At 51.3% G+C, this 57,395-nt stretch carries 58 protein-coding genes (2 of these 58 only partly in view); 47 read left to right on the plus strand and 11 right to left on the minus strand.

Going from position 1 to position 57,395, the window contains the following annotated elements; genetic code table 11:
- Window positions 1-303: the 3' end of a siroheme synthase CysG gene (gene cysG, locus INP78_RS08015; RefSeq protein WP_194741640.1), read on the plus strand. The gene continues 1,089 nt to the left of window position 1, outside the view; 303 of the gene's 1,392 nt are visible here — the last part of the coding sequence; its start codon lies off the left edge, out of view; it ends in the stop codon at window positions 301-303.
- Between the two features lies 1 nt (window position 304).
- Here the strand turns inward: cysG and INP78_RS08020 are convergent, their stop codons facing one another.
- Window positions 305-1,582: a sensor histidine kinase gene (locus INP78_RS08020; RefSeq protein ID WP_194741641.1), complete on the minus strand. Its 1,278-nt coding sequence runs from the start codon at window positions 1,580-1,582 to the stop codon at window positions 305-307.
- Between the two features lie 60 nt (window positions 1,583-1,642).
- On the minus strand, window positions 1,643-2,368 hold the full coding sequence (ompR, locus tag INP78_RS08025; protein ID WP_194741642.1) for a two-component system response regulator OmpR: 726 nt from the start codon (window positions 2,366-2,368) through the stop codon (window positions 1,643-1,645).
- A gap of 487 nt (window positions 2,369-2,855) precedes the next feature.
- Between ompR and INP78_RS08030 the strand changes: the two genes are divergently transcribed.
- Together INP78_RS08030 and INP78_RS08035 are read left to right on the plus strand one after the other, a co-directional pair.
- Window positions 2,856-3,434, plus strand: coding sequence for an EF-hand domain-containing protein (locus INP78_RS08030; RefSeq protein WP_228522743.1), 579 nt, complete (start codon window positions 2,856-2,858; stop codon window positions 3,432-3,434).
- Window positions 3,435-3,535: 101 nt separating this feature from the next.
- Window positions 3,536-4,681: a GNAT family N-acetyltransferase gene (locus INP78_RS08035; protein ID WP_194741644.1), complete on the plus strand. Its 1,146-nt coding sequence runs from the start codon at window positions 3,536-3,538 to the stop codon at window positions 4,679-4,681.
- A 370-nt stretch (window positions 4,682-5,051) separates the two neighbouring features.
- On the opposite strand, the gene INP78_RS08040 is transcribed toward INP78_RS08035, so the two are convergent.
- Window positions 5,052-5,744 (minus strand): SDR family oxidoreductase, encoded by a 693-nt coding sequence (locus tag INP78_RS08040; RefSeq protein ID WP_194741645.1) that lies wholly within the window; start codon window positions 5,742-5,744, stop codon window positions 5,052-5,054.
- A gap of 38 nt (window positions 5,745-5,782) precedes the next feature.
- Here INP78_RS08040 and INP78_RS08045 point away from each other — a divergent pair, with 38 nt between their 5' ends.
- From INP78_RS08045 to INP78_RS08065, 5 genes are all read left to right on the plus strand, one after another.
- On the plus strand, window positions 5,783-6,943 hold the full coding sequence (locus INP78_RS08045; protein WP_228522744.1) for a TIGR03790 family protein: 1,161 nt from the start codon (window positions 5,783-5,785) through the stop codon (window positions 6,941-6,943).
- Between the two features lie 97 nt (window positions 6,944-7,040).
- Window positions 7,041-8,339 (plus strand): phosphate regulon sensor histidine kinase PhoR, encoded by a 1,299-nt coding sequence (gene phoR, locus INP78_RS08050; protein ID WP_194741646.1) that lies wholly within the window; start codon window positions 7,041-7,043, stop codon window positions 8,337-8,339.
- Window positions 8,336-9,073: a hypothetical protein gene (locus INP78_RS08055; protein ID WP_194741647.1), complete on the plus strand. Its 738-nt coding sequence runs from the start codon at window positions 8,336-8,338 to the stop codon at window positions 9,071-9,073. The genes phoR and INP78_RS08055 overlap by 4 nt, the downstream gene beginning before the upstream one ends.
- An 8-nt stretch (window positions 9,074-9,081) precedes the next feature.
- Window positions 9,082-10,245, plus strand: a complete 1,164-nt coding sequence (locus INP78_RS08060) for a cupin domain-containing protein (RefSeq protein ID WP_194741648.1) — start codon at window positions 9,082-9,084, stop codon at window positions 10,243-10,245.
- A 61-nt stretch (window positions 10,246-10,306) separates the two neighbouring features.
- Window positions 10,307-10,669, plus strand: coding sequence for a hypothetical protein (locus tag INP78_RS08065; protein ID WP_194741649.1), 363 nt, complete (start codon window positions 10,307-10,309; stop codon window positions 10,667-10,669).
- 143 nt (window positions 10,670-10,812) lie between these two features.
- On the opposite strand, the gene tpiA (INP78_RS08070) is transcribed toward INP78_RS08065, so the two are convergent.
- A complete protein-coding gene (gene tpiA, locus INP78_RS08070) occupies window positions 10,813-11,595 on the minus strand; it encodes a triose-phosphate isomerase (RefSeq protein ID WP_194741650.1) in 783 nt (260 codons plus the stop codon).
- Between the two features lie 64 nt (window positions 11,596-11,659).
- Between tpiA (INP78_RS08070) and ybeY the strand changes: the two genes are divergently transcribed.
- The 7 genes from ybeY to INP78_RS08105 all read left to right on the plus strand — a co-directional run bounded on the left by ybeY (window position 11,660) and on the right by INP78_RS08105 (window position 16,039).
- Entirely contained in the window at window positions 11,660-12,094 is a 435-nt protein-coding gene (gene ybeY / locus INP78_RS08075) for an rRNA maturation RNase YbeY (RefSeq protein ID WP_194741651.1), read from the plus strand.
- 37 nt (window positions 12,095-12,131) lie between these two features.
- Window positions 12,132-12,917 (plus strand): ScpA family protein, encoded by a 786-nt coding sequence (locus INP78_RS08080; protein ID WP_194741652.1) that lies wholly within the window; start codon window positions 12,132-12,134, stop codon window positions 12,915-12,917.
- Window positions 12,918-12,928: 11 nt separating this feature from the next.
- Complete coding sequence (gene scpB / locus INP78_RS08085; protein WP_194741653.1) at window positions 12,929-13,477, plus strand: SMC-Scp complex subunit ScpB; 549 nt, start codon at window positions 12,929-12,931, stop codon at window positions 13,475-13,477.
- Between the two features lie 8 nt (window positions 13,478-13,485).
- Entirely contained in the window at window positions 13,486-13,833 is a 348-nt protein-coding gene (locus INP78_RS08090) for a winged helix-turn-helix domain-containing protein (RefSeq protein WP_194741654.1), read from the plus strand.
- Window positions 13,834-13,917: 84 nt separating this feature from the next.
- Window positions 13,918-14,673 carry a molybdate ABC transporter substrate-binding protein gene (modA, locus tag INP78_RS08095; protein WP_194741655.1) on the plus strand — a complete coding sequence of 252 codons (756 nt, stop codon included), beginning with the start codon at window positions 13,918-13,920 and terminating at the stop codon, window positions 14,671-14,673.
- Window positions 14,674-14,696: 23 nt separating this feature from the next.
- Window positions 14,697-15,386, plus strand: a complete 690-nt coding sequence (modB, locus tag INP78_RS08100) for a molybdate ABC transporter permease subunit (RefSeq protein WP_194741656.1) — start codon at window positions 14,697-14,699, stop codon at window positions 15,384-15,386.
- The gene (locus tag INP78_RS08105; RefSeq protein WP_194741657.1) at window positions 15,386-16,039 is read left to right on the plus strand and encodes an ATP-binding cassette domain-containing protein; all 654 of its coding nucleotides are present in this window, start codon (window positions 15,386-15,388) and stop codon (window positions 16,037-16,039) included. Before modB ends, INP78_RS08105 begins: the two co-directional genes overlap by 1 nt.
- Before the next feature lie 29 nt (window positions 16,040-16,068).
- On the opposite strand, the gene INP78_RS08110 is transcribed toward INP78_RS08105, so the two are convergent.
- The 3 genes from INP78_RS08110 to nadB are packed head-to-tail and all read right to left on the minus strand — an operon-like array spanning window position 16,069 to window position 18,701.
- Window positions 16,069-16,548 (minus strand): peptidylprolyl isomerase, encoded by a 480-nt coding sequence (locus INP78_RS08110; RefSeq protein ID WP_194741658.1) that lies wholly within the window; start codon window positions 16,546-16,548, stop codon window positions 16,069-16,071.
- 59 nt (window positions 16,549-16,607) lie between these two features.
- The gene (locus INP78_RS08115; protein ID WP_194741659.1) at window positions 16,608-17,084 is read right to left on the minus strand and encodes a thermonuclease family protein; all 477 of its coding nucleotides are present in this window, start codon (window positions 17,082-17,084) and stop codon (window positions 16,608-16,610) included.
- 6 nt (window positions 17,085-17,090) lie between these two features.
- On the minus strand, window positions 17,091-18,701 hold the full coding sequence (gene nadB, locus INP78_RS08120; RefSeq protein ID WP_194741660.1) for an L-aspartate oxidase: 1,611 nt from the start codon (window positions 18,699-18,701) through the stop codon (window positions 17,091-17,093).
- Between the two features lie 208 nt (window positions 18,702-18,909).
- Between nadB and rpoE the strand changes: the two genes are divergently transcribed.
- From rpoE to INP78_RS08220, 20 genes are all read left to right on the plus strand, one after another.
- Window positions 18,910-19,539 carry an RNA polymerase sigma factor RpoE gene (rpoE, locus tag INP78_RS08125; RefSeq protein WP_019883135.1) on the plus strand — a complete coding sequence of 210 codons (630 nt, stop codon included), beginning with the start codon at window positions 18,910-18,912 and terminating at the stop codon, window positions 19,537-19,539.
- Window positions 19,540-19,653: 114 nt separating this feature from the next.
- Window positions 19,654-20,118 (plus strand): sigma-E factor negative regulatory protein, encoded by a 465-nt coding sequence (locus tag INP78_RS08130; protein WP_194741661.1) that lies wholly within the window; start codon window positions 19,654-19,656, stop codon window positions 20,116-20,118.
- A gap of 18 nt (window positions 20,119-20,136) precedes the next feature.
- Window positions 20,137-21,105, plus strand: a complete 969-nt coding sequence (locus tag INP78_RS08135; RefSeq protein ID WP_194741662.1) for a MucB/RseB C-terminal domain-containing protein — start codon at window positions 20,137-20,139, stop codon at window positions 21,103-21,105.
- Window positions 21,106-21,294: 189 nt separating this feature from the next.
- The gene (locus INP78_RS08140) at window positions 21,295-22,713 is read left to right on the plus strand and encodes a DegQ family serine endoprotease (protein ID WP_194741663.1); all 1,419 of its coding nucleotides are present in this window, start codon (window positions 21,295-21,297) and stop codon (window positions 22,711-22,713) included.
- 187 nt (window positions 22,714-22,900) lie between these two features.
- Window positions 22,901-24,694 carry a translation elongation factor 4 gene (lepA, locus tag INP78_RS08145; protein WP_194741664.1) on the plus strand — a complete coding sequence of 598 codons (1,794 nt, stop codon included), beginning with the start codon at window positions 22,901-22,903 and terminating at the stop codon, window positions 24,692-24,694.
- A 36-nt stretch (window positions 24,695-24,730) separates the two neighbouring features.
- Window positions 24,731-25,546 (plus strand): signal peptidase I, encoded by an 816-nt coding sequence (gene lepB, locus INP78_RS08150; RefSeq protein WP_194741665.1) that lies wholly within the window; start codon window positions 24,731-24,733, stop codon window positions 25,544-25,546.
- A 49-nt stretch (window positions 25,547-25,595) separates the two neighbouring features.
- Complete coding sequence (locus INP78_RS08155) at window positions 25,596-25,949, plus strand: DUF4845 domain-containing protein (protein WP_194741666.1); 354 nt, start codon at window positions 25,596-25,598, stop codon at window positions 25,947-25,949.
- A gap of 22 nt (window positions 25,950-25,971) precedes the next feature.
- Window positions 25,972-26,643, plus strand: coding sequence for a ribonuclease III (gene rnc / locus INP78_RS08160; RefSeq protein ID WP_194741667.1), 672 nt, complete (start codon window positions 25,972-25,974; stop codon window positions 26,641-26,643).
- Window positions 26,640-27,545, plus strand: a complete 906-nt coding sequence (gene era / locus INP78_RS08165) for a GTPase Era (RefSeq protein ID WP_194741668.1) — start codon at window positions 26,640-26,642, stop codon at window positions 27,543-27,545. The genes rnc and era overlap by 4 nt, the downstream gene beginning before the upstream one ends.
- Window positions 27,546-27,569: 24 nt before the next feature.
- Window positions 27,570-28,322: a DNA repair protein RecO gene (gene recO, locus INP78_RS08170; RefSeq protein ID WP_194741669.1), complete on the plus strand. Its 753-nt coding sequence runs from the start codon at window positions 27,570-27,572 to the stop codon at window positions 28,320-28,322.
- Between the two features lie 780 nt (window positions 28,323-29,102).
- Window positions 29,103-29,831 carry a pyridoxine 5'-phosphate synthase gene (pdxJ, locus tag INP78_RS08175; RefSeq protein ID WP_194741670.1) on the plus strand — a complete coding sequence of 243 codons (729 nt, stop codon included), beginning with the start codon at window positions 29,103-29,105 and terminating at the stop codon, window positions 29,829-29,831.
- A 31-nt stretch (window positions 29,832-29,862) separates the two neighbouring features.
- Entirely contained in the window at window positions 29,863-30,252 is a 390-nt protein-coding gene (gene acpS / locus INP78_RS08180; protein WP_194741671.1) for a holo-ACP synthase, read from the plus strand.
- Complete coding sequence (locus INP78_RS08185; RefSeq protein WP_194741672.1) at window positions 30,249-31,043, plus strand: ThiF family adenylyltransferase; 795 nt, start codon at window positions 30,249-30,251, stop codon at window positions 31,041-31,043. Before acpS ends, INP78_RS08185 begins: the two co-directional genes overlap by 4 nt.
- A 244-nt stretch (window positions 31,044-31,287) precedes the next feature.
- The gene (locus INP78_RS08190; protein ID WP_194741673.1) at window positions 31,288-32,265 is read left to right on the plus strand and encodes a class 1 fructose-bisphosphatase; all 978 of its coding nucleotides are present in this window, start codon (window positions 31,288-31,290) and stop codon (window positions 32,263-32,265) included.
- A gap of 14 nt (window positions 32,266-32,279) precedes the next feature.
- Window positions 32,280-33,314 carry a class II fructose-bisphosphate aldolase gene (gene fba, locus INP78_RS08195; protein WP_194741674.1) on the plus strand — a complete coding sequence of 345 codons (1,035 nt, stop codon included), beginning with the start codon at window positions 32,280-32,282 and terminating at the stop codon, window positions 33,312-33,314.
- A gap of 75 nt (window positions 33,315-33,389) precedes the next feature.
- On the plus strand, window positions 33,390-34,220 hold the full coding sequence (tpiA, locus tag INP78_RS08200) for a triose-phosphate isomerase (protein ID WP_194741675.1): 831 nt from the start codon (window positions 33,390-33,392) through the stop codon (window positions 34,218-34,220).
- Window positions 34,217-34,378: a DUF2256 domain-containing protein gene (locus INP78_RS08205; RefSeq protein WP_194741676.1), complete on the plus strand. Its 162-nt coding sequence runs from the start codon at window positions 34,217-34,219 to the stop codon at window positions 34,376-34,378. The genes tpiA (INP78_RS08200) and INP78_RS08205 overlap by 4 nt, the downstream gene beginning before the upstream one ends.
- Window positions 34,375-35,919 (plus strand): cryptochrome/photolyase family protein, encoded by a 1,545-nt coding sequence (locus INP78_RS08210; protein WP_194741677.1) that lies wholly within the window; start codon window positions 34,375-34,377, stop codon window positions 35,917-35,919. The genes INP78_RS08205 and INP78_RS08210 overlap by 4 nt, the downstream gene beginning before the upstream one ends.
- Window positions 35,920-35,986: 67 nt before the next feature.
- Window positions 35,987-38,029: a polyphosphate kinase 1 gene (gene ppk1, locus INP78_RS08215; RefSeq protein ID WP_194741678.1), complete on the plus strand. Its 2,043-nt coding sequence runs from the start codon at window positions 35,987-35,989 to the stop codon at window positions 38,027-38,029.
- Between the two features lie 9 nt (window positions 38,030-38,038).
- A complete protein-coding gene (locus INP78_RS08220; RefSeq protein ID WP_194741679.1) occupies window positions 38,039-38,503 on the plus strand; it encodes a histidine phosphatase family protein in 465 nt (154 codons plus the stop codon).
- A gap of 44 nt (window positions 38,504-38,547) precedes the next feature.
- On the opposite strand, the gene INP78_RS08225 is transcribed toward INP78_RS08220, so the two are convergent.
- The gene (locus INP78_RS08225; protein WP_194741680.1) at window positions 38,548-39,063 is read right to left on the minus strand and encodes a hypothetical protein; all 516 of its coding nucleotides are present in this window, start codon (window positions 39,061-39,063) and stop codon (window positions 38,548-38,550) included.
- A gap of 143 nt (window positions 39,064-39,206) precedes the next feature.
- Between INP78_RS08225 and INP78_RS08230 the strand changes: the two genes are divergently transcribed.
- Complete coding sequence (locus INP78_RS08230) at window positions 39,207-39,827, plus strand: ParA family protein (RefSeq protein ID WP_019883106.1); 621 nt, start codon at window positions 39,207-39,209, stop codon at window positions 39,825-39,827.
- Between the two features lie 38 nt (window positions 39,828-39,865).
- Window positions 39,866-40,111: a hypothetical protein gene (locus INP78_RS08235; RefSeq protein ID WP_194741681.1), complete on the plus strand. Its 246-nt coding sequence runs from the start codon at window positions 39,866-39,868 to the stop codon at window positions 40,109-40,111.
- A gap of 59 nt (window positions 40,112-40,170) precedes the next feature.
- Here INP78_RS08235 and INP78_RS08240 read toward each other — a convergent pair whose 3' ends face one another.
- Together INP78_RS08240 and INP78_RS08245 are read right to left on the minus strand one after the other, a co-directional pair.
- Complete coding sequence (locus INP78_RS08240) at window positions 40,171-41,649, minus strand: exopolyphosphatase (RefSeq protein ID WP_194741682.1); 1,479 nt, start codon at window positions 41,647-41,649, stop codon at window positions 40,171-40,173.
- Between the two features lie 17 nt (window positions 41,650-41,666).
- Window positions 41,667-41,939, minus strand: coding sequence for a hypothetical protein (locus INP78_RS08245; protein ID WP_228519969.1), 273 nt, complete (start codon window positions 41,937-41,939; stop codon window positions 41,667-41,669).
- Between the two features lie 156 nt (window positions 41,940-42,095).
- On the opposite strand from INP78_RS08245, the gene INP78_RS08250 reads away from it, so the two are divergent.
- Window positions 42,096-42,782: a hypothetical protein gene (locus tag INP78_RS08250; RefSeq protein ID WP_194741683.1), complete on the plus strand. Its 687-nt coding sequence runs from the start codon at window positions 42,096-42,098 to the stop codon at window positions 42,780-42,782.
- 619 nt (window positions 42,783-43,401) lie between these two features.
- Here the strand turns inward: INP78_RS08250 and INP78_RS08255 are convergent.
- On the minus strand, window positions 43,402-44,034 hold the full coding sequence (locus tag INP78_RS08255) for a diguanylate cyclase (protein WP_194741684.1): 633 nt from the start codon (window positions 44,032-44,034) through the stop codon (window positions 43,402-43,404).
- A 267-nt stretch (window positions 44,035-44,301) separates the two neighbouring features.
- Between INP78_RS08255 and htpG the strand changes: the two genes are divergently transcribed.
- The 9 genes from htpG to INP78_RS08300 all read left to right on the plus strand — a co-directional run.
- Window positions 44,302-46,215: a molecular chaperone HtpG gene (htpG, locus tag INP78_RS08260; protein ID WP_194741685.1), complete on the plus strand. Its 1,914-nt coding sequence runs from the start codon at window positions 44,302-44,304 to the stop codon at window positions 46,213-46,215.
- Window positions 46,216-46,355: 140 nt separating this feature from the next.
- Window positions 46,356-48,218, plus strand: coding sequence for an ATP-dependent endonuclease (locus INP78_RS08265; RefSeq protein WP_194741686.1), 1,863 nt, complete (start codon window positions 46,356-46,358; stop codon window positions 48,216-48,218).
- Window positions 48,219-48,329: 111 nt separating this feature from the next.
- Complete coding sequence (locus INP78_RS08270; protein ID WP_194741687.1) at window positions 48,330-49,181, plus strand: hypothetical protein; 852 nt, start codon at window positions 48,330-48,332, stop codon at window positions 49,179-49,181.
- A 131-nt stretch (window positions 49,182-49,312) separates the two neighbouring features.
- Complete coding sequence (locus INP78_RS08275) at window positions 49,313-50,560, plus strand: OmpP1/FadL family transporter (protein ID WP_194741688.1); 1,248 nt, start codon at window positions 49,313-49,315, stop codon at window positions 50,558-50,560.
- A gap of 157 nt (window positions 50,561-50,717) precedes the next feature.
- Complete coding sequence (locus INP78_RS08280; RefSeq protein ID WP_194741689.1) at window positions 50,718-53,219, plus strand: glycogen/starch/alpha-glucan phosphorylase; 2,502 nt, start codon at window positions 50,718-50,720, stop codon at window positions 53,217-53,219.
- Window positions 53,220-53,312: 93 nt separating this feature from the next.
- The gene (locus INP78_RS08285) at window positions 53,313-54,068 is read left to right on the plus strand and encodes a DUF4197 domain-containing protein (RefSeq protein WP_194741690.1); all 756 of its coding nucleotides are present in this window, start codon (window positions 53,313-53,315) and stop codon (window positions 54,066-54,068) included.
- Window positions 54,069-54,197: 129 nt separating this feature from the next.
- Window positions 54,198-55,169, plus strand: a complete 972-nt coding sequence (locus tag INP78_RS08290; protein ID WP_228522745.1) for a mitochondrial fission ELM1 family protein — start codon at window positions 54,198-54,200, stop codon at window positions 55,167-55,169.
- A gap of 16 nt (window positions 55,170-55,185) precedes the next feature.
- The gene (locus INP78_RS08295; protein WP_194741692.1) at window positions 55,186-56,310 is read left to right on the plus strand and encodes a glycosyltransferase family 4 protein; all 1,125 of its coding nucleotides are present in this window, start codon (window positions 55,186-55,188) and stop codon (window positions 56,308-56,310) included.
- 2 nt (window positions 56,311-56,312) lie between these two features.
- Window positions 56,313-57,395: the 5' portion of an O-antigen ligase gene (locus INP78_RS08300; protein WP_194741693.1), read on the plus strand. It continues 168 nt past the right edge of the window; the window shows 1,083 of its 1,251 coding nt (coding positions 1-1,083); it begins with the start codon at window positions 56,313-56,315; its stop codon lies off the right edge, out of view.

Consider the following 57,395-nt stretch of genomic DNA (forward strand, 5'->3'; position numbering starts at 1 on the left):
GGCACCATAGACCTGGATTGGCAAGCCATGGCACGCCCGAGGCAGACGGTGGTGATTTACATGGGCTTGGTGGGGCTGGAGCAGATCTGTGCCAAACTGATTGCGCAAGGCGTGCCGCCTGAGATGCCTGCAGCGGTGATTCAGCAAGGCACGACGCAGAAGCAACGTGTGGTGGAATCGACCTTGAAAAACCTGGCAGCTGATGTGGCTGCAGCCGGGTTGAAGCCACCGAGCCTGACCATTATTGGTGAAGTTGTGCAGCTACGCTCACGTTTGAACTGGTTTACGCCAGACGGCGAATAAATCAGGCGTTAGGTAAGATTGGGAGTGATAATCTGGCTTCCAGGCCGCCTTCGCTACGGTTAAGGAGCGCCAACTGGCCGCCATGCAGGGTAGCAATGCGGTTGCAAATCGCCAGCCCCAAGCCGCTGCCGCCTTCATATTTGTTGCGGGCGCTGTCCATGCGTTCAAACGGGCGCAACAAACGCTCCGCGTGCTCGGGCGGGATGCCGGGGCCGTTGTCGAGCACACTGATGACGATCTTGTCTGCCATGACTTGGCTGCGTACTTCCACTTTGCCTTTGCCGTAGTTGTAGGCATTGCCGACCAGGTTGTCGAGCAAGCGCTGCATGGCCAGCGGCCGGATAGGAATAAAATATTTAGGCCCCAGGGATACTTTTAACTCACGTCCTGCACGGCGTTGACGCTCAGCCAGCGCATGTAACAAGTCGTTGATGTCCATCATACGGGTGGGCTCACCTTCCACGCCTCGCACAAAATCCAGGAACTGGTGAATGATATTGTCCATGTCGGAAATATCTTCAATCATGCCGTGTTTCATATAGTCAGCATCAGGCGGCAACATTTCTACCGCCAGCCGCAAGCGTGCCAAAGGCGTACGGATATCATGCGACACCCCCGCCAATAACAAGGTGCGCTCGGCATCTAGTCGCGCCAGTGATTCGGCCATTTCGTTAAAAGTATGCGTCACTTCGCGCAACTCCTCCACGCTGTCTTCCGGCAGTTTGGGCGCTGGTTCGCCATTGCGCAAACGCTGGGCTGCATGCACCAGCATAGTGAGTGGGCGATTAATGCGCGCAGTCAGCAGGTAGGCGCCGACCAGTGACAGCAAGCCCACCACGGCAGCCCAGCCCAGCCAATGCCAGGGGAAAGGGCGGTCAACCTGGATTTTGGGAATCACCACCCAGAAGTCATCCTGGCCGACATTAAAGCTGATCCAGAGGCCGGGAATGTCGTAATGATTGACGGTGATAATGGTTTCTTCACCCAGGCGCTCACGGATTTTTTGCGCGACCAGGTTGATAAACGGGTCTAGCGGCAGCGGCTCAATGTCTTCGAGGAAGTCTGCCGCATAAACGCGCACGCCTTCACGGCCGGACAGTTCTGATAGCAAGGCCAGGCGCCGATTTTCATGGGAGGCAATGAGCGAGGCGCGGGTGTAGTTGACGATGGTGACTGCCTGCAAGGCAGCCGCTGTTGCGCGTGGTTCGCGGTCAAAATAATCAAAGATTTTGAGCGAGGCATAGATACTGACGGCCAACAAAATGGCAATCAGTAACATGATGCGGGACAGCAGTCGGCGAGGCAGTAAGCGCACGTGAATGAGGCTTAGGCAAGGCGCTTATTGCGGCGCTTCGCCATCTGGAATAAACACATAACCAAAGCCCCACATGGTTTGCAGGTAGCGTGGATGTGCCGGATCTGGCTCGATAATGCGGCGCAAGCGTGATACTTGCACATCAATACTGCGGTCGAATACATCCAGTTCGCGGCCACGTGCCAGTTGCATCAGGCGGTCACGCGACAAGGGCTGGCGCGGATGCTCGGTAAATACTTTTAATAAGGTGAATTCGCCACTGGTAATGGTGATCGGTGCGCCATTCTTAGTCAGGCTGCGTGTGTTGATGTCAAACACAAATTCACCAAACTGGAACGCAGCACTTTTTTCTTCAACCGCCTGTTTAGGGGTGATTTCATGGCGACGCAATACGGCATTAATCCTGGCCAGTAATTCACGTGGATTAAACGGTTTAGGCAGGTAGTCGTCAGCCCCCATTTCCAGGCCAACGATGCGGTCAACTTCATCGCCACGTGCGGTCAGCATGATAATCGGCGTCATATGGTTGGCACCCCGCAGGCGGCGGCAAATGGCCAGGCCATCTTCGCCAGGCAACATCAGGTCTAGAATCAGCAGGTCAAAGCTTTCGGCAGACATGGCTTTGTCCAGCTCTTTGCCATCGGAAACGGATTTGATATTGAATCCCTGTTCAGTCAGGTAGCGCTGTAAAAGTTCGCGCATACGCAAATCATCATCAACCATCAATATTTTTTTTAACTGTTCTGCCATACGTACCTTTTTACACAGAAGCGTGCGTTTTGTTAACGCGTCTGGCCGTGATCAGGATGACCTGACAGCAAATGCTAAAACGGCTCAGCCATAAAACTTATCTTTATTATTATACTCCAAGCAGTATCTTGCATGAAGTGGGGTGGTTACAACTTGGTTACAAATAGCGCGGGGGATGAAATATTGCATTTACAATCCTGTTGCAAGATGACTGCCTGAAATTGACAGTAATGGCGATGAAAGAATCGCTATTTTTTGTTAAATCAGTTGATGCCGCGACCAGAGTTGCGTTATGTTAGGCAGCCTGATTTTAAAGTCAGGCAATATCTGTCATGTTAATCGTGCTTGGTTCTACTTGAAAAAAGTGTTTTTCAAAAGCTTGTGTTTCAAAAAGCTTTAAGTGAAGCAAGAATTAGTGAAACAAGAATGAAGGTATTACGTTTGGATGTGGATGTGTAAAGCGAACAAACATTTGAAAGAGGTTTTTTTGCTAACAACGACCATGTTGCTGGCATCGCCTGTGTCTGCCGACCTTAAGTTACCTATTCGGCTGACGGATAATCGCATGGTCGATAATGATGATGCGGGCCTCTCCAAAACCCTGGAACATAATTTCAGTCCTGAAGACCGTGCGCGTTTGCGCAAGGCACTGTCTGATTATGCCCGTAACACCGACCCTGATCACCAACTCATGCTGCAAAAGCGCAAGGTGATGCACGACAGTATTTCCCAGCGATTTAATGAGTGTAACCGCGACAACGATGACTCGCTGGATCGCGAAGAAGCCACGCTCTGTTTGCCGCAGGTCGCGCGACACTTCTCTTACGTTGATCTTGATGGCAATGGCGTCATCACTCTGGATGAGCTGGAAAATGCATATGCGCAGATGGTGGAGCGGCAGCGCGAAGCTGAGGCGAAAACTCAGGCACAGCAAGCCATCGTGTCTGATTCCGATAACGATAAATCAAAAAATAAATCAAAACCTGCTTCTGCAGTGATTCCTGCCAACAGTACGGTGAACTCCACCGGCAAAGACGTTTCGGTCATACGCAAACGCCCTAGCTAACAATATTCTGGCTAAGCCGCTGTTCTATGTCTATCTACATGCCAACCTCAGCCCCGGCGTGTCTTTTTTCTTATCTGCGTCTCATCGGTGCTTAACGCCATATGGATATCAGCCAATTATCGTTTGTCTGGTATCGCGGCTTAAAGGATATCCCCGCCGTGGCCTGGCAGGCATTGGCCGGATCTCACCCTATGCTGGATTACCGGTTTTTGCGGGCATTCGAGTTGTCGGCAGCCGTGGATCATCAAACGGGCTGGATTCCCTATCATTTAGCCGTGTTTAATGGCGAGCAACTGCTTGCTGTGGCGCCTTGTTATATTAAAACTCACTCCTATGGCGAATATGTGTTTGACTGGTCATGGGCCGATGCTTATGAACAGGCGGGCGGCCAATATTATCCCAAGCTGATTTCAGCCATTCCTTTCTCGCCGGTCACCGGGCCCAGGCTGTTAATCCACCCTGATTGCGCTGAGCCGCAGGTTTTGGCAACGGCGATGTTGTCGCAAATGCGTGACGTCTGTCAGGCACAGGCCTGGTCGGGGCTGCATGTGTTGTTCCCGGATACGACTTCGGCACATGCATGCGCCGAAGCAGATGGCTTGCGTCGGCATGGCGTGCAGTTTCGCTGGGAGAATCCTTGTTACGCCGATTGGGAGGCTTTTTTAGCCGCGCTCAGCCGCGACAAACGTAAAAAAATACGTCAGGAGCGCAACAAGGTCGCCCAGCAAGGCGTGCATTGCCGCGTACTGAGCGGGCATGACGTCAGCCCGGCAGAGCTCGCGTTGTTGTATCAATGCTATTGCAATACCTATCACCGGCATGGCAGCAGCCCTTATTTATCATTGGCATTCTTTGAGCAAATCAGCCGTGACATGCCTGAACAGTTCAGGCTGTTTATTGCTGCACAAGATGGTGAAGATGTCGCAGCCAGTGTCTGTATTTGGGGTGATGACACCTTGTATGGCCGTTATTGGGGCAGCCTGCGCGATATTTCGTGCCTGCATTTCGAGTTATGTTACTACCAGCCGCAACTGTTCTGTATCAGCCACGGCATCCGCTATTTTGAAGGTGGCGCACAAGGCATACACAAACTGGCACGCGGTTTCACCCCTTACACGACCTGCTCTTATCACTGGCTAAGCCACCCCGATTTTCACCAGAGCGTGGCACGCTTTTTGGCTCGCGAAGCGAGCACCATGCAGGACTATGTGGATGAGCTGGAGGAGCGTAGTCCTTATAAAGCTTAATTGGCCGCCGATGAACGCAGATGCACGCCGATAAAGGCGCATTGGTTTTAGCCGCAGATAAGTAGGTAAACAGGGAGGGCAATTTTGGCAAGCTGCTTAAGAGCAATGACGTTGGCACTGCTTATGGGCCCCATCTGCCGCGCCGAGTAGCGCAGGCGAAGTGGGTGTATTCGGCCATCGGCTGTCCGAGTTCCGCAACAAGCCATGCTTTGTGTGGCTTGTCAGGGCGAGTTTCGATGGACGCCCGCTTTGACGAGCAACGCAGGAATCAAGCGGAAGCTGGGGTGCATTTCTTTTGGTTACTTATTCTTTGTGCAAGCAAAGAAAAGTAACTCGCCTACAGGCGAAAGGCAATATCACTCACAACAAATCACCAAGGAATCCTTTTCCCATCATAAGCAATAAACTCCCCCGATTGCGCACTGTTTAACCCCTCAATCACCAGCCGTAACCCACGCACACTGGTTCCCGTATCAATCAATCCATTCGGCCCACCCATATCCGTACGCACCCAGCCCGGGTGCAAAGCTGCCACCTTGATATTGAATTCGCGCAGGTCTAGCGCCAGGCTTTTTACCACCATATTCAAGGCAGTTTTGCTGCTGCGGTAAATATATTCCCCTCCGCTGCCATTGTCTTCTATGCTGCCCATTTTGCTGGTCATGGCGATCAATTTCGCCTGGTTGGCACGGCGTAGTTGCGGTAAAAAGGCTTCTGCAAGATAGTAAGTGGTGAGTGTATTGACCTGAAATGCGTGTAACCAGGCCTGTGGGTCGGTTTTACCGAATGCGCTGTCAGGGTAAGTGCCCGCATTGCTGATGAGAATATCGATTGTGAGTGCCGATAACTGCCCCGCCAGATCACGAATGGCGCTCACATCGCTTACGTCCAGCGCCAATACCTGGATGTTCGTGTGTTTGGCCGCCAATTGTTGCAGCGCGGTTGCCTTGGCCGGGTCGCGCACGGTGGCATATACCTGTTGACCGCTTTCGGCATATTGTTTGACATATTCCAACCCAATACCACGGTTGGCACCTGTGATTAAAATCGTTTGTGTCGTCATTATTTGCCTCGTTTTCTTGAATCCATTGAATCTGGGATATGATTGAATTTTACGCTGGTTTATTTGCCGGGGTGGTATTTTTGCAATTGCAACGGAGTGTTGAGTGGATGGGTGTGAGTCATCGTTTGAGTCAGGTGCGTGTCTGGATTGGGTTGTGTTGCATGTTGCTGGTCACACAGGCGATGGCGGGCGCTGTTGATGTCAGTAAAAGAATTCCGCTCAGGCCTTCTTTATTAAAGCCAGAAGATGTTGCGGTGGTTTACAACATTAATGATGCGCAGAGTGAAGAAATTGCCCGCTATTATTTGCAAGCAAGGCAAGTACCTGCAGAAAACCTGATTGGCGTGGAGCTGCCCAGGCATGCCAAGGATGCATTGACCGTGCCGGAGTTTGAGTCGTTAAAGGCGCAACTGGATGCCAAGCTGGGCAATCAGCAAGTATTGTTGCTGGTGTGGCGCACGCCGTTTGCGGTGCAGTGCAACAGCATCACCAGCGCGCTGACCTTGGGGCTGGATTTAAACCAGTGCCGCAAAACCTGTGACCCCGGCCGTGATAGCCCTTATTTCAATAGCCTGTCATTGCGGCCCTGGGCAGATCATCATCTCCGCTTATCCATGCTGTTGCCGATTAGCAGCGTAGATGCCGCCAAGGCCTTGATTGACCGTGGTGTGCTGAGCGAATTTAGCTTAAATGACGCCGATGGTTACTTCCTCAAAACGCGCGATGCTGCGCGTTCCAAGCCGCGTGAGCCATTTTTCCCGCAAGATGGCATGACCATTAAATCCAAAAAACTCACCCTGCATACCTTGAGCCAGGAGTCGATTGAAAACCAGGGTTCGGTGATGTTTTATTTCACCGGGCAGAAGCAGGTGGATTTTATGCTCACCAATACATATTTGCCTGGTGCGATTGCTGATCACCTGACCTCAAGCGGTGGTGTGCTGGCGAGTTACAACGGCCAGATGCCAGCGTCGCGCTGGCTGGATGCTGGCGTCACGGGCAGTTATGGTACGGTTTCCGAACCCTGTAATTACTGGCAAAAATTTCCTAACCCGCAAATTGTGATGGCGCATTACCTGTCAGGTGAAACCTTGATTGAGGCCTATTGGAAAAGCGTGAAATGGCCGATGCAAGGTGTATTTGTCGGCGAGCCGCTGGCCAAGCCCTATGCCAGAAGTGCCCCGGTCATGGCTGAGTAACTGGTATGAAGGCCTCTGGGCGGCTGTCATCATCCTGTCATTGCCTGCGCGCAGATGTGTCGTATAATCGCCGACATTGATGTGTTGAGAATGGCTTGTGCAAGATATTCGTTGGAAAGCGTTCTGGAGCCTGCTGTTTTGGGCGTTTTGCTGCCTGATGGTTGGCTGGTTCTGCGGTGCGGAAACAGCCTGGCTATTATTTACAGTTGGTGCATTGGCCTATCTGGCTGCGCATATTTACTGGATTCACCGTCTGTATCAGTGGGCACTTAAACCCAGCCTTAATTTTATGCCTAACGGCAAAGGCATCTGGGAAGACATTTTTGCCAATCTCTATCATGAAATGCGCCGTCATTCGCGCAGCCAAAGCCAACTGAGTAGCACGCTGGAGCGGCTGCGTCATGCCACCAGTGCATTGCCGGATGGTGTGGTGGTGCTCAACAACCGTAACGAAATTGAATGGTTTAACGAACCCGCGATTCAACGATTAGGCTTAAAGCGCCATCATGATGAAAATCAGCCAATTTATTACTTGCTGCGGCAAGCCGAGTTTGTCACCTATTTGCAGGCAGAAGATTACAGCGAGCCGCTGAAACTCAAGTCCTGGCGCAGCCCGGACGTGACGCTGGAATTACAGATTATTCCGTTTGCCAGCAAGCAGCGTTTGCTGATCTGCCGCGATGTGTCTGCCATTGAAAAAACTGAGGTCATGCGCCGCGATTTTATTGCCAATGTGTCGCATGAGTTGCGCACGCCGCTGACGGTCATTGGCGGCTTCCTCGAAACCATTAGCGACATGCAAGGTGAGGTCTCGCCGGATATCCAGCCTTATTTCGACATGATGCAGTCACAAACGACGCGCATGCGCCGCATTATTGAAGACTTGCTGACCTTGTCGCGCCTGGAAAATAACGTCACGCTCAAAGACGAAACCGATATTGCCATGCCTGCCTTGCTCAATCAGTTGCAGAAAGATGCGCAGGCGCTGAGTCAGGGCCAGCATACGGTGACCCTGCATATGGAAACCGAGGTCAATATTCGTGGCAGCTACAATGAGCTATTAAGTGCCTTGAGTAACCTGACCAGCAACGCGGTACGCTACACCCCGGCGCAAGGCCGTATCGATATTTACTGGCAAATGCGCGGTGAAGATGCCGTATTCAGCGTGCAGGATACCGGCATTGGTATCGAGTCACATCATTTGCCGCGCTTAACTGAACGCTTTTACCGTGTCGACAGTGGCCGCAGTCGTGATACTGGTGGCACCGGTTTGGGCTTGTCTATCGTCAAGCATATTTTGCACCACCACCAGGCCAGCTTGCAGGTTGAAAGTGAGCCAGGGCAAGGTAGTCGCTTCCAGATTGTGTTTCCGGCCCAGCGGGTATTGCCTGCATGAGATGTTCCGGCTGGTGGGTGATCATTTTATTGCTGGCCGGATGCAGCACGACACCGGATGGCGGTTATGTAGATTCACCTAACGGGCGGCCGGTGCCGGTGCGGCAAGATCGCAATACCTTGCATCAACTGGCCAAGACTGACCTCGACCGCCTGGCCGATATTGAATATAGTGAAAATATCAGCACCTTGCGCTTGCTGATGCTCAAAATGTACAAGCGCAACCCGGCCGAAGCGCAAAAATCAGGGCTGGGGTCGCCAGAGCAAATTGCCAGCTATGTGTTTGAGCAAACAGGCGTGCATCACTGGCAGTTAGATGCCTTAGGTGGTGCGCAAGACACTGCGGCGATTAAACTCGCACTCAATGCGCAATATAGTGGCGATCGCGTGTTGGCGCTGGTGGTTGGCATTCAGTCCATGCTGTTCCGCGCCCACGGCAATAAATCAGCTTTTTTCCTGACCGACAGCATAGAGCCGCAAAGTTTGTATAATGCGGCCAGGAATATTGAAATTGCGGTATGGAAGCTGACCAATGCCAGAAATGCGCAAGGTGAGTTATTGCTGCTCACCAACAGCCAGCCCGGCGAGGTGCAAAATCTTAGTTTTGAGCGCGAGTTCAGCAAGTTGATTGCCCGCACCGATTTACTGGCGCTGACCCTGGCTGAAAAATCGCAACGCTTTATTTCGCGCCTGACACAAAGTATTACCACGGCGCCTTTTCTCCCTTTTAGATAAATTGAATCATGCAACAAGCACTGACCTTACTTAATGGCTTAACGCCCGCCGAATTTATGGCGGAATACTGGCAAAAAAAGCCATTGTTAATTCGTGGCGCAATGCCGGGTTTTGAGGGGTTACTCGATCCTGAAACGTTAGCTGGGATTGCCTGCGATAGCGAGGTGCCCGCCAGGTTGATACAGTTCGATCCTGCACGTGCGCAACATGGCGATGGTTGGCAGGTCAGGCAAGGCCCTTTTGACGACGAAGATTTTACCGCCTTGCCCGCACAGCATTGGACCTTGCTGGTGCAGGGCATGAACCATATATTGCCTGAGGCACAAGCCTTGTTGTCGCAGTTTAACTTTATCCCGACCGCCAGGCTGGATGACGTCATGGTCAGTTACGCGCCGACTGGCGGTGGCGTTGGGCCACATATTGATAGCTATGATGTGTTCTTGCTGCAAGGGGCGGGTAAGCGTCGCTGGCGCATCAGCCAGCAAACCGACTTACGCTTGATTCCTGATGCACCCTTACGCATCCTGTCGCATTTTGTCAGTGAGCAGGAGTGGGTGCTGGAGCCTGGTGACATGCTTTATCTGCCGCCCAACGTGGCACACTGGGGCATCGCCGAAGATGATGATTGCATGACGTATTCGATAGGTTTCCGCGCGCCAGCTGCCCGGGAACTGGCGGTCGAGTTTCTCGAGGCATGCCGCCAGGATAGCCTGCCGGACGAGTTATATCGCGACCCTCAATTGCAGCCTGTGGCAGATGCTGCCGCGGTAGATGCTGACATGGTTGACAATGTGGCCGCCATGTTGCGCCGTTTACCGTGGCAAACTGAACAATTAGGGCCTTTTTTGGCCAAGTATTTTTCTGAACCCAAGGCATATGTGGTTTTTTCGCCTAATCGTAAACTTAGCCTGGACAAGTTTACGCAGCGAGTGGCACAGCATGGGGTGGTGATGGACTTGCAAACGCAGATGCTGCATTGGCAAGGGCAATATTTTATCAATGGTGAGGCAGTGGCTGCGCCTGTCGAAGCCGCGTCCTTGCTCAATGTATTGGCCAATCAGCGTCAGTTGGCAGCCACTTTGTGCCAGGTCCCGACGGTCACTTGCCTGTTGCCGTGGCTGCATGACATGTACCTCTCAGGTTATGTGCATTTGGCGGAAAATGCGGCTTAATTGCATTGGTCACAAATGATTCAGGCTGGTTTTTTGTCAAAAAAACACAGGGATGTTGTTCTTGCACAAAAAAATCCTTTGTTTTTCACTGGATTTACGTTCTTTTTTTAATAAATTACTGATACAATTTTTTTACTCGGCTGGTTCTGCGTTTAGGGGATTGACCGTACATAATTTTTTGCTCATACATACTAAGGAAATAAAGATGACACGTTCTGCATTGTTGGCTGCATTGTTGGCTTTGGCTTTGACTGCTTGTGGTGAAAAACCAGCTGAAGAAGCGCCTGCTGCTGAGGCACCTGCTGCTGAAGCTCCAGCTGCTGAAGCTCCAGCTGAGGCACCTGCTGCTGAAGCCGCTCCTGCTGAAGCTGCTCCAGCTGAAGCTGCACCTGCTGAAGCTGCTCCAGCTGAAGAAGCTAAGTAATTCAGACTTGAGTAATCTGGTTTTAATTAGATCTGGTTTACTTAAAAGATTCACTTAAAATCCAAGCTTGCTTAGATGTAGAAAAGCCGACGAAAGTCGGCTTTTTTATTTGTGCTGTAATCACAGCTAAAAATGGTGGCCTGTCAGGCGGCGCTTTTGAGGGGGGTTAACTCATTTGCAATCTGGCAAATACGGATAAAGTCTTCTGCGACCAATGCCGCTCCGCCAATCAATCCGCCATCGACATCCGGCATGCTGAGTAATTGCGCAGCATTGCCAGGGTTCATGCTGCCGCCATATAACAAGGAAATCTCTTCCGCAGCCTGTGCATCCAGCAATTCAATATGGCCGCGGATAAAAGACAGAATAGCTTGTGCATGTTGCGGCGTGGCGGCCTTGCCCGTGCCGATGGCCCATACCGGCTCGTAGGCGATCACGCCTTTTGATAAGGCTTGTATTCCCACATGTGCAATGACCGGGTTTAGTTGCCGCACCACCACCAGATCAGTTTCGCCCTGTTCATATTCATCCAGCGTTTCACCAATACACAATATAGGTGTCAGCCCGGCTTTTAAGGCAGCCTCAAAACGTTCGCCACAGGTTTCATCGCTATCATGGCCGCGCTGTCTACGCTCAGAATGGCCAATAATCACATACGTGCAGCCAAACTCTTTCAGCATCAGGGGTGACACCGAGCCGGTGTAAGCGCCTTTTTCGTAGCGACTCATATTTTGTCCGCCCCAGCTGATATGGCTGTTTTGCAGCACTTGCTGTGCTTGGTACAAATAAGGGTGTGGCGGACACACCGCATAACGGGCGCGGTGATGCCGTGTCTGTTGCAACAGGCTTTGCATGAATTGCTGATTGTCTGGCAAGTTGCCGTGCATTTTGCGGTTGGCAACCACCAGCTTGGGGCGATTTGTCATCACACCGTTTCCTTTGAGGGTTTTCTTTCTATAATGACGGATATTCTACAGAAAACTTGACCTTATGCCCGCATTAGATTTTTCCTTACAACTGGCTTCGGACGCCGCCGATATTCCTGCGGCTGCGCAATTTAAGCGCTGGGTGCGCAGCGCGTTACGCGTAGAAACCAGCCTGACCATCCGGATAGTGGATGAAGAAGAGGGGCGGCAGTTAAACGCCGCATATCGCGGCCGAGATTATGCAACCAATGTGCTGACTTTTCCCTTAACTGAAGAGCCTGTGCTCATGGGCGATATTGTGATTTGTGCGCCCGTGGTCGCCAAAGAAGCTGTTGAGCAGGACAAGCCGCTGCTTGCGCATTATGCACACATGACCGTGCATGGCGTGCTGCATCTGCATGGCTATGACCATGAAGTCGATGCGCAGGCTGAGTTGATGGAGGCGATGGAAATCGCCGTCATGCAAAAGCTGGGTTTTGTGAATCCTTATGCAGAATAACCTTTAACCCCAGGCGGCAAATCGTTACAATCCTTGCATGGAGTTTACCACTCACAGTCCTGTCAAAATCAAAGGCGAGCCGCTGTCGGCGTTGCCGCAGGATTTGTATATTCCACCGGACGCACTGGAAGTCTACCTGGAGACCTTTGAAGGCCCGCTGGACTTGTTGTTATACCTGATTCGCAAGCACAATCTGGATATCCTGGATATTCCCATGGCCGACCTGACGGTGCAGTACATGGCTTATGTCGATAAGATGAAGGCGGTCAACTTAGAGTTGGCAGCCGAGTATTTATTGATGTCTGCCATGCTGATTGAGATCAAGTCGCGCATGTTGCTGCCCAAGCCAACCGAGGTGGAGGAGGAAGAGGATCCGCGTGCGGAACTGGTCAGGCGCCTGATGGAGTACGAGGCGATCAAACTGGCTGCCCAGCGGCTGGATGCCATGCCGAAAGTGGGCGAAGAGATTGATGTGGCGGCGGCGTATTATCAGCAGATCAGCCTGGTGAAGCCGCCGGAAGTGAGCCTGGACGACCTGGTGGAGGCCTGGCGCAATGTGCTCAAACGCGCCAAATTGAATCAGCATCACAAACTGGGGCGTGCCGAGTTGTCTGTGCGCGAGCATATGAGTTTGCTGTTGCGCAGGCTGAGTGCCGTGCAGGTGCTGCGGTTTGATGAGTTGTTCGACCTTGAAACCGAAGGCGTGCCCAAGCTGGTAGTCAATTTTCTGGCCATGCTGGAACTAGCTAAGGAAGGTCTGGTGAGGATTACGCAGCAAGAGGCCTTTGGTACTATTTATGTGCAAGCCAATAGTGCGGGTTAAGAGGCAGACGCATGCGTGAACCGGACAGTATTGGAGAAATGAAGCGTATTCTGGAGGCCGCGTTGCTGACATCGCCACAGCCGCTGGCGCTTGATGATTTGCTCAAGTTATTTGCCGGGCGCATGGAGCGCGCGACACTGCGTATGCTGCTGGATGAGTTAAAAGCGGACTGGGTGGAAAAAACACTGGATCTGGTGCAGGTGGCTAGTGGTTACCGCTTTCAGGCCAAGGCTGAGTATAGTGAGTATTTGTCGCGTTTAAACCCTGAGCGGCAGCCCAAGTATTCGCGGGCGGTGATGGAGACGCTGGCGATTATTGCTTACAGGCAGCCAGTCACGCGCGGGGATATTGAGCAAATTCGCGGCGTGGCGGTGAATCCGAATGTGATCCGCCAGTTGCAGGAGCGTGACTGGATAGACGTGGTCGGGCAACGTGAAGTGCCGGGTCGGCCGTCACTATATGCCACTACTAAACATTTTTTGGATGACTTGAATTTGCGCTCACTGGCAGAGTTGCCGCCGTTTGAGGCATTTGCGCAAACAGAAATCCCGCTGGAGTAAGACACATCATGCAAGCCTCACTGCTTAGAATCAGAATCAATCATGCAGGTAACACCGCACTTGGGCCAGGCAAGATCGAGCTGCTGCAACATATTGCACAGCAGGGTTCAATCTCTGCGGCCGCCAAGCAGATGCGCATGTCTTATCGCCGTGCCTGGGAGTTGGTTGATGTGATGAATCGCTGTTTTGACCAGGCGGTGGTGGTGAGTACGGCGGGCGGTTCGCATGGTGGCGGCGCGCAAGTGACCGAGTTCGGCCAGGCGCTGATAGACGCTTATCAGCAGATTTTACAAAAATCGGCGCAAGCGGCTGCGGACGAATTGCATTTAATTACACGGCATTTGAAGAAAGACTGATTTTTTTAACCATCGTAATGTATATATGGGTATAACGATGGTAGCATCGCAGATGTGTCATGAATGGATAACTGGGTGATCGTAATGAAAAAATGGATGTGGCTGTGTTTGTGCCTGATCAGCGTATTGGCGCAAGCAGAAGACAAGAAAATCAAGGTATTTGCAGCGGCCAGTTTGACCGATGTGATGAACGTACTGGTCAAACAGTATGGCCAGCAAACGGGTGTGCAGGTGGTGCCAGTGTATGGCGGCTCGGGCACCTTGGCCAAGCAGTTGGAGCAGGGGGCGCCGGGCGATTTGTTTATTTCAGCTGATGAAAAGTGGATGCAATACCTGAAGGATAAACAACTGGTACAGGTGTCAACGATCAAGCCATGGCTGGGTAACCGCCTGGTGATGATTACGCCACAAAACAAACCGTTAACGATCAAGGCTGACGCTAATGTAGATGTGAATCAGCAAGCCCCAGGCTATTGGTGCACGGGCGATACCCTGTCGGTGCCGGTGGGGATTTATGCCAAACAGTCACTGACCGCTCTGGGCTGGTGGGACAAGTTGAAAACCCGCCTGGTCAGCACACAGGACGTGCGAGCCACGCTGAGCCTGGTCGAGCGCGATGAGTGCGATGTCGGCATTGTGTATGCCAGCGATGCGCAATCGTCCAGCAAGGTTAAAGTTGCTGGCGAGTTTGCTGAAAATAGTCATGTGCCGATTATTTACCCGATGGCGTTGTTGCCGCAGGCGGCGGCAGAGACGGGGGCGTTTTATCGTTACCTGCAATCCGCAGAAGCTAAAAAGCTGTTATTCTCCTACGGCTTCAAACCCTTGTTTAACGATTAATCTGCCTATTGCTGTGAACGGTTATGTGGACGTTGTCTCCCGCTGAACTCGACATTGTCTTGTTGTCACTGAAGGTGGCTGCCTGCTGCGTGCTGGTGTTATTGCTACCAGCCATAGCCATGGCTTGGTTGCTGGCCAGAAAACGCTTCTGGGGGCATGCGTTGCTTGATGCGCTGGTGCATCTACCTATGGTGCTGCCGCCAGTTGTGTTGGGCTATATGTTGCTGGTGTTGCTGGGGCGGCGCGGCTGGATTGGCAGTTGGCTGTATGAGCAGTTCCACATTCAGCTGACTTTTCACTGGTGGGGCGCGGTGATCGCCTCTGCGGTGATGGCGTTTCCGCTGATGGTACGCGCGATCCGCCAGGCGCTGATGCAGGTCAACCCAATGTTTGAGCAAGCAGCGCAGACCTTAGGTGCTACGCCCGTCAAAACATTTTTTACCATTACCTTGCCACTTTCTTATCACGGCGTGCTCACCGGCGGCATTTTGGCGTTTAGCCGTAGCCTGGGTGAGTTTGGTGCCACCATCACCTTTGCCGGTAACCTCGAAGGTGAAACGCGCACCTTGCCATTGGCGATTTATAGCCTGACCCAGTCGCCCGAAGGCGATGCTGCTGCCTTGCGGCTGGTGATATTGAGCGTGCTGGTCTCTGTGGTGGCCTTGCTGGCCAGCCAGTGGCTGGAGCGCCGCCTAATCAGGAGTCAGCGCTGATGTTTAGTGTCGATATCCAGATTCATCAGCCTTATGCGGCAACCAGCCCGTTTGATTTGCAGGCGCGCTTTGATTTACCCGCTGGGCGTTGCTTAGGCATCATGGGCGCTTCAGGTTGCGGAAAAACAACCTTGTTGCATAGTATTGCCGGGTTGTTGATGCCGTCTGCTGGCGTCATCCGCAGTGGGGATAGCCTATGGTTTGATCATAAGCAGGCGATTCAATTACCGCCATGGCAGCGCCCAGTTGGTTTGGTGTTCCAGGATGGCCGCCTGTTTCCACATATGAGTGTAGAGCAGAATTTACGCTATGGCATGCCCGCAGACCTGGCCAGAATAGTGCTGCCCGAGGTGGTGGATATCCTTGCCATTCAGTCCTTGCTCAAACGTAAACCCAGCCAATTGTCTGGGGGGGAGAAACAACGGGTGGCTATCGGCCGTGCTTTATTGCGCCAGCCATCGGTGCTGTTGATGGATGAGCCATTGAGTGGTCTGGACGATCAGCTCAAGCAACAGGTATTGCCTTATATCAAGCAGGTGATCGCAACGTTTGGTTTGCCAACGTTGTACGTCAGCCATGTAGGGGATGAGGTGGCAGAGGTTGCCGATGAGGTATTAACGCTGGCGCAAGGACAACTGCGCCAGGCCAAGTAAAGCTGCTTGTTAGGTAAGCAGCTTACTACTTAGTGGTGATGACCACCTGCACCATGCACGTGCTGGTGAGAGATTTCTTCCTGGTTTGCTGAGCGTACGCTGGCGATCGTTGCTGTAAACAGCAAACGTTGACCTGCCCAAGGATGGTTGCCGTCAACCACGACTTTGCCGTCTGCAATGTCAGTAATGGTGTACAAAATCACGTCGCCGGTTTCGTCTTCACCTTCAAACTGCATGCCTACTTTGAGGTCTTTGCTTGGGAATGCGCTGGCTGGTTCAATTTGCACCAATGCATCATCATATTCGCCAAAGGCATCTTCCGGGTCCAGGCTGACTTCTACCACGTCACCCACGTTTTTGCCGTGCATGGCTTCTTCCACTTTAGGGAAAATGTTGTCATAACCGCCATGCAGATAGGCAACCGGATCCTTGCTTTCTTCCAAGGTGTCGCCATCGCTATTTTGCAGTTTATAGGTCATGGTGACCACGGTGTTCATCGCTACTTGCATGTCTAAAGTCCTAAAGTTCTTTGATAAACCAGTATTCTAAAGGATATTGTCAGCATGTGTCATTCTTGCCGACGATAATATTGTCCGTAAATCTTTCGCCATTGCCAGGGCGGCAGTGGCTGGGCGTCTTGCCATAGGCCTAGGCCCTGTTGCTGCGCCTGGTGTTGTAGCGCATCCAGCTCAAAACGTTTTGAATAACGTGCGTTAAACCAGGCCATGCCTAGCGCAATTTGTGCTTGGCTGGCGTCAGTGTTGTTGCAATACAAATGACCTAGTGTTCTGCCGTAAAGGTCACGGCCTTGCAGTTGGACGGAGATATTGGCGTGTTCGCAGAGTTGTTTCAGGCTGCGCCTGGACTGGATGCCGAAGGCCTGTTGCCGCTCGGGGGCGTCTATATCCAGCAGACGTAGGTGGTAGGTGAGGCCGTTGTCACGAATAATGACCGTGTCACCATCAATCACGTTGACCAGCGCAGGTGCTGCATGGGCATAAACGCTTGCCAGCAGCAGGCTAACTGGCAGCCAGGTTTTGATCATGGCACACTAATCCAGCAAGCTGGTGTAGTTGTCTGGCGTGAGCACGCTGGGGATCGCCTCTGGCAACAAGTCGGGGTAGTCTTTGCTGAAATGCAAGCCGCGACTCTCATGGCGCTCAATGGCGCATCGTACAATCAGCTCGGCTACTTGTAACAGGTTACGTAGCTCGATGAGGTCGTGGCTCACTTTGAAGTTGCTGTAAAACTCACCCACTTCGTCGCGCAACATGTGGATGCGATGCAAGGCGCGGCTCAGGCGTTTGGTGGTGCGCACAATGCCGACATAGTTCCACATAAAACGGCGTAACTCATCCCAGGTGTGGGTAATGAGTACTTCTTCGTCGGCGTCAGTGACGCGGCTTTCATCCCAGTCAGGCAATGAAATGGTTGGCTGCAAGCCTTGCGCCTCTATATCCAGCGCGCAGCTTTGGCTAAAGGCCAGGCATTCCAGCAATGAGTTGCTCGCCAGGCGGTTCGCCCCGTGCAGGCCGGTGCAAGCTGTTTCGCCAATCGCATACAAGCAATCAATGTCGGTGCGGCCATGCATGTCCGTCATCACGCCGCCACAGGTATAGTGCGCGGCAGGCACCACGGGAATCGGCTGCTTGGTGATATCAATGCCCAATTGCAGGCAGCGTTGATAAATATTGGGGAAATGCGATTGAATAAATTCGGCGGGTTTGTGGCTGATATCCAGGTAAACGCAATCCAGGCCGCGTTTTTTCATTTCGAAGTCGATCGCGCGTGCGACGACATCCCGTGGCGCCAGTTCAGCGCGTTCGTCATGCCACGGCATAAAGCGCGTGCCATCAGGCAGTAATAGCAGGCCGCCTTCGCCACGCAACACTTCAGAGATTAAAAACGATTTGGCATGTGGGTGGTAGAGGCAGGTCGGGTGAAACTGCACAAACTCCATATTTGCCACGCGGCAACCTGCCCGCCAGGCCATGGCGATGCCATCACCGGTGCTGATGTCCGGGTTGGTGGTGTATAAGTAAACTTTGCCCGCGCCACCGGTAGCCGTGACCGTGTATTGTGCAGACAGTGTGATTACTTTGCCGGTCTGGTTGTTGAGCACGTAGGCGCCCAGGCAGCGGTTGGGACCGTCACTGGCAGTTTGCTTGAACAGTTTGTGCGTGGTGATCAAGTCAACCGCGATATGGTGTTCAAGGATGGTAATGTTTGGATGCTCGCGCACGAGATCAGTTAAAGTGGTTTGCACGGCTTGGCCAGTGGCGTCGGCCACATGCACCACGCGCCTGTGGCTATGGCCACCTTCGCGGGTCAGGTGCAGGCGATCATCGTCGGCTTCACGTGTGAAATTGACGCCTTGCTCTAATAACCACTCAATACTGGCGCGGCCATTGGTGACCACCATGCGCGTCACTTCGCTATCGCATAGCCCGGCGCCTGCATCTAAAGTGTCTTTAATATGTGCTTCTATCGAGTCTTCACTGTTGTGTACAGCGGCAATGCCGCCTTGCGCCCAGTTGCTGGCACTCAAGGTGAGTTCGCGCTTGCTTAAGATGCATACCCGGTGTTGATCGGCTAAACGTAACGCCAGCGATTGACCCGCCAGCCCGCTGCCAATAATCAGGACATCAAACACTTTATTCATATTGTTTTGAGATCAATGGAACTTTGAAGGGAATGCAGGGTCACATAATTGTCTGTATTGCGTGTTGCAGTGGCAGGCAAAAATAAGGGATGAGACGATGTTACACACAGCAAATTTAGAGGCGTTAACGCGCACCGGGTTCGTCGAAAATAACACAAAAGCGTATACTACTCCCAATCATAAAATTACCCAAGGGAGTCATCGCGATATGACTGTTCAGGCGGCGAACGCCAAACAGCAAGAGAATAAAGAGTTTGACCAGATGCTGGTTGAGCGCGCTCAGCAAGGCGATAAACGCGCCTTTGGATTGTTGGTAGAAAAATACCATCGTAAGCTTGGCCGCTTGTTGTCGCGCATGATTCGTGACCAGGCAGAGGTCGAAGATGTGGTGCAGGAGTCGTTTATCAAGGCTTATCGTGCATTGCACAGCTTTCGTGGTGATAGCGCGTTTTATACCTGGTTGTACCGGATTGGTATTAACACGGCCAAAAATTACCTGGTGTCTTTGGGGCGCAAGCCACAGGTGATGCAGGATGTGGAAATCGAAGATGTAGAAAACTTCGATGAAGGCGATGACATGCGTACGATGGAGACGCCTGAGACCTCGCTGATGACAAAAGAAATTGCGCAAACGGTGAACGATGCGATTGCCGCATTGCCTGAGGAATTGCGTACTGCCATTACCTTGCGCGAGTTGGAAGGCTTGAGTTATGAAGACATTGCAAACGTGATGCAGTGTCCGATTGGTACCGTACGTTCACGTATTTTTAGGGCGCGCGAAACGATTGCAGCAAAGCTGAGACCATTGCTGGATACGCCTCAGCATAAACGTTGGTAATCGCGCGATAATTGCTATAAAACGTAGGCTACTAAACGGTAGCGGGTGTGTAGGTGTTATGACAAATTTTTTGTTAAATGCTAACATAAAAACATTGATTGACTTGGGGTTATTATGAAGCAGCAATTATCTGCATTGGTCGACGGTGAAGTCGATGTTGAACGCTGCGAACATATTTTTCTCGCAGCCAAATCTACGGGCGAAGTTGCCCAGGCCTGGCGTGACTATCATGTGATTCGTGATGTGCTTCGTGAAGAGTGCTGGGTAGAGTCTGATATGACCAGCCGCATTATGGCGCAGCTGGATGATGAGCCAACCATGTTGGTGCCGCAAGCAGTCACCGTCTCTGACAAAGTGACCCATATCCGCCCGCGTTTCAGTAAATATAGCTGGTCCATTGCCGCTTCCGTGGCTGCCGCTTTCTTTGTCGGGATGTTCGTGCTCAATCAGCCTGAAGTCGCAGCACCAACCCAAATTGCGGATAACGACACCGACCAGTATGTCGTTGCGCATCACAACTATGCGCCCAATAGTGCCACTTATTACATGCACAATGTAGCTTACAACGCTGGCGAATAACCTTACTGTCGTTACTGTATGTCTCCTAAGAATGATTTCCTGCGGGCGCTTCTGCCTGTCTTGTGTCTGGCTGCGATCAGCCAGCCAGCATTTGCCGAAGAAGACCTCTGGGCAACTATGCAGAAAACCGCTTCTGCTGCCCGCGAGTTAAATTACCAGGGCCTGTTTGTGTATCACAATGGGGCGATGATACGCTCGGTGCAGATTACCCATATTTATGAAGGCGGGCGCGAGTTTACCCGCAATGTGGTGCTGGATGGCAGGCCACGCGAAGTCTTCAGTGAAGGCGATGATATCGTCATCTTCAATGCCAAAAATGACAAGGTCGTGATCGAGAAACGCCGTGGCCAAAATCTGTTTCCGGCCATGTTGCCCACACAGTTATACCCCCTCAAGCAAAATTACAAGCTGAAATTTGTCGGCCAGGAGCGCATTGCCGGACGGCTGGCGCAAGTCATAGACATGGTGCCGAATGACAATCTGCGTTATCAGTATCGCATCTGGTCGGATGCCGAATATGGCTTGTTGCTCAAGATGAGCATGCTTGATATGCAGGGCCACACGCTGGAACAGATAGGTTTTAACCAGGTGGCGATGCTGCACACCAAGGATTTGGACTGGTTTCAGCCCAAGATTGATGCGACCAAACCATATGTCATGGATGACACCACTGATTTGACGCATACCGTGGATAACCTAGTGGTGGCAAACTTGCCCACGGGCTACAAAAAAGTCGATCAAATCCAGTTGCGAGTGCCCGGCAGGACAGCGCCGGTGCAACAGTTGATTTTCTCTGATGGCCTGGCATCCGTGTCGCTATTTGTGGAACCCATGGTCAAAGGCATGCAGCCCCGCGTTGGTAAGAAAACCATGGGGTCAACCAATGTTTATGCGCATGTATTGAATGGCTACCAGTTGGTCGTGGTCGGCGAAGTGCCTGCGCAAACGGTTGAACAAATCGCACAGCAGGTGACGTTTAAAAAATAATGTTCATGCCTGGTGAACAATCATTCAGCCAGTTCAATGACATGGTGCGCATCCAATCTCTCCGCAACTTGTATTTCTCCGCAGCGTCGCCATGTAATGATGGTGACGCTTTCAAGTGTCAATATTCCCGTGCTGCATTTAGCAGGATGGCGTGAACGATTTTTTTAATCATTAAATGGTAGGATAATCATGATGAAACAATGGATTTCTGGCGTGATGTTGGCGTGTGCAATCACCATCGCCATGCCAGTGGTGGCCGTAGAGGCCAAAGACTTGCCGGACTTCACCGAGCTGGCAGAAAAACAAGGGCCTGCGGTGGTCAATATCAGCATTACCTCTGTCGTGCATGGTGGCAATATTGGCTTTCCTGGCATGCCAAATGACGAAAACCTGCAAGAATTTCTGCGTCGCTTTGGTATCCCCGGCATGCCTGGCGGCCAAGGCCAGGACGGTGGTCAGGACTATAAAACGCAGTCATTGGGGTCTGGTTTTATTATCAGTGCTGACGGCTACATTCTCACTAACGCACATGTGGTGAATGAAGCGGATGAAGTGTTGGTCAAGCTGTATGACAAGCGTGAATTCAAGGCAAAAATCATTGGTGCAGATAAGCGTACCGACGTCGCTTTGATCAAGATTGAAGCCACTGGTTTGCCTAAGGTGACTGTTGGCGATCCGAATGCCTTGAAAGTTGGTGAGTGGGTGGCGGCGATTGGCTCGCCTTTCGGCCTTGAAAACACCATGACCGCCGGTATTGTCAGCGCCAAAGGTCGTGCGCTGCCGCAAGAAAACTATGTGCCGTTTATTCAAACGGACGTGGCGATTAACCCTGGTAACTCAGGTGGCCCGTTGTTTAACCTGCGTGGCGAAGTGGTGGGCGTGAACTCGCAGATATACAGCAAGAGTGGCGGCTCCATGGGCTTGTCTTTCAGCATCCCAATTGATGTTGCGATTGATATTTCCAATCAGCTCAAGGCGACTGGCCGCATTGCGCGTGGCTGGTTGGGTATTGGCATTCAGGAGGTTACCAAAGACCTGGCTGATTCGTTTGGCCTCAAGCAAACCAATGGCGCATTGATCGCTGGTATCGAGAAAAACAGTCCAGCAGACAAGGGTGGCTTGGAAGCTGGCGATATTATCCTCAAGTTTGATGGCAAGCCAATTACGACTTCGAGTGATTTGCCGCGCGTGGTGGCGACCACTAAACCGGGTAAAGTCGTGCCGGTGGAGATTGTGCGTAAAGGAGCCAATAAAACCCTGCAACTGGGGGTGGGTGAAATGCCTAGCGAGCAACCAGAAGTGGCCGCATCCAGTAAAGAGCCGGTGAAGCCAGAGGCGAATAAGATTGGCCTGACGTTGCGTGAGCTGACTGCGTTGCAGAAGAAGAAGCTCAATGGTAAAAATGGCCTACTGGTGATTGAAAGTAGCGGTGCAGCGGCACAAGCCGGTATCCGCCGTGGTGATGTCATTCTTGGTTTGAATAACAATGAAAGCCAGAGCGTGGATGCGTTTAACAAACAGATCAATGCTGTGGCTGCAGGTAAAACCGTGGCCGTGCTGGTACAACGAGGTGAAAATACCTTGTACGTACCGATTAAAATCAAGTAATGGTGGTTGTGATATGACAAAAAGACAGGCTTGCCTGTCTTTTTGTTTTTGGGGCTGTCAGTATCGCTGGCGGCACGGGCTCGAGCGGAAAATAAATCACTGATATGCATGCATTTGCTGTAAAATGCCACCGATTTGAGAGGCGCGTCAAGCGCCTTTCTTGCTTGTAAATAACGCATAACTGAACATGAAAAATATTCGTAATTTTTCGATTATTGCTCACATTGACCACGGCAAATCGACACTGGCAGACCGCATTATTCAATTGTGCGGTGGTTTGGCCGACCGTGAAATGGAAGCACAAGTGCTGGACAGCATGGATATCGAGCGTGAGCGCGGCATCACCATCAAGGCGCAAACGGCGGCCCTGCAATACAAGGCCAACAACGGTGAAATTTATCACCTCAACCTGATTGATACCCCCGGTCACGTCGACTTTAGCTACGAAGTGAGCCGCTCGCTGTCTGCTTGTGAAGGCGCTTTGCTGGTAGTGGATGCCTCGCAAGGCGTAGAAGCACAAAGTGTGGCCAACTGCTACACGGCGATTGACCTCGGTGTTGAAGTGACGCCTGTGCTCAACAAGATTGATTTGCCATCTGCCGACCCGGCGCGCGTTTCGCAAGAAATTGAAGACGTCATCGGCGTGGATGCGACCGATGCCGTACGTTGTTCGGCCAAAACCGGTGAAGGCGTGCGCGATGTGCTGGAAGAGGTGGTTGCCAAAGTGCCACCACCAGTGGGTGATATTGACGCGCCGTTGAAAGCCCTGGTGATCGACGCCTGGTTTGACAACTACGTAGGTGTAGTCATGCTGGTACGCGTGGTGGATGGCGCGTTGAAAGCCAAAGAAAAAATCCGCTTGATGGCGACAGGTGCTGAATACCTGTGTGAGCAAGTCGGTGTGTTTACGCCTAAATCATTGCAGCGTACACAGTTAAGCGCGGGTGAAGTAGGGTTTGTGATTGCTGGCATTAAAGAGCTGGCCGCCGCCAAGGTAGGTGACACGGTCACGCTGGCGGGCAAACCTGCTGCGGCGCCACTGCCTGGTTTTAAAGAGGTGAAGCCACAGGTGTTTGCTGGCTTGTATCCGGTGGAGTCCAACCAGTTTGAAGCATTGCGTACTGCGCTGGAAAAACTGAGCCTGAACGACTCCAGCCTGCAGTTCGAGCCAGAAAACTCGACGGCGCTGGGCTTTGGCTTCCGTTGTGGCTTCCTAGGGTTGCTGCATATGGAGATCGTACAGGAGCGCCTGGAGCGCGAGTACGACATGGACCTGATCACCACTGCGCCAACCGTGATTTATGAGCTGTTGCTCAAAAGCGGTGAGGTGGTACAGATTGAAAACCCGTCACGCCTGCCTGAACCTTCACGTATTGAAGAAATCCGTGAGCCCATGATTGTGGTCAATCTGTTGATGCCACAAGATTACGTGGGCCCGGTGATGACGCTATGTAATAACAAGCGTGGTGTTCAGCGCAATATGCAATACATGGGCCGCCAGGTGATGTTGAGCTACGAAATGCCATTGAATGAAGTAGTGCTCGATTTCTTTGACAAGTTGAAGTCAGTGTCGCGTGGTTATGCGTCTATGGACTACGAGTTCCTCGAGTTCCGCGCCGCAGACCTGGTCAAGCTGGATATCATGGTGAACGGCGAACGCGTCGACGCATTAAGCCTGATTGTGCACCGTGCCAACAGCATTTACCGTGGCCGCGAGCTGGTGGCTAAAATGCGCGAACTGATCCCGCGTCAGATGTTTGATATCGCGATCCAGGCGTCTATTGGTGCCAACATTGTGGCGCGCGAAACCGTCAAGGCCATGCGTAAAAACGTGCTGGCCAAATGTTATGGCGGTGATATTACGCGTAAGCGCAAGTTGCTGGAAAAACAAAAAGAAGGTAAAAAGCGTATGAAGCAGGTGGGTAACGTGGAAATTCCACAAGAGGCCTTCCTTGCCATCTTGCGTGTAGAAGATAAATAATCCTTTTTAGTGGAATAGCTTACTCAGGAAACAAGCATGTATTTTGCAATTTTTATGTTGGTGATTTTGCTGGTCTCAGGCGTGATCTGGCTGCTGGATATTCTGGTCTTGCGCAAACAACGCCAGGCAGGTGCCTTGGGCGATGTTGCCGACCCATGGTACGTGGAATACAGTAAAAGCTTTTTCCCCGTTATTTTGCTGGTATTTATGGTGCGTTCTTTTGTGGTCGAGCCATTCAAGATTCCTTCCGGCTCCATGATGCCAACCCTGCTGGCGGGTGATTACATCCTGGTGAACAAATTCACCTATGGCTTGCGCGTGCCTATCCTGAATAACGTGTTTTACCCGGTGAGCTTGCCTAAACGTGGCGATGTGTTCGTGTTTCATTATCCACCTGACACCTCGATTGACTATATCAAGCGCGTCATTGGCCTGCCTGGCGACAAGATTCAGTATAAAGACAAGCAGTTAACCATTAACGGCAAAGTGATCAACCTGGATTTTGTGCAGCCGTATCAATATGCCCTGAATGTGAATGATGAAAGCGGTAATGCACGTGCAGTGGATGTGACTGCGTCCCGCTTGAGTGAGCAATTGGGCGACGTGAAACACGATGTATTGATTCATGACATCATGAACCAGTATAGCCCTGGCAGCGCGGGTGACCGCCTGATGCAGGGCGAAACCATCACCGTACCAGAAGGTGAGTACTTTGCCATGGGCGACAACCGTGATAACAGTTCAGACAGCCGTGTCTGGGGCTTTGTCGCAGAAAAGCACCTGGTTGGTCGCGCATTCTTTATCTGGTTTAATTTTGACCAATGGCGCCGTATCGGGCAAAGTATTGGTTAAGCGCACGGTGAACCGTGTGGAAACAGACATCTTCTTGAGGGATCGTATTATGAATGACTCAAAGAGCGCTCACCAACACGGTATCGGCTTGATCGGCTTTTTGCTGGTATTAACCGCATTTGGCATCCTTGGCACCGTCGCCTTGAAGGCCTTGCCATCTTATATGGAGTATTATTCCATCCAGGCGACCGTGAATCGTATTGCACATGATCCTTTGCTGCAAAGCGACAGTGATATGCGCACCGCGTTTGATCATCAGATGCAAGTTGACAGCATCCGCGAGGTGACTGGTCGTGATTTGGACATCAGTGGCGGTACGGTGGCCATGCGCTACCAGAAGAAAATTGCACTCACAGACACCATGACACTGTTGATCGACTTTGATGCTACCAGCAAACCTTGATGGCTGGCTTGATCGTACCTAAATGAACGCACTCCCGGTATTACAAACCAGAATTAGTTACAGCTTTACGCAGCCTGCCTTGCTGCAACAAGCGCTCACCCACCGCAGCTTTTCTGCCACCAATAACGAGCGCCTGGAGTTTTTGGGCGATAGCGTGCTCAACTTTATTATTGCGCACCAGCTGTTTAATTTGTTTCCGCATTTGCCAGAAGGCGATTTAAGCCGTTTGCGCGCCAAGCTGGTGCGTGAAGCCAGCCTGGCTGAAATCGCGACCGACCTTAATCTGGGCGATGCGCTCAAACTGGGTGAAGGCGAGCTTAAAAGTGCAGGTTGGCGCCGCCCTTCGATCCTGGCGGATGCGCTGGAAGCGATTGTCGGTGCGGTCTACCTGGATGGCGGCTTTGACGCTGCCCAGCAAGTGGTAGCATTGTTGTATCGCGACAAGCTGCAAACTATAGATCCCAAAGCGATCGACAAAGACGCCAAATCACAATTACAAGAATATCTGCAAAGCAAGAAAATGGATCTGCCGGAGTATCAGGTCGTTTCTATTGAAGGTGAGGCGCATGCGCAAACCTTCACCGTGCAGTGTTTTATTAAAAAGCTCAAGCTGACCACCACTGGCGTGGGCACCAGTCGCCGTGTGGCGGAGCAACAAGCGGCCAAATTGGCCATGGACGAGATTCAATCATGACAGAAGAAATTACCCCCGCTACAGACGATTTTCGTTGTGGTACCGTTGCCATCGTTGGTCGCCCCAATGTTGGCAAGTCCACACTGCTGAATCATATTTTAGGCATGAAGCTGGCGATTACCTCACGCAAAGCGCAGACCACGCGCCATCGCCTGCTGGGCATTCATACCACAGACGATACCCAGTTCCTGTTTGTGGATACGCCGGGTTTCCAGCAAAAACATATTAATGCGCTGAATAAAACACTCAACAAAACCGTCACTCAGGTACTCACTGAAGTAGACGTCGTGCTGTTTGTGATTGAGCCGATGAAACTGGGTGAAGCGGACGAAATCGTCCTCAAACTGCTGCCTAAGAATAAACCGGTATTGCTGGTCGTGAATAAGGCTGACCTTATGGGCGACAAAGGTAATTTGCTGCCTTTAATCCAGGACTTTGATTTGCTGTTTGATTTTGCTGGCATTGTCCCGGTCAGCGCCAAAAAGAGTTTGTACCTCGATGAGTTGCTGTCAGCCGTGCGCGAGCACTTGCCACAACAACCAGCCATCTATGCCGAAGATGAGTTGACTGACAAGAATGAACGCTTCCTGGCCGCCGAGCTGGTGCGCGAAAAAGTCTTCCGCTTGCTGGGTGACGAAGTGCCATACTCTGTGACGGTAGAGATCGAGAAGTTTGAAACGGTTAAAAACCTGCGCCGTATTTTTGCCGCGATTATTGTCGACAAAGATAGCCAAAAGCCGATGATCATTGGCAAAGGTGGCGAAAAGCTCAAGCAAATTTCCACCGAAGCCCGCCAAGACATGGAAAAGCTGTTTGGTTCTAAAGTCTACCTGGAAACCTGGGTTAAGGTAAAAGGCGGCTGGGCAGACGATGCGCGTGCACTGAAAAGTCTGGGCTTCTAACAGCAGATTCACTACTGGCATTTTATGGCAGTAAAATCCCCCGATTCCGGTAGCCACAAGCAATCGCAGCAACCGGTTTTTATCCTCCACACCTATCCTTTTAAAGAAACCAGCCTCGTGGTTGAGATGTTCAGCCGCGACCTGGGGCGCATTGCCGCGGTGGCCAAAGGTGCACGGCGGCCACTGTCTGCCATGCGTGGCATGTTGCAATCTTTTCAGCAACTGGCAGGCACCTGGTCAGGCAAAAACGAACTCAAAACCTTGCACGAACTAGAGTGGATGACAGGCCTCACGCTGCTGCGCGGCGACGCCCTGATGTGCGGCTTTTACATGAACGAGTTGCTGCTGCGCTTGTTGCCGCGCGATGACGCCCACGCGCAACTATTCGAATATTACGCGCAAACCATACAATTACTGTCGACCTTGCAACAGGATGTAGGGAGTGGCCAGCTCGCCGAAATTCTGCGTCGGTTTGAACTCAAAATGCTGCAAGAGCTAGGCTATGCCGTCCCCCTTACACATGACGAAAACGGTGAAATTATCCATGCGGACGAAACCTATCGTTTTGAAGCAGATTATGGTGCCTGCTCACCTTCAGCGACCAGGAATGGCATGTTGATTCAAGGTGCGACGTTATTGGAGATGGCGCGTGGGAATTACACTAGCGTGACTACGCAATCACAAAGCAAGCAGTTGATGCGATATTTATTGCAGCATTATTTGGGCGAGAAACCGTTATATACGCGACAGTTGCTTGTGGACTTGCAGGATTTTTAAACGCGATTGTAATAAAATGTTGTTCTTCTTTGTGAGTGGTTGATTTCGCCTTTTCGGCGAGTTACTTTTCTTTGCTTGCACAAAGAACAAGTAACCAAAAGAAAGTGCACCCCAGCTTCCGCTTGTATCCTGCGTTGCTCGTCAAAATAAGCGGTCACGAAACTCAACCTTGTAGCTCACACAGAACGTGAGCTACTGCGGGATTCGAACAGTCGCTCCCTTCTTCCTTATTTTGCCTGCGCTACTCGGCGCGGCAGATGGGGACCCCGAACACCATGCGACTGCAACCGTCGGTGGTTATAAGAAAAGAGTTTGTTTTTTAACCGTCCAAACTGTGGTGCAGCTACTTAAATGAGAAGAATCCCATTCCATCACGCTGAGTAGCGGAGACGAAGTGGGAGTAGTCGGCCATCGTCTGTTCGAGTTCCGCGGTGGCTTGCGTCTTTTGCAAGCCGCTAGGGCGAGTTTCGATGGACGCCCACTTTGTTGAGCAACGCAAGGGAGCCGTAAGGCCGTGATGGCTGGGTGCCCTCTTTTTGGTTACTTTTTTGGGGCAAGCAAAAAAAGTAACTCGCCAACAAGGCGAAAGAAAATCTACCTTTAAATGCGAAGATACTTTCAATCAACTGGTAGACAAACTTGGATTTGGGATGGGCATGTCTGTTTGCCTGGAAACCTTTAAGTCTAAACAGGAATATCTTTCTATTTTTCACATGATTAATTTGGTTTACCATCATCAACAGTTAAAATATCGTCATTCACCCAATTACAAAGAGAGCTATGTTAAAACTAGGCGTTAATATTGATCACGTCGCAACCATTCGTCAGGCGCGTGGCACCAAATATCCCAGCGTGGTACAAGCAGCTCTGCGTGCTGAGCAGTCTGGTGCAGACAGCATTACCTTGCACTTGCGCGAAGACCGTCGCCACATGCAGGATGCGGATATTTTTGCGTTAAGGCCTTTGCTGCAAACCAAAATGAACCTTGAGTGCGCTGTCACCAGTGAGATGATTGATATTGCGATTCAGGTAAACCCGCAGGACGTCTGCCTGGTGCCTGAGCGCCGTGAAGAGCGTACGACGGAGGGTGGTTTGGATGTGCTCACACACTATGCCAAAGTGGAGCATGCGGTGAAGAAACTGTCTGACCAAGGCATCCGTGTGTCACTGTTTATCGCACCAGATTTGGCACAGATTGATGCAGCCGCCAAAATGGGCGCGCCGGTGATTGAACTGCATACGGGTACTTTTGCCGATGCTGAAACAGAAAAAGACCAGTTGGATGAACTGGAGAAAATTGACGCTGCACTCAAACATGCAAAAGCGGCGGGCCTGGTCGTGAATGCTGGCCACGGCCTGCATTATCATAATGTGCACCATATTGCGCGCTTGCCAGGTTTTGAAGAGCTCAATATCGGCCACGCCATTGTAGCGCATGCTTTGTTTGTGGGCTGGGATAGCGCTGTGCGTGAGATGAAGGCGCTGATGAAAGAGTTTTCACCTAAATGATGCAATTACACAATCATTGTGGAGAACATCAATGATTTACGGCATAGGCACAGATATTGTCGAAGTTGAGCGGATCGAGGCCTCACTGGATCAGTTCGGTGATAGCTTTGCCAAACGGATTCTGGCCAGCAGTGAGTGGGCAGATTACGAGGCGAGCAAACTTAAGGCGCGTTTTCTGGCCAAACGCTTTGCCGCAAAAGAAGCGTTTGCCAAGGCCATTGGCACCGGCATTCGTGGCGATGTCAGTTTTCAGAATATTGCGGTCACCCATGATGCGTTAGGGCGTCCTTTGTTGCAGTTGTCATCTACACTACAAGCCTTTCTCAAACAACATCATATTTACCAATCGCATATCAGCATCAGTGATGAAAAAAATCTGGCACTGGCCTATGTCGTGCTGGAAACGACCCAAGCAGCATGACAGCAGATCAGTTAGTGGATATTCAGCGCCGCTTTAGTGGCGTGCGCCGTTTATATGGCGAGCAAGGGTTGGCTGGTTTGCAGCAAGCGCATGTGCTGGTCATTGGCATTGGTGGTGTCGGCTCGTGGGCGGTTGAAGCGCTGGCGCGCAATGCGATTGGCAAGTTAACCCTGGTCGATTTAGATAATATTGCCGAGTCGAACATGAATCGCCAGATTCATGCGCTGGATGAAACGTTGGGCAAGGCCAAGGTGACTGCCATGCGCGAGAGGATCGCTGCGATTAATCCACTGTGTAAGGTGGCTGAAGTTGAGGATTTTGTCACCCCTGAAAATCTGGCCTCAATGTTGGCCGGACAGCCGGATGTGGTGGTGGATTGCATGGATGACACCAAGGCCAAGATTGCGCTGGCGGCTTACTGCAAGCAGCAGCAATTGCCGTTGATCATGGTAGGCAGCGCAGGCGGCAAGCTGGATGCGACGCGCATACGCCTGGCTGATCTGGCGCATGTACAGGGCGACCGTATGCTGGCCAAGGTCCGCAACCAGTTGCGACGAGACCATGGTTTTCCTAAAGCGTCAGATCACAAAAAATCAGCCAAGTTTGGCATTGCGGCTGTGTATTCGGATGAGCCGGTAGAGCGGCCTGAAGAGGCTTGTGAAACGTCATCGGCAGGGCTGACTGGCCTCAACTGTGCGGGCTATGGCTCCAGTATTTGCGTGACGGCCAGTGCCGGGTTTGTCGCGGCACAACAAGCGATTCAGCAATTGATTGCGCTTTCACGCATTTAAGTCTATTCAGTGCTCGCGGCACGCCATCGGCCAATCAGGTTGAACAATGTGGGTATGGTGGCGTCTATTTTAAAAAGCCGGGCATAAACACTGCATGTTTTCGTGCATCAACCACGCGGAAACCATCCATACTTAACTTTTAAATGCGCTGGTTTTCAGCTTGTCATCATGACTTCAAGCGACAGTGCTATCCGTTACAGTGTCATATGGGCCAAGTACGCTTAATCCATTAAAGGTGATTGCCATGCAATTGGATGTGTTTTTAAAGAAGGTTTCTATCAACCATGCCTTGAATGTGCTGGTCTGGCATATTGCCGAGGCGGGGATTGAAATTGCTGGGCTGATCAAGCAGGGTGCATTGGAAGGCGTCACTGAAAAAATGACCAGTACCAATGTGCAGGGCGAAACGCAGATGCAACTGGACATTCGCAGTCACGAGGTGGCTGTGGCTCACCTGCGTGCTTCGGCAGTGGTGGCTGGCGTGTTGTCAGAAGAAGTGGATGCGCCAGTCTTGTTTGAGACGCTGGATGCACCATTCCTGGTCAGCATGGATCCTCTGGATGGGTCTTCTAACCTGGCGATTAACGGGGTCGTCGGTAGTATTTTTTCTGTATTACCTAACACTGGCGTCGCGACGCTGGGTGATCAGGCCTTTTTGCAACCGGGGCAGGACCAACGTGCCGCGGCTTATATCATGTATGGCCCGGCCACCTTGCTGGTGCTCACCATTGGCCAGGGCACGCATGTATTTACGCTGGACCAAACGACGCAATCATTTGTATTAACGCAACAAACCGTGCAAATGAGCGAGGAAACGTCTGAGTTTGCCATTAACGCCAGCAATCAGCGCTATTGGCAACCTGCCGTTCAGCGCTATATTGATGAATGCCTGCAAGGCAGCGAAGGACCGCGTGGGCGCGATTTTAATATGCGCTGGTGCGCCAGTATGGTGATGGATGTGCATCGTATTTTGACGCGCGGCGGCGTGTTTCTGTATCCGCGCGATAGCAAGCAGCCAGTCAAGGCTGGGCGCTTGAGATTGTTATATGAGGCTAACCCCATGAGTTTGCTGGTGACGCAGGCTGGCGGGGCCAGTATAGACGGGCTTGAGGATGTGCTGGCGATTCAGCCGACGGCATGTCATCAGCGTGTGCCGGTCTTGTTAGGCGCTAAACAGGAAATCCAGCGCTTGCGTGATTATCATCAGCAGGTTTCAAAATAATAAAGGAGTATGACATGGCATTGATTTCGCTCAGGCAATTACTCGACCACGCCGCAGAACACAGCTATGGCTTGCCTGCGTTTAATATCAACAACATGGAGCAGATTCTCTCCATTATGAAGGCAGCCGACGAAGTCGACAGCCCGGTGATTTTGCAGGCCTCAGCAGGCGCACGTGGCTATGCCGGGGAGTCGTTTTTGCGCAAAATGGTCGAAGCGGCGATTGAGCAATATCCGCATATTCCGATTTGCATGCACCAGGATCATGGTGCTTCGCCCAAGGTTTGCCAGATGGCGATTCGCAGCGGATTCTCCAGTGTGATGATGGATGGCTCGCTGCGTGAAGATGGCAAAACCCCCGCCAGTTATGAGTACAACGTTGAAGTGACGCGTCGTGTCGTCGAATTCGCGCATGCGGTGGGCGTGTCGGTTGAGGGGGAGCTTGGCGTGCTGGGCTCGCTGGAAACCGGTATGGCAGGCGAAGAAGATGGCGTCGGGGCGGAAGGTAAGCTGGATGAGTCACAATTGTTGACCGATCCGGATGAGGCCGCCGCATTTGTGGAAGCCACCAAGGTTGATGCGCTGGCCATCGCCATTGGCACCAGCCACGGCGCGTATAAATTCACACGGCCACCTTCAGACGATACGCTTTCGATTGAACGTATTCGTGAAATCCATGCCAAAATCCCTAACACGCATTTGGTCATGCACGGTTCTTCTAGCGTGCCGCAATCCTTGCTGGAGCAAATCCGGCATTATGGCGGCAATATCAAGGAAACCTATGGTGTGCCGGTGTCGCAAATTGTAGAAGGCATTAAAAATGGCGTGCGCAAAGTCAATATTGATACCGATATCCGCCTGGCGATGACAGCAGCGATTCGGTGCCATATGGCGGAGCATCCGGAAGAGTTTGATCCACGCAAATATTTCAAGGAAGCCACCACGGCGGCGCAGCATTTGTGTAAAGAACGCTTTGAGGCCTTTGGTAGTGCCGGACAAGCGAGTAAGATAAAGGTAATCTCTCTGGAAAAAATGGCGGCTATTTACTAGCTCTGCATGACCATGAGATAAACAGCCTAAAAAAACAATGATAAATTGAGGGGGCATGAGCAAAGGAATCCCATCATGCGAGAAAAACTAGTCATTGGTAACTGGAAGCTGCACGGCGGCTTGCTTGAAAATCAAGGCTTGCTGAACAGGCTCAAGCAGGAGCTGCACGACCTGGAGGGCGTAGCGACAGCCGTGTGCTTGCCTTATGTGTACTTGTATCAGGCGCAAGACCTGCTGCAAGACTCGACGATTGCCTGGGGTGCGCAAAACGTCAGCCAGTTTACCGAAGGCGCGTTTACCTCCTGCATTTCTGCCAAAATGGTGGCCGAGTTTGGTTGTAGCTATACCATTATTGGCCATTCTGAACGCCGTGCCCTCAAACTCGAAAGTAACCAGGTCGCCACCAAGCGCCTGCTTAATGCCTTGCATGCCGGGCTGACGCCAATTTTTTGTGTCGGCGAGACCCAAGATGAGCGGGATGGCAATATGGCCGAATTGATCGTGCGCAACCAGATGCTGAACGTGGTGTATGGCCTGGATGATGAAGCTTTTGCGCTGGCCAAAAAATTCAATATGGTGATTGCCTATGAGCCTGTGTGGGCGATTGGCACCGGCGAGCACGCCACGCCTGAGCAGGCGCAGCGCATGCATGCATTTATCCGTATGATGATTGCCGAGCGCGACCGCGAGTTTGCCGAGCAGATTCGTATTGTCTATGGCGGCAGTATGGCGCCTAAAAATGCCTACAGTTTACTCAGCATGCCAGATATCGACGGTGGCTTATTGGGCCGTGCCGCGCTGGTCGCGGAAGATTTTGTCGATATCTGCAAAATCGCCAGCCGTTGCTACCAGCAAAAAACAGCGGTGCGTGAGTCATCGCGAGCCATCCCCGTGTTTGAGGCATGACTGTCAGCTATAAAGGGAATAAAAGCCATCTACCCACCAAGCTTTGCCAGCAATGCGGCAGACCCATGACTTGGCGTAAAGCCTGGGCTAACAATTGGGATCAAGTCAAATATTGTTCTGAGCGTTGTCGCCGCACACCATCAAAACACGTCAAATGAGAAACCTTGTCATTATTCTGGGCGACCAGCTAACGCTAGATAACCCTGCATTACACGGGTTTGACCCAACGCAAGATCATATCGTCATGGCAGAGGTTGCTCACGAGTCTCAGCATGTGTGGTCGCACCGGCAGCGCATTACGCTATTTTTATCTGCCATGCGTCACTTCGCCAACCAGTTGCGCGCACTACAATTCCCGCTTACTTATTTTAGCCTCGCGTCGCATGACTACCTGGATTTGCCTGCGATTTGGCAGGTCATGTTACAGCAGCATCAACCACAGGCAATCAAAGTATGTGAACCCGGTGACTGGCGTGTCTGGCAAAGCCTGCAGGCAGTGGCTAAGCAACATGCAACGCCTTTGCAAGTGCTGCAAGACACGCATTTTATGTGCAGCATAGACCAGTTCAAGCGCTGGGCCGCGAAATATGGCGAAAAAAATACTTCTTTGCGCATGGAGTTTTTTTATCGCGGCATGCGTAAAAAATACAATATTTTAATGACTGGCGATGCGCCTGCGGGCGGTGACTGGAATTACGACCATGACAATCGACAACCACTAGGCAGGCAAGGCCCGCAAGCGCTGGTGCCGCCGCCTGGGTTTACGCCAGATGCAATTACCCTGGAAGTACTCGCACTGGTCAAGGCGCGGTTTGCAGATCACCCGGGCCAGATGGAGGCTTTTGCCTGGCCAGTCACGCGCGAGCAAGCGCTCACCTTGCTTGCGCACTTTATCACCGAGAAATTACCTCAATTTGGCCCATATCAAGACGCCATGTGGCAAAACACGCCATATTTATGGCATTCACTGCTGGCCTCAGCGCTTAACCTTAAATTGCTCAATCCGCGCGAAGTGATCGCCGCTGCCGAGCAGGCGTATGTGAGCGGTCAGGCGCCATTGGGCAGTGTTGAAGGCTTTATTCGCCAGATATTGGGTTGGCGCGAGTTTGTGCGTGGGGTTTATTGGCTGGAGATGCCGGGGCTAAAGTCCGCCAATTATTTTCAGCATACGCGGGATTTGCCAGACTGGTTTTGGACTGGTGAGACGCAGATGCAATGTTTGTCGCAGTGCATCAGTCAAACCCTGCAAACGGGCTATGCGCACCATATTCAGCGGCTGATGGTGATTGGGTTGTTTTCGACCCTGGCGCAACTGTCGCCACAGCAGGTCTCTGACTGGTTTTTGGCGGTGTATGTGGATGCCGTCGAGTGGGTCGAGCTGCCAAATGTGGTCGGCATGGCTTTGTTTGCCAATGGTGGCCGTTTTACCAGCAAGCCGTATGTGGCAAGTGGCGCTTATATTCAGCGCATGAGCAATTATTGTGCGGGTTGCAAATACGACCCCAAGCAAAAAACAGGCGAGCGTGCCTGTCCGTTGACGACCTTGTATTGGGCCTTTTTAATCAAACATGAGGCTTGGCTGGCGAGCAATCCACGTACGCGGCTCATGGTTAAACATGTGGCCAAGATGACTGCAGATGAGCGGGATGCGCTTGGCGCATTTGCGGAGCAACGCTTGCAGCAACTGGCCTATTTGTAATCACACGTTTGTTTAATTTCATAAAACTGTCACATTTGACACAGGTTGAGTCGATACAATAACCGCCATGAAAAATACCACGCCTGCTCTGCTTGACAGAGACCTTAGCATTCTCAGTTTTAATGCCCGTGTACTGTCTTTAGCGCAGCGAGAGGACTATCCCTTACTCGAGCGTTTACGTTTTTTATGTATCGTTTCTAACAACCTCGATGAGTTTTTTGAGGTACGCATGCCCTTGCAGATGGAGGCTTACCAGCAAGGGGTGACCAGTGGCCCGGTGTCGGCCAGCACTTGTGAGCAAGTGGCCGAGATGGCGCAAGCGCTAGTAGCGCAACAATACCAGTTGTTTAATGATGCGCTGATGCCCGCCCTGGCTAAACAAAGCGTGCACCTGGTGTCTGGCGGTGTGCGTACACCGGAGCAAACCACCTGGGTTTCTAACTACTTCAAGCGCGAAGTGTTGCCATTTTTAATGCCGGTCTCGCTGGATCCATCGCATCCGTTCCCGCAGGTGGCCAATAAGTCGCTCAATTTTATTGTGCGTATTGCTGTTGATGACGAAGAAAAAATTGCCATTGTGCGTGTGCCGCGAGTGGTGCCGCGGCTGGTGCAGTTGCCGCCGTCTATCAGCAAAGGCGAGCAATGCTTTGTGTCATTGACCAGTATTATCCGCGCCAATCTGGAAGTGCTATTCCAGGGCGCCAGCATCCTGCATTTCTCCCAGTTCCGCGTCACGCGTAACAGCGATCTCGAGGTGGATGAAGATGATGTCATCAACTTGCGTACAGCCTTGCGTGAAGAACTGGCGCATCGCCAATATGGTGAAGCCGTGCGCCTGGAAGTCACACAGGAATGTGATGATACGCTGGCCGAGTTTCTGCTCAAGCAGTTTAACTTGCCGCCGCTCGCGCTTTACCGTGTTAACGGGCCGGTCAATTTGGGGCGTTTGATCCAGTTGCCAGACATGGCCAAGGGCGACCACCTCAAGTTTGTGCCTTTCCAACCGCATTGGCCGCGACATATCAAACGTAATACCTCCTTGCTGGCACAGATGCGTGAAAAAGACCTGTTGATTCACCAGCCTTACGAGAGTTTTGAGGTGGTGATCCAGTTACTGGAAGAAGCGGTCAAAGACGATCAGGTGTTGGCCATCCGCATGACGATTTACCGTACCGGTGCCGATCCTCGCATGTTGCGCTTGCTGCAAGAGGCCGTGCGCCGTGGCAAAGAAGTGCTGGTGGTGGTGGAGCTCAAAGCGCGCTTTGACGAAGAGGCAAACATTAACTGGGCGGAGGCCTTGGAGTCGGTTGGTGCGCAAGTGGTGTATGGTGTGGTTGGTTTAAAAACACATGCCAAAATGTTGCTCATCATGCGTAGAGAAGGCAAAGTGATACACCGTTATGGCCATCTTTCTACTGGTAACTATAACCCCAAAACCACACGCCTATATACAGACTGGAGCATGCTGACTGCGGATGCCAACCTGACACGCGAAATGGAAACGGTGTTCCGCCACCTGACCAGCGAGTTGCCGATTCCGGCCCTGAGACATTTGCTGGTGGCACCATTTACCCTGCAAAACAGCATGATCAAGCAACTGGAGAAAGCCCAGCGCCTGGCGAAACAGGGCAAACCGGCCAGGGTGATTGCCAAAATGAACGCCTTGACGGATGTGCCCTTGGTGGCGGCCTTGATGAAGGCTGCTAGCGCAGGTGTGGAGATTGACTTGATTGTGCGTGGTGCCTGCATCTTGCCAGTCGACTCACCCGCAGTCAAAGGCCGTATCCGCGTGCGTTCTATCGTCGGGCGCTTGCTGGAACATTCACGCGTGTTTTATTTTGAACTGGATGGACAAGTGCAGATGTGGCTATCCAGCGCCGATTGGATGAGTCGCAATATGATGCGGCGGGTTGAGCTCGCCTGGCCTATTAAAGATCCTGCCATGCAAAGCCGCATTTACCAGGAAAGCCTGCAGCTTTACCTGCAAGATAATAAAGATGCCTGGCAATTGGCAGAAAAAGGCCGGTATGTGCCTGTGGCACAATTGGCGCAGGATGCCGAGCCGCTGTCTTGCCAGAACCTGTTATTGCAACAATATCATTCCATGTAGTGCCGCGCGATGTCAGTTAAAAATTTGATTTTATGGCGTCATGCCGAAGCCGAAGTGTTATTGCACGGCGCCTCTGACCTTGAGCGCGCGCTGACCAAAAAAGGGCATAAGCAGGCCAAGCAAATGGCTAGCTGGCTCAAGAAATACCTGCCAAAACAGACGTATGTGCTGGTGAGTCCTGCGGTGCGTACGCGTGAAACGGTGGCTTATTGGGGCGATGATTGGCAAGAGGATAGTCGGCTGGCGCCTGAAAGGCCATTGGAGCCTTTATTACAGTTGCTGGCGCAAAGTCCGTTTGAGACCGTGATGCTGGTCGGCCACCAGCCCTGGATAGGAGAACTGGCAGCGCAAAGCCTGGGCATGCCAGACGGGCAGATCAGTATTAAGAAAGGTGCAGTGTGGTGGTTGCGGCTACCAAAATCGGGGCCACCCTATAAATTATATAGTGTGCAAAGCCCCGATCTGATTGAGTAAGCGGTGACTATGACCTGGCTACTTTAAGTCAGGTGCATGCAGGCTTATTTCTTTGGTCTGCCGGTTTTAATCGTTGGCACGGCCGCCATCGCTGCTTTCAACGAAGCGTCATCCATTGCTGATAGCAGCTTCAAGCCTGCTCTCAACAGTTCGCTCTTCTTGGCTGGTTTGGCCAGGCCTTCGAGGCGTTTTTTCAAGGTGGCGATTTGCGCATACTCTTCTTTTGGCATGGTGAAGCTGTCGCGCTCCATTTTTACCTTGCTGGCTTTGGGTTTGTCTTTTTCAGTCGTTGTCGCTGTTTTGTTCACCACTTTAATGGCTGAGCTGGCAGGGGCCACTTTTTTCGCAGCAACTGCTGTTTTTGCAACGGCTTTGGCAATCGGCTTGATCGCAGGTTTGGCCGTGGCTGGTTTAACAGTAGAGGGCTTTGCAGCAACAGGTTTCGCGCTGGCAGGCGTAGCAGCAACTGGTTTAGTTGCGACTGGTTTGGCTGGGCTGCTAGTTTTTGCAGTGGCTGGTTTATTGGCGCTCAAGGGTTTGGCGACTGGTTTGCTGGCCATGTGGTTCTCCTGAATTGATATTGTGAAAACAGTTTATACCGTTTTTTTCTAACGTCAATTGTCATAAATATTTCATATTTGTATGGTGTTATAGAGGCTGTTTTTCATGACAAAATGCAGCACCTTTAATCAGGGAGTATGAGATGCGCAGGGTATTGGTGGCAAATACCAAAGGAGGCTGCGGTAAAACCACTCTGGCCACTAATCTTGCTGGCTATCTGGCGCAACTGGGGCACAAAATCGTGCTGGAAGATATTGACCGCCAGCAGTCTTCAGCTGACTGGCTGGCGCGCCGCCCATCGCATGTTGCCACAGTGTTTAATGCCGAAGACCTTGGTAAATCTGCCTTACAGAAAGCGGATTGGGTGATTACTGACTCACCGGGCGGGCTGCGGGACAAAAAGATTTCTGATGCGGTGACCGAGGCTGACCTGGTATTGGTGCCGATTGCGCCATCTGCATTTGATATTGGGGCCACGCAGGACTTTTTAGAGTTGCTGGCCGAAGAAAAAGCCGTGCGCAAGCACAAGACGTTTGTTGGCCTGGTCGGCATGCGTGTGATGCCTCGTACGCGCTCAGCAGAGCGCCTGCTGGCATTTATGGATGAGTCAGGCTTTGCCGTGCTTTCCATGCTGCGTTCATCGCAGATTTATGTGACGGCAGCGGAGGAAGGCTTAAGTATTTTTGAATTGTCGAACAGCTTGAAAGAGGTCGACATTGCGCAGTGGAATCCGGTTACAGACTGGATTCTGCAAAACAGTTAAAGCGAGCCTGTGACAAACAGGGAATCAAAGGGAGTGCTATGAAAGACAAAGTGAATCCGGTGTATCTGGATAAGGTAAAACAATTGAGCGCAGACGAGGCCGAGCGTATTTTGTCACGTATGGGTGGCAAATTGCCTAAGCGTTTTATCAAGGAAAAGCTAAGCCAGGAAGAAGCGCTGGCCTTGCAGCTTGAGATTGAGGATGAACAATTGCAGGAGTGGCGCGATAAGGTGGTCAAGCTGCGCGAAGAAGACGAAAAGCGCGACAAGAAGAAAAAAGACTGAGTCAAAATTAACTAAATAAAAAACGGGCATCAAGGCCCGTTTTTTATTTAACTGTTTTGTTAACTGTGCCGGATTTCCAGCTGCCAGCCCAGTTTTTGCCATAACAGGCATTCTTCTTCCAGCAGGTAATGGGTTTGCGGATGCTGGCTGGCCCATTGTGACGACAGTGCCAGGATAAATTGCTGTTTATGGCGCTCCAACTGCAAGTGTTTGAGCGCTGGCAGGCGGCGCGAATGGCAGAAAATTACTGCCAAACGCAAGGCCATAAGCTGGCAGACCAGGTCCTGGTTATCGAAGTCTGCCGCCAGTTTGCGTAATTTGCCCTGATGGCCAAGCACCAGCAGGCTGATGGTATGCAACTCACTTTGTGCAAAGCCCATCAGTTCTGTGTTATCCAGGATGTAGGCGCCGTGTTTATTGCAGTCAGTGTGGGAAATGGCCCAGCCAATTTCATGACACAGCGCCGCCCAGTGCAACAGTGGTTTCTGGCTATCGCAAGCTTGCATGGCGTCATAAAAATACAAGGCGAGCTTGCTCACATTGTTGGCGTGGTCCATTTCGACGCCAAAGCGTTTACATAGCCGCGCAATCGATGCCTTGCGCAAATCTTCGGTCGCATGGTCAGAGCTCAGCATGTCATACAGTACGCCGTGGCGCAGCGCACCGTTGGCGACCAGCAGGGTGTCTAGTTTGAGCGTGTCGAATACCGCCGTCAGTACGGCTAGGCCGCCACCAATCACGGCGCGCCTGTCATCTTTGAGGCCTTCCATATTCAGGCGGTCGGCCGTTTTGGCCTTAATTAAAATTTGTTTCAGCCACTCCAGTTGTGTGCGCTCAATGCGATCGGTCGCAAACCCTGCACCGGCCAAGACATCCGCCACGGCGCCCACTGTGCCCGAGGCGCCATACGCTACTTCGGACTGGCCGACATAACGATTGGCAATCATGTCGATGATAGATTCGGCAGCAATTTCAGCACGCTCAAAGTTGCGCTCGCTAAACTGGCCATCGGCAAAATATTTTTGTGACCAGCCCACAGAGCCCAAACGCAAGGATTCGGTGACGTTGGCCTTGAAATGCTGGCCGAGGATAAACTCGGTAGAGCGCCCGCCGATATCTACTACCAAGCGTTTTTCGTCTGATTGCGGCAGCATGCGGCTCACGCCTTGGTAAATCAGGCGCGCTTCCTCCACGCCGGAGATAATCTCAATCGGATAGCCGAGTACTTTTTGTGCCTGTTTGATGAATTCGTCGCTATTGGCGGCTTCACGCAAGGTTTGCGTGGCAACCGCGCGTACATGCTCAGGTGCAAACCCTTTCAGGCGCTCGCCAAAACGGGCCAGGCATTTCAGGCCGCGCTCAAACGCCTGCGGTTTCAGGTTGCGTTCTTCATCCAGGTCGCCGCCTTGTCGCACAGCTTCTTTTAAATAGTCGACACGTAGAATCTGGCCGTCCACAACGCGCCCGATTTCGAGGCGAAAACTGTTGGAACCCAAGTCTACGGCAGCGAGTTGGGTGTCATGAGTAATATTTAGCATGCGATAATACGGGTAGGTTACTTAAGGTAGCGGTTAATGGCCTTGGGGTATTCTGGAAAATAGCGTTCAATCACGCTTAAATCAAAGCTTCTCAAAATACTGGTGTTAGATTCGCGGTCGAGCAAAAACTGGAAAGAAGCCGCCACCAGCTCGGCAACGTTGTGCTTGGCATCGAGCAACGGATCCGCATAATCAGGTTTGACACTGACTTGATGCGTAGTGATGTGCGACCCATGTACCGTGACAGAAAACGAGTTCGGACTGGTTTCAGTCACTTCAATAGTCGCCATGCTTGCCTCCCCAGACAAATGCTGCAAACAGTATAAATCGTTATGTTGGCAGAGGCCAGTGAAACTAATATGAAAATGAAACTGCATAGGCAGGCTTGATTTCATCAAACCGTCATGTCAAAAAAATAACATCAAAAAAACTCTAAGATACTATTTATGCGTCACTTATTTTACCTCGTATGCTTACTTTGCATTGCCCACAATGCCAATGCTGCACGCCCATTGGTCACCGATGATGCGCGTTTGACCAATGCCCATGGCTGCCAATTGGAAAGCTGGATGCGCAGCTATAAAGGCGGCCAGGAGCTATGGGCACTGCCTGCGTGCAATTTGGGTGAGAATTTTGAAATTACCCTGGGTGGCGGCAGCTATCGTAATAGCGATGACAACTATCACACTGAAGATTGGGTGGCCCAATTTAAGACCCTGTTTAAACCGCTGGAAACCAACGGCTGGGGCATAGGCTTTGCCGCCGGGCGCGTCATGCATCCGGATATTCAGCCTGGGCCCAACCAGTTGGGGAATACCTATTTTTATGTGCCGATTTCTTTCTCGCTGCGTGATGACGACGTGATTGTGCATGTCAACGTTGGCATGCTGCGCGACCGGCAAGAAGACCGCAACAAGGTCAATATGGGCGTAGGCTCAGAATTTAAACTTGGCGGCAACTTTAAAGGCGTGGCGGAGGTGTTTGGTGACCACACGCAAAATCCTTTTTATCAATTTGGCTTACGTTATTCGCTGGTGCCGGAGGTGTTCCAGATCGATGGCACAGTGGGGCAGCAGGTGAATGGGGATAGTCAGATGCAGTGGTTGTCGATTGGGGTGAGGTGGACACCGTAGGGGTTGGTTTTCTCAAATAATATTTTTTCGCCTTTAGGCGAGTCACTTTCTGGTGCTTGTCCCCCAGAAAGTAACCAAAGAGGACGACACCCAGCCATCACGGCCTTCGGCTCCCTTGCGTTGCTCAACAAAATAAGCCGGTCACGAAACTCGCCCTGACAAGCCACACACTTCGTGGCTTGTTGCGGAGCTCAGACAGTCGTTCCCTCTACTCTTATTTTGTTTCCGCTACTCAGCGTGATGGAATGGGATTTATCTCATTTAAGTAGCAGCGTGGAAATGTGGACTGTTTAAAAACCATATTCTGTTTTATTGAATTAGCTAGCGGTTGCAGTCGCATGGTGTTCGGGGTCCCCATCTGCCGCGCCGAGTAGCGCAGGCAAAATAAGGAGAAAGGGAGCGACTGTTCGAATCCCGCAGTAGCTCACGTTCTGTGTGAGCTACCAGGTTGAGTTTCGTGACCGCTTATTTTGACGAGCAACGCAGGGAACAAGCGGAAGCTGGGGTGCACTTTCTTTTGGTTACTTATTCTTTGTGCAAGCAAAGAAAAGTAACTCGCCGTAAGGGCGAAAAAACATTTCCTAAAAATCCCCAATATTCCAATCTAGCCATCCAAAATCTACTTCAACAAAATAATCCGATTAATCTGCCCCAACCTAAACGCCGTCTTACTCAATTTGCCCCCTTTTAGTGCCAATGGCCGAATCGGGCAGGGCGGGATACGCCGCCCATCTTCCAGCAGGGTGTCATCTTCTGCTGTCGATTGCCAAACGCCACCATTCACCGGCCTAAACTGCCAGCGGATATACCCAACTTTGGCACCCAATTGCAACATTTCGTCACGGTCTGGGGCTTCGCTGACCAGCAGTTCACTTTCGAGTTCTTCGTCATATTTGCCAAACGCCTGTTTGCAGGCGAGCGCTTCGTGTTCGCTGGCACCCACGTAGGTGCAGGCGCGGTGTTCTTCGCGTTGCACGTCCCACGCACCCAATTGCCAGGCGGCATCCAGCACGGCTTCTTCGACCACTTCTGGTTGCCGCCAGCGGTCATTGATTTGCAGAGCCGAGCCTGGCACTGGTTGTAAGATTGGTTTGAGCATGGGCAGGGCGGGAGTGGGTTGTTTGCGGAAGCCGTGCCAATGCAACATGAGTAGCAAAGGCGTATCTGCGCGCGGGACGGCGGTCAGCGTGACTGCGTAAAGTGGCAGTTTCATGACCTGCATTTGCTCGATTAACGTGTGAAAGAGATTCATACCTACTCTCCTAACCTGACATCTGAACAAAGAATGCTGCTTTACCAAATAGCTAGCAAAAAGTGTGCTGAATCCACCAGTTTGAATGGGTGAACAAACAGCCAATGGCATGTGTTGCGGCCTCTATGCATGCAGTGGCGGTATGTTTGAATCACAGATTAGGCTGCATCCAAGCAATCTCTTCAAATCCCCCTCTTGAAAAACGGTTTTTATTTCCCCATCTAAACGTAAATTTTTGTGTTCAACCCGTTTTTTGGAGAAATTGTCATGACGACAGCGACAGCAGAATCGCAATCTAAACAGACCATGGGCTTTCAGGCCGAGGTCAAACAATTACTGCAATTGATGATTCACTCGCTCTATAGCAACAAAGAGATTGTGTTGCGCGAGTTGATTTCCAACGCATCAGATGCGGCTGATAAGCTGCGTTTCGAAGCGATTTCTAACGGCAGCCTGTATGAAAATGACAGCGAGTTAAAGATCAATATCGCGTTTGATAAAAACGCACGCACCTTGACCATTGCCGATAACGGCATCGGCATGCGCCGCGAAGAGGTGATTAACAACATCGGCACCATTGCCAAGTCTGGTACCAAAGAGTTCTTCCAGAACCTGACTGGTGACCAAGCCAAAGATGCCAACCTGATTGGCCAGTTTGGCGTGGGTTTTTACTCCAGCTTTATCATTGCCGACAAAGTGACGCTGATCACGCGCCGTGCCGGTGAAACCGAAGCGATTAAATGGGAATCTGGCGGTGAAGGTGATTTCACCATTGAAACGACAGAAAAAGCCGGTCGCGGGACTGAAGTCATTCTGCATCTGCGCGAAGCTGAAGATGAGTTCCTCAACGATTGGAAACTGAAAACCATCATCCGTAAGTATTCTGACCATATCACCTTGCCTATCGTCATGAAAAAATCCGAATGGAAAGATGGCGAAAACGGCGAAGGCGGCCAGATGGTGGCTACTGACGAAGACGAAACCATCAACAAGGCCTCAGCCTTGTGGGCGCGCAGCAAGAGCGACATCACTGAAGAAGAATACAACGAGTTTTACAAACACGTTTCGCACGATTACGAAAATCCGCTGGCCTATACGCATAGCCGCGTAGAGGGCAAGCAAGAGTACATTTCGTTACTCTACGTTCCGGGCAAAGCACCGTTTGATTTATATGACCGCGATCGCCGTCAGGGCATCAAGTTGTATGTGAAGCGCGTGTTTATTCTGGAAGATGCAGAAAAGCTCATGCCGCAATACCTGCGCTTTGTGCGTGGTGTGATTGACTCAGCCGATTTGCCATTGAACGTGTCGCGCGAGATTCTGCAAGACAGCCGCGATGTTGAAGCGATTAAAAATGGCTCAGTGAAAAAAGTATTGAGCTTGCTCGAAGACGTGGCTGAAAACAAACCAGAAGACTACGCCAAGTTCTGGAACGAGTTTGGCCGCGTGCTCAAAGAAGGCCCGGGCGAAGACTTTGCCAATAAAGACAAAATTGCCGGCTTGCTGCGCTTTGCCTCTACCCACGCCGATACCGAAGAGCAAAATGTGTCGCTCAAGGCCTATATCGAGCGCATGAAACCTGAGCAAGAAGCTATTTACTACATCACTGCCGATACCTTTGCCGCGGCGAAAAACTCCCCGCACCTGGAAATCTTCCGCAAAAAAGGTATTGAAGTATTGCTGATGTCTGACAAGGTAGATGAATGGTTGCTGGGTGGCTTGACCGAGTTTGAAGGCAAGAAGTTGCAGTCCATCGCCAAAGGTGATTTGGACTTGGGTAAACTGGAAGACGAAGCTGACAAAGAAGCGCAAAAGCAGGTCGAAGAGAATGCCAAAGACCTGGTTGAGCGATTGAAGGCAGCCTTGGGCGACACCGTGAAAGAAGTGAAAGTGACGCATCGTCTGACCGACTCACCAGCCTGCTTGGTGGCCGGTGAGCACGATTTGTCCGGTAACCTAGCGCGTATTTTAAAAGCGGCCGGGCAAAAAGCGCCTGATAGCAAACCTGTGCTGGAAATTAACCCGACGCATAGGCTGGTGGAAAAGCTGGGCGCGGAAACTGACGATGCCAAGTTTGCCGATTATGCGCATGTGTTGTTTGATCAAGCCTTGCTGGCCGAAGGCGGCCAGTTGGAAGACCCGGCTAGCTTTGTGAAGCGTATGAACAGCTTGATTTTGTAGTAATAAAAAGCCACCTAAAGTAAGGTGGCTTTTTATTTCTTTTGTAGTACATGTGGCATTATTGAAACTATTAAATATGCAAAAAACGCTAGCTAAAGCCAGCCCCTTAATTTAAACGTTATACATAAGGTCCATCTCCGATGAGTTTCCCTTTAGAACTAACAGCTCAGATCAATAGCCACAATGGTAACTTCACTCGAAAGTTTACCTTAAACCGCGGACTCACAGTTCTGCTTGGGCCAAATGGATCTGGCAAGACGCACCTACTGAGAGGGCTAAAGCAAAGCCTTAACCAGCACATGAATGGTAAACATGTGCGTTTTCTCTCAGCTGGTCGAATGGGGTTGTTGGAGCAGTTCAGGTCAGATTATGACGGCCATCGTGGAGGCTCACCGAGATACGACGATGCGACCTATGGTAGTAAAAGTGATGCTGCTCGCAGGCATCGGATGGAAACCTTGAATGGGGACTTCCAGACGCTCGGAGAGCGGGCCGACATCCTGATAAAAATTCAGGAAAGATTGCGGAAGTTATTTAAACGTGACGTTCTTATTGATTGGGATGGAGGGGACCTAAAGATTTCTTTCTCGCGATTAGATATTGAAGCAAAGCCATATTCCTCTGGCCGGGAAGCATCAGGCTTAATGCAACTGGTTGGAATACTTGCCGCGCTTTATGACGATGAGGTGGGGGCGCTTCTTCTCGACGAACCCGAGGTGTCCTTACACCCCCAGTTGCAGGCCTTTCTTCTGAATGAAATTCTTAGCGTTTCTGGGCACCCCGGAGCCGGGACAAATAAGAAGATTGTAATAATCGCTACGCACTCAACAGAAATGCTCCAAATTAAAAGCCCAGAAGACTTGTTATCCCTCGTCTTTTGTTATGACCTCATGGCTGATCCAGTTCAGATCCCCCATGATGCAGGTGAACTGAAAAATAAGAAGGTACAAAGCCTAATCGCCCGACTTGGCCAAGAGCATAAATTGTCGCTATTTTCCAAACGACCTCTGCTAGTTGAAGGGCCATCTGATGTAATCATCTGCAGCGCACTCGGTGGCAAGCTAGATATGCACCTTGAAGCTGCCGGATCACAGCTGCTTCCCGTTATCGGCAAAGGGCAGATGCCAACTGTTGGTAAGTTGCTGCGACTTCTCGGAAAGACACCAGTGGCATTGGCAGACGCAGATGGTATATCTGATGGGGTTGAGCTTATCAACTCCTACCTGAACGACAACTCTTTCGCAGATAAACGTGCAAGCTCATTAGGCTTCTCATCTGCGATCCAAATGGCTGGCGCGATATACGCTGATTATTGCGCGTTGGTAGATAATCGATGGAGTGAAGTTTCCCCTCGCGCCGAAGTCCATCCATATTGGGTTAACCGGAAGGCCGATGAGGAGACGCAAGCAAGGCGCAGATCTGCTTTCTGTGCGTTGTTTACAACCGATGACGTTGAGTTATCGAAACTGGCGAAGGATGGCGCTTGGACGAACATCAAGGCTCGATTGATTGCCTTGCTTGCCTTACTTGAAGAGTGCGGTCTGTTCATTTTGCGTAAGGGGTCAATTGAGTCCTACTACCTAAGTTCAGATCAATTCACTTCGGTTGGAAAACCAAGTGCCGCTGTAAGTGAAATCGACTACCTCAATCAACTTTTACCTCAAGATATTCATGCTGCATATTCTGACGTGGTGCGCTGTATCCAATACGCCTCCAATGCTGAAGTCATTTGTGAGGCTGATGCGTTAAGAGACCTACTACTTTCGGTGGTTGCACCTGCACACGCCAGATTCAAGAGTGGCGACTCGTCGCCAAACTTCAATGTATTAGCCCGATCAATCCTAGGTGAGCGATCAAGAATATTTGGTCTGGTTGTTGAAGGTGAAAAACTTGTCATTTCGATTGAAAGTAAGATTCTCAATGTCAAAGGTTTTCCCATAGCTCTCGGAAAGGACGATGACGTGCTGAAATCTATTAATGTAGCCCTATCGACAAATGCATAGTTCGGCTTTCGAGCGGGCCCGCTGTGATAAATCCGTTTCGCGCCCCTCACTTCCACGTTATGCCTTACACTATAAATCACAGCTCAGTCGTTAGATTGTTGGAGGAGTCACTTGGAACAGGCGATATTTGGATTAGCGAGCATCATTCATCTTTGTATTTTTTTAGCTTTGTGGGTGCTACCTTTTTATCTATCCAACAAGCTTGGCAGCCTGATTGACACACGAATTAGGAACTTTGGTTTCAACCGACTATTTCCCACTCTATTGTTACTAGTTGCTGTAACTTGGGGATACGCAACTTATGCTGTGTTTAAGCGTGACTGTGATCTTATGCCAAAGCCAATTGTTTCCATAACGAAGCCTCAGCGACCTGATGGCTTTTCTTTTTACAACAACAGCAGCTTTCAGCCTGCTGCCGGTTATAGATGGGAGCCTGCGCTAGCGCGTGGATACTTTAAATATATAGATTTCGCGGAGCCCAAGCTTTTCATAAAAAAAGACCGCGCTGCCGATTTTGACTATTCAAAATATGACGATTTCAGTTTCCGACGGGCATGTGGTGGAAAAGTCATCTCCGTGAAACCCAGAATAGTAGAAATTAATAACTCTCGTTCATGTGGCCCATTCAAAGCTATTCCGAATGCTAAGACCATTGTCACCATTCTTCCAGAAAGAGCATCTAATTATTGGTGGCACCCTCCTATCTATGAATTAGTTATTCAAGTGAAGGACTTATCAAGTGGACAAGTAATCGCAAGTGCAACTGATCTCGTCATTGGCGGTGGTTTGGTTGGAGCTCTTCTACGTGTTATCGGCGGTGATCAAGACTACAAATTTCTCAGTTGTGGTTATGCATCGCCAAATATAGGTCCTTGGCGTCCATCGCTCGCTAGTAGGCCCAGATACTCTCAATATGAAGAGGCTGATACGAATTTTGTCGTTAATTCGTTCTCTGAAAATTAAGCGGAGTTGCCCATCCTACTGATTTGGCGGGCTTTATATATTTTATAGTTATAAAGATATTCAATTTTATTATTTATTGGTATTTAAGTGGCTTGCTATAGTGATTTCATCACATTTGTATGGAAGTCATTATGCGACACTTATCAAAAATCATTCCGCTGCTAGTTTCATTTTCTTTTGGTAGCGCCTGGGCGACTGACGGCTATTTTGCGCATGGCTATGGTGTGCGCTCACAGGGTGTGGGTGGCGTAGGCATTGCCTTGCCGCAAGACGCGTTGGCTGCTGCGGCCAACCCGGCGGGTTTGGGCAAGGTGGGCGACCGTATTGATGCCGGGCTCACTTGGTTTAGGCCGGTGCGTGAGTCTGAAATTGAAGGTAATGGCTTTGGTTTCAACGGCACTTACAAAGGCAACGATACGCAGGATTTCTTTATCCCTGAATTTGGCTATAACAAACAATATTCCGAAGATGTGACACTGGGCGTGAGTGTGTATGGCAATGGCGGCATGAATACCGATTATAAAAACGGTGTGAGAGCATTTAGTAGCCAGGGCAGCGCCGGGGTAGATTTGATTCAGGTATTCGTGGCGCCGACGGCGACCTGGAAAGTTTCTGAAAAGCATATTATTGGTGCCTCGTTAAACCTGGCTTACCAGCGCTTTGAGGCTAAGGGCTTGCAAGGATTTGATAATTCGACATTCAGTGCCGCACCCGGTAGCGTCACGAATAATGGCCACGACAACTCGTATGGTGCCGGTGTGCATATCGGCTGGCTGGGTGAGATTACCGATACGGTGACCTTGGGCGCGACTTATCAGAGCCGCACGTATATGAGCAAGTTTGATAAATACAAAGGCCTGTTTGCTGAGCAGGGTGACTTTGATATTCCATCGACCTATGGTGTGGGCGTGGCGGTGAAGGTGACCCCGGCATTGACGTTGGCGGCGGATTTTCAACGCATTAATTACGGTGAAGTAGATGCAGTGGGTAATGCATCGCAGGCCAATTTGTTTAATGGCCTGGGCAATGACAATGGCGCCGGGTTTAACTGGCAAGACGCCAAAGTGTATAAGATTGGTGCTTTGTATCAATATAGCCCGAGCTTGACCTTGCGGGCGGGGTTTAACCATGTCGATCAGCCGATTCGTCGTGGTGATACCTTGCTGAATATTTTGGCGCCAGGCGTAGTGAAAGATCATCTCTCGCTGGGCGCAACCTGGGTGTTAAGCCCGCAATCTGAGTTGTCATTCTCTTATACGCATGCGTTTGAAAATAGCGTCAATGGTAGCAACTCGATTCCGGCGGCGTTTGGTGGTGGCGAGGCAAACCTCAAGATGTATCAGGATGCTTTGGGCGTGGCCTATACCTGGAAATTGTAAAACTCTTTTATTTTCGTCATCTTCGGGCGTTATAATTAAAAGCCACAGCATGAAGTTGGTGGCTTTTTTTATGTCTGACATATTCTTGCTGTAGGCTTGTTTTTTGCTTTTGGCTCATGTAAAGCAAATTTGTAATCAACACCTCAGGGGAAGATGTATGGCTGCCAATGTGAAAAAAACACCCAAAAAGACGGATAAAGCAGACACTGCGCAGGCCGTCGATGAATTCTTGCTCGAGCAACTGCCGATTCCACAGGCGTTGCGCAATCACCTGACTTTTTCTATTGGTAAATCAAACTCTTGGGCCACCACGCGCGATTGGTATCAAACCGCTGCCTTTACGGTGCGCGACCATTTGATGAGCCGCTGGGTGAATACGCGCGATGCTTATCGTGATGCCAATACCAAGCGCGTCTATTACCTCTCACTGGAGTTTTTGATTGGTCGCATGCTGTCTAACGCCGCACTTAATTTGGGCATTGCACCGGAACTAAGCGAGGGCTTGCAGGAGATCGGCCAGAAGTTGGAAGGCGTGGCCGAGCTGGAGCCGGATGCTGCTTTAGGTAACGGTGGCCTGGGCCGACTGGCCGCGTGCTTTGTTGACTCGATGGCGACCATGGATATTCCGGCGACCGGCTATGGCATTCGTTATGACTATGGCATGTTCAGACAAACGATTGAGAATGGCCAGCAGAAAGAAAACCCGGATAACTGGTTGCGCTACCAAAATATTTGGGAAGTGCAGCGCCCTGAGCATACCTGTGAAGTGAAGTTTTATGGCCGCGTGTTGCATGTGCATACCGAGCACGGTATTGAGCACCATTGGGTAGACCACGAAACCGTGGTGGCCATGCCTTATGATGTGCCGGTGCCTGGCTATGGCACACAAACCGTGAACAACCTGCGGTTATGGTCAGCCAAGGCGACCAACGAGTTTGACCTGGCGCACTTTAATGAAGGTAATTACGAAAAATCAGTTGAAGGCCGTCACAGCGCAGAGACCATTTCACAAGTGCTGTATCCCAACGATACTTCTGAGTCTGGCAAAGCCTTGCGCCTGAAACAGCAATACTTTTTTGTGTCTGCCTCAACCCAGGATATTCTGCACCGCTTTACCAACTACAACGCTGACTGGAACACGCTGCCGGAAAAAGTGGCGATCCAGCTCAACGATACGCATCCGTCCATTGCGGTGGCGGAAATGATGCATCAACTGGTTGATCACTATCACTTGCCATGGGATAACGCCTGGAAGCTGGTCACCAAAATGTTTGCCTACACCAACCACACCCTGATGCCAGAGGCGCTGGAAACCTGGTCGGTGGATTTATTTGGCCAGTTGTTGCCGCGTCATTTGGAGATTATTTACGAAATCAACCACCAGTTCTTGCAGATGGTCAACCGTCGTTTTCCGGGCGATACGGCTTTGTTGCAACGTGTGTCGATTATTGATGAAACCCATGGCCGCCGGGTACGCATGGCGCATCTGGCGATTGTCGGTAGCCATACCGTCAACGGCGTGGCCGAGCTGCATAGTGAGTTGTTAAAAACCACTTTGTTTGCTGACTTTACTAAAATCTACCCGGGCAAATTTACCAATGTCACCAATGGTATTACGCCGCGCCGCTGGTTAAACCAGGCCAATCCTTTGCTGACAGAGTTGTTAACCAAACATATTGGCGCTGGTTTTCAGAAAGACCTGAGTTTGATCAAAAAGGTTGAGCCGCTTGCTGATAATGCGGCGTTCAGAAAAGCGTTCCGTGAGGTGAAAAAAGCCAACAAGCAACGCCTGGCCGACAAGATTCTGCAAAAAACAGGCATCGCCATTAATACCAATGCTTTGTTCGATGTGCAGATTAAGCGTATACACGAATACAAGCGCCAGTTGTTAAATGTGTTGCACGTGATCACTTTGTATAACCGTATCCGTAGCGGACAAGTGAGCCAGCATACGCCGCGTGTAGTGATTTTTGCCGGTAAAGCCGCGCCTGGTTACTGGCTTGCCAAGCAGATTATCCGCCTGATTAACGATGTGGCGACCATGATTAATAACGATCCGGCTGTCAATGACCAGTTAAAGGTGGTGTTCTACCCTAACTATGAGGTGAGCGCGGCAGAAATACTGTTTCCGGGGGCAGATTTGTCCGAGCAGATTTCTACCGCAGGCACCGAGGCCAGCGGCACCGGTAATATGAAAATGGCGCTCAATGGCGCGCTGACCATAGGTACGCTGGATGGTGCTAACGTTGAGATTAAAGAAGAAGTCGGCGATGAGAATATCTTTATTTTTGGCCTGACCACGCCTGAGGTCGCGCAACTCAAAGCCAGCAACTACAACCCGTGGGATTATTACCATGGCAACAGCGAGCTCAAGCAGGTGATCGATATGATAGGTAACGGTTTCTTCTCGGTAGAAGAGCCTAGCCGTTACCAGGCCATTGTTGACACCTTGTTGCACAAAGGCGATCAATACCTGTTGCTGGCCGATTATGCCGCGTATGTCACCGCGCAAGAAAAGGTCGCCGCCTTGTATCAGGATGAAGAAGCCTGGTCACGCATGGCGATTTTAAATGTGGCGCGGATGGCGAAATTCTCCAGTGACCGCACCATTGCAGAATACGCACAACGCATCTGGCAGGTTTCACCATTTAAAGCCTGATTTTGTATCTGGTAGCGTAAACAAAGCAAGTCCATCTGGACTTGCTTTGTGCTTTATGGGTACACTGCATTTAACTTGTTAAAGAGCGTTATCATGAAAAATACAGCATGGGTATTGTTGGCCGGTTTGTTAATCACAGACGCACAAGCATTGGACCTCAAAGGCTTGGGTGAGATGGTTGAAAAGGTCGGCGGCAGCACGACCAGCAGCAGCGGTGGCAGTAACAGTGCCGTGAGCAACTTGAGCGAACAGGAAACCAGCGACGGCCTCAAGCAGGCACTTAACCAGGGCGTGAGCAAGGCGGTTGGCCTGCTGGGCGCCACTGATGGCTTTATGGGCAATAAAGACGTCAAAATCCCGTTGCCAGATTCATTAAAGAAAATTGAAAAAGGCATGCGCATGGTTGGGATGGGCAGCCAGGCCGATGAGTTGATCCTCAAAATGAACCGCGCCGCCGAACAAGCTGTGCCTGAAGCCAAAACGCTGTTGGTGAACTCGGTTAAACAAATGAGTGTGACCGATGCTAAAAATATCCTCACCGGCCCGCAAGATGCTGCCACGCAATATTTCAAGAAAACGACTTCTACCGATATGGCGGCCAAGTTCCTGCCTATCGTGCAAAAAGCCACGGCCAATGTGCAACTGGCAGACACTTATAATAAATATGCCGAGATGGGTAGCAAGTTTGGCGTGATTAAAAAAGAAGATGCCAATATTAACCAGTATGTGACGCAGAAAGCACTGGATGGTGTGTATCTGATGATTGCCAAAGAAGAAGCCGCCATTCGCCAGGACCCAATGGGCCAGGCCAGTAATCTGCTCAAAAAAGTATTTGGTGCTGCCAAGTAGCTGATTCTGATCAGCTTCTATATTGCACCCGCGCGACGGCGCGGGTGTGTCGACATAATTCCTTCTTTTTACTTTAATCCTTTTGTCATGATGCGCCTCTAATCTGCACGGCATGTGCAGGTGGTGCAAATGAGCAGTCAAAACTCTTCAAACAATTCTTTCGTGGTTTGGCGTCTGCTGGACGGCAAACCGGGCCATGAGCATCAGTCCTTAGGCCTGGTCAATGCCATGCAGCAGCGTTTGGCGATGCAAGTGGTGGATATTCCTGTGGGCCGTAGCGGCGCTGGCTGGTTATACCTGGCGGCAGGTGTCTGGCCTGCTGGCAAATCGCTGCCAAAGCCGGATTTAATTGTGGGTGCCGGTCATGCCACACACGGCCATATGCTGGCGGCCAAGCGTGCTTACGGTGGACAAACCGTGTGCATGATGCAGCCGAGCCTGCCTGCCGAACTATTCGATGTTTGCCTGATTCCTGAGCACGACCAATACCGTGGCTTTTCCAGTTTTATCGAAACACGTGGTGTGATTAACCATATCCAGCCTGCAAGCGCCGAGAAAAAAGACAGCAATCAGGTGCTGATTATGGTTGGTGGCCCCAGCAAGCATTTTGAGTGGGACGAGTTAGGCGTGATTGCGCAAGTCTATGACCTGGTGCGCAAGCATGTTGACGTCAATTTTATATTAACCACTTCCAGACGCACGCCTGCCAGTTTTGTGTCGGCCATGCAGCGCGTCAAACTAGCTAACCTGACGATTATCCCGATTGCCGATACGCATAAAGACTGGGTGCAAACGACATTGGCACGTGTGTCTAGCGCCTGGGTGACTGAGGACTCTGTTTCTATGGTCTATGAAGCACTCACGGCGCAAGTGGCGGTCGGCCTGATTAGTCTCTCCGCCAAGGGCAAGAGCCGGGTCAGCCGCGGTATCGAAAAGTTAATCGACCGCCAACTGGTCACGCGTTACGACCCTTACGGGGTATACCGCCAGTTTATGCGGCCTGTGCTGGGGTTTAATGAAGCCGGGCGCTGCTGCGACGCGTTGCTGGCCCATTTTAGCGAATCTTCTGCAGGCCGTCGCTTGGTGTCACGACTCACTTAATTGTTGAATTCTTGTTTTGCGTAAACTGACCGTGTTACAAATATTACCTGCCTTGCAATCGGGCGGGGTAGAGCGGGGCACCTTAGAGATTGCATCGCACCTCGTGGCGCAAGGGCACCGTTCTTTGGTGATGTCTGCGGGTGGCCGGATGGTGGCCGCACTAGAGGCGGCAGGCAGCAGCCATTTCACTGACGCCATCGGGCGCAAGTCTCTGCTGACCTTGTTAATGATCCCCAAGCTGCGTGCGCTATGGCGGCGCGAACAAGTCGATATTGTGCATGTGCGTTCGCGTTTTCCGGCATGGGTGGTTTATTTGGCCTGGAAAGGCATGCCTGCGGCACAACGTCCGCGTCTGGTGACCACGGTGCATGGTTATTACCGGCCGGGTTGGTATAGCCGCATCATGACCTGTGGTGAGCGCGTGATTGTGATTTCAAAAACGATACAGGCTTATGCGCAACACGCCTATCAGGTAGATCCACAAAAAATGCAGCTCATCTACCGCGGCGTGGATACTACTCAATACCGGCCCGGCTATCAGCCGGACGATGGCTGGAGGCAGGATTGGTTTGCTGAATACCCACATACGCGCGGCAAGCGCCTGCTGGTGTTGCCCGCCAGAATTTCGCGCTGGAAAGGCGCAACAGATTTTGTCGAGATGTTGCGCATCGTCTGCCAGCAGCATCAAGACGTGCATGCCTTGCTGGTGGGGGAAGTGGCGATTGATAAACAGTGTTTTGCAGCGAGTTTGCAGCAAAAGATTCATGCGGCCGGTTTGGCTGAACACATCACGCTGACTGGCTATCGCCAGGACGTGAAACAGATCATGGCGATAGCCAATATTGTGTATTCCTTATCAACCGAGCCTGAGGCGTTTGGCCGCACCACGCTGGAAGCCTTGAGTTTGGGCGTACCGGTGATTGGTTATGCGCACGGCGGGGTGGCCGAGCAATTGGCGGCACTGTTGCCGGAAGGCGCAGTGCCAGTGGGTAACGTGGCGGAGGTCGCCATGCTGACACTGAGCTGGCTGGCACAAGCGCCCACCGTGTTACCTAATACGCAATTCTCATTGCAGGTGATGCAACAGAAAACGCTGGCTGTGTACCAGGATGTGATGGCTGATGCCGGGCGAGGAGATTGACCATGCGTGATCACGCAAATACCGCCCTCGCCATGCCGCGCATATTGATCAATGCCTGCTTGCTATTTGCCGTGATGATCATTGCCTGGAGCCCGTTTTCTGGCGGCGCAAGATTACCCGCCTTGTTGCTGGCGATAGTGGGTGCTGGACTGTTACTGGCAAAGCTTTCAGCATTACGCGAGCAGCGTGCAGTGCGCCGCTGGACCGTGGTGTTTCTGCTGTTATGGCTACCGATGTGGTTGTCATTGCTGCATGCGTTTGATGTCAAGGCCACATTTGCCGCTATCGCCTGGTTTAGCCTGATGTACCTGGCAGGCGTGACCCTGGTTGTGTTGTTGCAGCAGGCGCAGGTCAGGCAGTTACTCGCGCGCTGGCTAGGTTGGGTCATTGCCCTGTGGATATTAGATAGCGCGATTCAATACCTGTTTGGGGTGGATATGCTGGGCATGCCCAAAACGTCTGAGGGCCGCATTACCGGCATGTTCAGCGATTTGCACCAAGGCATTCTGATGTTGGCCGTGTTGCCACTTGTTTTTTATCACTGGCAGACTAACTATGGCTGGCTGGCCTGGGCGATGTTGCTGGGTGCCGGTGTGGTGGTGGTGTTATCGGGTGCCCGCGGCTATCTCTATATTTATATGTTGCTGTTGTTATTGGGATTATGGCGTCGCCAGCCTGGCTGGAAAGCATGGCTGGCGGTGTTGGCGTTGCCACTTTTGATCGCCTTCCTTGCCAGTGTGTTAAATCCTCAATTGGCCAAATACAAGTTGCACAATACCCAAGCCATTGCGGCAAGCGGACAAACGGTATTTGAACGTGTCAATCATGCGCTCAGCTATCGCCTCAATTTGTGGGAAACCGGCCTGCATATGTGGCAGGCAGAGCCTGTGACCGGCATAGGCAGTAATAACTATAAACGTGCTTATGCGCAGTATGCTAGCCGCGCGGATGACCGTTTTGTGGCTAACCGTACGCATAGCCACAATATCTACGTTGAATGGCTGGCGGAAACCGGGCTGGTGGGTGGCTTGGGCTTGGTCTGTATCATCGTGTTGTGTGTGCGCTGGTTCAGGCAGGCAAATGTG

This window comes from Methylophilus sp. 14, from assembly GCF_015354345.1.
Taxonomy (GTDB): domain Bacteria; phylum Pseudomonadota; class Gammaproteobacteria; order Burkholderiales; family Methylophilaceae; genus Methylophilus.

Bases quoted from the DNA above. Each gene is read 5' to 3' on its own strand.
- INP78_RS08020 (WP_194741641.1), bottom strand. From the start codon at position 1,582: ATGTTACTGATTGCCATTTTGTTGGCCGTCAGTATCTATGCCTCGCTC.
- ompR (WP_194741642.1), bottom strand. From the start codon at position 2,368: ATGGCAGAACAGTTAAAAAAAATATTGATGGTTGATGATGATTTGCGT.
- INP78_RS08035 (WP_194741644.1), top strand. From the start codon at position 3,536: ATGGATATCAGCCAATTATCGTTTGTCTGGTATCGCGGCTTAAAGGAT.
- INP78_RS08040 (WP_194741645.1), bottom strand. From the start codon at position 5,744: ATGACGACACAAACGATTTTAATCACAGGTGCCAACCGTGGTATTGGG.
- INP78_RS08045 (WP_228522744.1), top strand. From the start codon at position 5,783: ATGATTGAATTTTACGCTGGTTTATTTGCCGGGGTGGTATTTTTGCAA.
- INP78_RS08055 (WP_194741647.1), top strand. From the start codon at position 8,336: ATGAGATGTTCCGGCTGGTGGGTGATCATTTTATTGCTGGCCGGATGC.
- INP78_RS08060 (WP_194741648.1), top strand. From the start codon at position 9,082: ATGCAACAAGCACTGACCTTACTTAATGGCTTAACGCCCGCCGAATTT.
- tpiA (WP_194741650.1), bottom strand. From the start codon at position 11,595: ATGACAAATCGCCCCAAGCTGGTGGTTGCCAACCGCAAAATGCACGGC.
- ybeY (WP_194741651.1), top strand. From the start codon at position 11,660: ATGCCCGCATTAGATTTTTCCTTACAACTGGCTTCGGACGCCGCCGAT.
- INP78_RS08080 (WP_194741652.1), top strand. From the start codon at position 12,132: ATGGAGTTTACCACTCACAGTCCTGTCAAAATCAAAGGCGAGCCGCTG.
- scpB (WP_194741653.1), top strand. From the start codon at position 12,929: ATGCGTGAACCGGACAGTATTGGAGAAATGAAGCGTATTCTGGAGGCC.
- INP78_RS08090 (WP_194741654.1), top strand. From the start codon at position 13,486: ATGCAAGCCTCACTGCTTAGAATCAGAATCAATCATGCAGGTAACACC.
- modA (WP_194741655.1), top strand. From the start codon at position 13,918: ATGAAAAAATGGATGTGGCTGTGTTTGTGCCTGATCAGCGTATTGGCG.
- modB (WP_194741656.1), top strand. From the start codon at position 14,697: ATGTGGACGTTGTCTCCCGCTGAACTCGACATTGTCTTGTTGTCACTG.
- INP78_RS08105 (WP_194741657.1), top strand. From the start codon at position 15,386: ATGTTTAGTGTCGATATCCAGATTCATCAGCCTTATGCGGCAACCAGC.
- INP78_RS08110 (WP_194741658.1), bottom strand. From the start codon at position 16,548: ATGCAAGTAGCGATGAACACCGTGGTCACCATGACCTATAAACTGCAA.
- INP78_RS08115 (WP_194741659.1), bottom strand. From the start codon at position 17,084: ATGATCAAAACCTGGCTGCCAGTTAGCCTGCTGCTGGCAAGCGTTTAT.
- nadB (WP_194741660.1), bottom strand. From the start codon at position 18,701: ATGAATAAAGTGTTTGATGTCCTGATTATTGGCAGCGGGCTGGCGGGT.
- rpoE (WP_019883135.1), top strand. From the start codon at position 18,910: ATGACTGTTCAGGCGGCGAACGCCAAACAGCAAGAGAATAAAGAGTTT.
- INP78_RS08130 (WP_194741661.1), top strand. From the start codon at position 19,654: ATGAAGCAGCAATTATCTGCATTGGTCGACGGTGAAGTCGATGTTGAA.
- INP78_RS08135 (WP_194741662.1), top strand. From the start codon at position 20,137: ATGTCTCCTAAGAATGATTTCCTGCGGGCGCTTCTGCCTGTCTTGTGT.
- INP78_RS08140 (WP_194741663.1), top strand. From the start codon at position 21,295: ATGATGAAACAATGGATTTCTGGCGTGATGTTGGCGTGTGCAATCACC.
- lepA (WP_194741664.1), top strand. From the start codon at position 22,901: ATGAAAAATATTCGTAATTTTTCGATTATTGCTCACATTGACCACGGC.
- lepB (WP_194741665.1), top strand. From the start codon at position 24,731: ATGTATTTTGCAATTTTTATGTTGGTGATTTTGCTGGTCTCAGGCGTG.
- INP78_RS08155 (WP_194741666.1), top strand. From the start codon at position 25,596: ATGAATGACTCAAAGAGCGCTCACCAACACGGTATCGGCTTGATCGGC.
- rnc (WP_194741667.1), top strand. From the start codon at position 25,972: ATGAACGCACTCCCGGTATTACAAACCAGAATTAGTTACAGCTTTACG.
- era (WP_194741668.1), top strand. From the start codon at position 26,640: ATGACAGAAGAAATTACCCCCGCTACAGACGATTTTCGTTGTGGTACC.
- recO (WP_194741669.1), top strand. From the start codon at position 27,570: ATGGCAGTAAAATCCCCCGATTCCGGTAGCCACAAGCAATCGCAGCAA.
- pdxJ (WP_194741670.1), top strand. From the start codon at position 29,103: ATGTTAAAACTAGGCGTTAATATTGATCACGTCGCAACCATTCGTCAG.
- acpS (WP_194741671.1), top strand. From the start codon at position 29,863: ATGATTTACGGCATAGGCACAGATATTGTCGAAGTTGAGCGGATCGAG.
- INP78_RS08185 (WP_194741672.1), top strand. From the start codon at position 30,249: ATGACAGCAGATCAGTTAGTGGATATTCAGCGCCGCTTTAGTGGCGTG.
- INP78_RS08190 (WP_194741673.1), top strand. From the start codon at position 31,288: ATGCAATTGGATGTGTTTTTAAAGAAGGTTTCTATCAACCATGCCTTG.
- fba (WP_194741674.1), top strand. From the start codon at position 32,280: ATGGCATTGATTTCGCTCAGGCAATTACTCGACCACGCCGCAGAACAC.
- tpiA (WP_194741675.1), top strand. From the start codon at position 33,390: ATGCGAGAAAAACTAGTCATTGGTAACTGGAAGCTGCACGGCGGCTTG.
- INP78_RS08205 (WP_194741676.1), top strand. From the start codon at position 34,217: ATGACTGTCAGCTATAAAGGGAATAAAAGCCATCTACCCACCAAGCTT.
- INP78_RS08210 (WP_194741677.1), top strand. From the start codon at position 34,375: ATGAGAAACCTTGTCATTATTCTGGGCGACCAGCTAACGCTAGATAAC.
- ppk1 (WP_194741678.1), top strand. From the start codon at position 35,987: ATGAAAAATACCACGCCTGCTCTGCTTGACAGAGACCTTAGCATTCTC.
- INP78_RS08220 (WP_194741679.1), top strand. From the start codon at position 38,039: ATGTCAGTTAAAAATTTGATTTTATGGCGTCATGCCGAAGCCGAAGTG.
- INP78_RS08225 (WP_194741680.1), bottom strand. From the start codon at position 39,063: ATGGCCAGCAAACCAGTCGCCAAACCCTTGAGCGCCAATAAACCAGCC.
- INP78_RS08230 (WP_019883106.1), top strand. From the start codon at position 39,207: ATGCGCAGGGTATTGGTGGCAAATACCAAAGGAGGCTGCGGTAAAACC.
- INP78_RS08235 (WP_194741681.1), top strand. From the start codon at position 39,866: ATGAAAGACAAAGTGAATCCGGTGTATCTGGATAAGGTAAAACAATTG.
- INP78_RS08240 (WP_194741682.1), bottom strand. From the start codon at position 41,649: ATGCTAAATATTACTCATGACACCCAACTCGCTGCCGTAGACTTGGGT.
- INP78_RS08245 (WP_228519969.1), bottom strand. From the start codon at position 41,939: ATGGCGACTATTGAAGTGACTGAAACCAGTCCGAACTCGTTTTCTGTC.
- INP78_RS08250 (WP_194741683.1), top strand. From the start codon at position 42,096: ATGCGTCACTTATTTTACCTCGTATGCTTACTTTGCATTGCCCACAAT.
- INP78_RS08255 (WP_194741684.1), bottom strand. From the start codon at position 44,034: ATGAATCTCTTTCACACGTTAATCGAGCAAATGCAGGTCATGAAACTG.
- htpG (WP_194741685.1), top strand. From the start codon at position 44,302: ATGACGACAGCGACAGCAGAATCGCAATCTAAACAGACCATGGGCTTT.
- INP78_RS08265 (WP_194741686.1), top strand. From the start codon at position 46,356: ATGAGTTTCCCTTTAGAACTAACAGCTCAGATCAATAGCCACAATGGT.
- INP78_RS08275 (WP_194741688.1), top strand. From the start codon at position 49,313: ATGCGACACTTATCAAAAATCATTCCGCTGCTAGTTTCATTTTCTTTT.
- INP78_RS08280 (WP_194741689.1), top strand. From the start codon at position 50,718: ATGGCTGCCAATGTGAAAAAAACACCCAAAAAGACGGATAAAGCAGAC.
- INP78_RS08285 (WP_194741690.1), top strand. From the start codon at position 53,313: ATGAAAAATACAGCATGGGTATTGTTGGCCGGTTTGTTAATCACAGAC.
- INP78_RS08290 (WP_228522745.1), top strand. From the start codon at position 54,198: ATGAGCAGTCAAAACTCTTCAAACAATTCTTTCGTGGTTTGGCGTCTG.